This window comes from Phaeobacter sp. JH20_08 (assembly GCF_048056635.1).
GTDB classification, from domain to species: Bacteria; Pseudomonadota; Alphaproteobacteria; order Rhodobacterales; family Rhodobacteraceae; genus Phaeobacter; species Phaeobacter bryozoorum.
Window position 1 is genome coordinate 1 of the sequence record NZ_JAYMVV010000011.1, and the last position, 56,409, is coordinate 56,409.

At 62.5% G+C, this 56,409-nt stretch carries 52 protein-coding genes, 1 tRNA gene and 1 pseudogene (1 of these 54 only partly in view); 20 read left to right on the plus strand and 34 right to left on the minus strand.

The annotated features are described in order from the left end of the window. From VWY75_RS10555 to tnpC, 4 genes and pseudogenes are all read left to right on the plus strand, one after another. Positions 1-1,204: calcium-binding protein (locus tag VWY75_RS10555; RefSeq protein WP_416603384.1), on the plus strand; the 1,204-nt coding region annotated here is incomplete at its 5' end. A 284-nt stretch (positions 1,205-1,488) separates the two neighbouring features. Next, positions 1,489-1,839 (plus strand): IS66-like element accessory protein TnpA, encoded by a 351-nt coding sequence (gene tnpA / locus VWY75_RS10560; RefSeq protein WP_416538884.1) that lies wholly within the window; start codon positions 1,489-1,491, stop codon positions 1,837-1,839. Next, the gene (tnpB, locus tag VWY75_RS10565; protein ID WP_416538885.1) at positions 1,836-2,207 is read left to right on the plus strand and encodes an IS66 family insertion sequence element accessory protein TnpB; all 372 of its coding nucleotides are present in this window, start codon (positions 1,836-1,838) and stop codon (positions 2,205-2,207) included. Before tnpA ends, tnpB begins: the two co-directional genes overlap by 4 nt. Positions 2,208-2,245: 38 nt before the next feature. Next, positions 2,246-3,790: pseudogene (tnpC, locus tag VWY75_RS10570) on the plus strand (IS66 family transposase). A gap of 342 nt (positions 3,791-4,132) precedes the next feature. On the opposite strand, the gene VWY75_RS10575 reads toward tnpC, so the two are convergent. Together VWY75_RS10575 and VWY75_RS10580 are read right to left on the minus strand one after the other, a co-directional pair. After that, the gene (locus tag VWY75_RS10575) at positions 4,133-4,975 is read right to left on the minus strand and encodes an SDR family NAD(P)-dependent oxidoreductase (RefSeq protein WP_102855908.1); all 843 of its coding nucleotides are present in this window, start codon (positions 4,973-4,975) and stop codon (positions 4,133-4,135) included. A gap of 37 nt (positions 4,976-5,012) precedes the next feature. Further along, on the minus strand, positions 5,013-5,825 hold the full coding sequence (locus VWY75_RS10580; RefSeq protein WP_416538886.1) for an SDR family oxidoreductase: 813 nt from the start codon (positions 5,823-5,825) through the stop codon (positions 5,013-5,015). 160 nt (positions 5,826-5,985) lie between these two features. Here VWY75_RS10580 and VWY75_RS10585 point away from each other — a divergent pair, with 160 nt between their 5' ends. After that, complete coding sequence (locus VWY75_RS10585) at positions 5,986-6,876, plus strand: AraC family transcriptional regulator (RefSeq protein WP_102855910.1); 891 nt, start codon at positions 5,986-5,988, stop codon at positions 6,874-6,876. Positions 6,877-7,432: 556 nt separating this feature from the next. Here VWY75_RS10585 and cysE read toward each other — a convergent pair. The 21 genes from cysE to fabF form a co-directional block, all read right to left on the minus strand. Further along, positions 7,433-8,248 (minus strand): serine O-acetyltransferase, encoded by an 816-nt coding sequence (gene cysE / locus VWY75_RS10590; protein ID WP_340545780.1) that lies wholly within the window; start codon positions 8,246-8,248, stop codon positions 7,433-7,435. Positions 8,249-8,547: 299 nt separating this feature from the next. Then, entirely contained in the window at positions 8,548-8,844 is a 297-nt protein-coding gene (locus tag VWY75_RS10595) for a hypothetical protein (RefSeq protein WP_340545781.1), read from the minus strand. Positions 8,845-8,856: 12 nt separating this feature from the next. Continuing rightward, positions 8,857-12,837, minus strand: a complete 3,981-nt coding sequence (locus VWY75_RS10600; RefSeq protein ID WP_416538887.1) for a baseplate multidomain protein megatron — start codon at positions 12,835-12,837, stop codon at positions 8,857-8,859. Next, positions 12,837-13,307, minus strand: a complete 471-nt coding sequence (locus VWY75_RS10605) for an NlpC/P60 family protein (RefSeq protein WP_416538888.1) — start codon at positions 13,305-13,307, stop codon at positions 12,837-12,839. Before VWY75_RS10605 ends, VWY75_RS10600 begins: the two co-directional genes overlap by 1 nt. Beyond that, the gene (locus VWY75_RS10610) at positions 13,304-14,254 is read right to left on the minus strand and encodes a DUF2163 domain-containing protein (protein WP_416538889.1); all 951 of its coding nucleotides are present in this window, start codon (positions 14,252-14,254) and stop codon (positions 13,304-13,306) included. Before VWY75_RS10610 ends, VWY75_RS10605 begins: the two co-directional genes overlap by 4 nt. Continuing rightward, positions 14,254-14,886 (minus strand): TIGR02217 family protein, encoded by a 633-nt coding sequence (locus tag VWY75_RS10615; RefSeq protein ID WP_416538890.1) that lies wholly within the window; start codon positions 14,884-14,886, stop codon positions 14,254-14,256. Before VWY75_RS10615 ends, VWY75_RS10610 begins: the two co-directional genes overlap by 1 nt. Before the next feature lie 15 nt (positions 14,887-14,901). After that, positions 14,902-15,558, minus strand: a complete 657-nt coding sequence (locus tag VWY75_RS10620) for a phage tail tape measure protein (RefSeq protein WP_416538891.1) — start codon at positions 15,556-15,558, stop codon at positions 14,902-14,904. Beyond that, positions 15,551-15,808, minus strand: a complete 258-nt coding sequence (locus tag VWY75_RS10625; protein ID WP_416538892.1) for a rcc01693 family protein — start codon at positions 15,806-15,808, stop codon at positions 15,551-15,553. Before VWY75_RS10625 ends, VWY75_RS10620 begins: the two co-directional genes overlap by 8 nt. Beyond that, positions 15,805-16,197 (minus strand): gene transfer agent family protein, encoded by a 393-nt coding sequence (locus tag VWY75_RS10630; RefSeq protein ID WP_416538893.1) that lies wholly within the window; start codon positions 16,195-16,197, stop codon positions 15,805-15,807. Before VWY75_RS10630 ends, VWY75_RS10625 begins: the two co-directional genes overlap by 4 nt. Before the next feature lie 11 nt (positions 16,198-16,208). Next, entirely contained in the window at positions 16,209-16,622 is a 414-nt protein-coding gene (locus VWY75_RS10635; protein ID WP_061048939.1) for a phage major tail protein, TP901-1 family, read from the minus strand. Positions 16,623-16,730: 108 nt separating this feature from the next. Beyond that, the gene (locus tag VWY75_RS10640; protein ID WP_416538894.1) at positions 16,731-17,138 is read right to left on the minus strand and encodes a DUF3168 domain-containing protein; all 408 of its coding nucleotides are present in this window, start codon (positions 17,136-17,138) and stop codon (positions 16,731-16,733) included. Next, on the minus strand, positions 17,135-17,506 hold the full coding sequence (locus VWY75_RS10645) for a head-tail adaptor protein (protein WP_340545788.1): 372 nt from the start codon (positions 17,504-17,506) through the stop codon (positions 17,135-17,137). The genes VWY75_RS10640 and VWY75_RS10645 overlap by 4 nt, the downstream gene beginning before the upstream one ends. Further along, positions 17,503-18,150, minus strand: coding sequence for a head-tail connector protein (locus tag VWY75_RS10650; protein WP_340545789.1), 648 nt, complete (start codon positions 18,148-18,150; stop codon positions 17,503-17,505). The genes VWY75_RS10645 and VWY75_RS10650 overlap by 4 nt, the downstream gene beginning before the upstream one ends. 181 nt (positions 18,151-18,331) lie before the next feature. Further along, positions 18,332-19,516, minus strand: coding sequence for a phage major capsid protein (locus VWY75_RS10655; protein ID WP_416538895.1), 1,185 nt, complete (start codon positions 19,514-19,516; stop codon positions 18,332-18,334). A 72-nt stretch (positions 19,517-19,588) separates the two neighbouring features. Next, positions 19,589-20,197 carry an HK97 family phage prohead protease gene (locus tag VWY75_RS10660; protein WP_416538896.1) on the minus strand — a complete coding sequence of 203 codons (609 nt, stop codon included), beginning with the start codon at positions 20,195-20,197 and terminating at the stop codon, positions 19,589-19,591. 35 nt (positions 20,198-20,232) lie between these two features. Beyond that, positions 20,233-20,451 (minus strand): GTA head formation protein, RCAP_rcc01685 family, encoded by a 219-nt coding sequence (locus VWY75_RS10665; protein ID WP_014874871.1) that lies wholly within the window; start codon positions 20,449-20,451, stop codon positions 20,233-20,235. Next, positions 20,444-21,637: a phage portal protein gene (locus tag VWY75_RS10670; protein WP_416538897.1), complete on the minus strand. Its 1,194-nt coding sequence runs from the start codon at positions 21,635-21,637 to the stop codon at positions 20,444-20,446. The genes VWY75_RS10665 and VWY75_RS10670 overlap by 8 nt, the downstream gene beginning before the upstream one ends. Positions 21,638-21,831: 194 nt before the next feature. Continuing rightward, entirely contained in the window at positions 21,832-23,124 is a 1,293-nt protein-coding gene (locus tag VWY75_RS10675) for a DNA-packaging protein (RefSeq protein ID WP_416538898.1), read from the minus strand. Then, positions 23,096-23,437 carry a recombinase gene (locus VWY75_RS10680; RefSeq protein WP_340545794.1) on the minus strand — a complete coding sequence of 114 codons (342 nt, stop codon included), beginning with the start codon at positions 23,435-23,437 and terminating at the stop codon, positions 23,096-23,098. Before VWY75_RS10680 ends, VWY75_RS10675 begins: the two co-directional genes overlap by 29 nt. Positions 23,438-23,727: 290 nt before the next feature. Then, complete coding sequence (gene mltG, locus VWY75_RS10685; protein ID WP_340546325.1) at positions 23,728-24,882, minus strand: endolytic transglycosylase MltG; 1,155 nt, start codon at positions 24,880-24,882, stop codon at positions 23,728-23,730. Further along, entirely contained in the window at positions 24,882-26,147 is a 1,266-nt protein-coding gene (fabF, locus tag VWY75_RS10690) for a beta-ketoacyl-ACP synthase II (protein WP_340545795.1), read from the minus strand. The genes mltG and fabF overlap by 1 nt, the downstream gene beginning before the upstream one ends. A 329-nt stretch (positions 26,148-26,476) precedes the next feature. Between fabF and VWY75_RS10695 the strand changes: the two genes are divergently transcribed. Beyond that, the gene (locus tag VWY75_RS10695) at positions 26,477-27,424 is read left to right on the plus strand and encodes a PilZ domain-containing protein (RefSeq protein ID WP_416538899.1); all 948 of its coding nucleotides are present in this window, start codon (positions 26,477-26,479) and stop codon (positions 27,422-27,424) included. A gap of 732 nt (positions 27,425-28,156) precedes the next feature. Here VWY75_RS10695 and VWY75_RS10700 read toward each other — a convergent pair. The 4 genes from VWY75_RS10700 to fabD form a co-directional block, all read right to left on the minus strand. Then, positions 28,157-28,900, minus strand: a complete 744-nt coding sequence (locus tag VWY75_RS10700) for a 1-(5-phosphoribosyl)-5-[(5-phosphoribosylamino)methylideneamino] imidazole-4-carboxamide isomerase (RefSeq protein ID WP_340545797.1) — start codon at positions 28,898-28,900, stop codon at positions 28,157-28,159. Positions 28,901-29,064: 164 nt separating this feature from the next. Then, positions 29,065-29,298 (minus strand): acyl carrier protein, encoded by a 234-nt coding sequence (locus VWY75_RS10705; RefSeq protein WP_005982462.1) that lies wholly within the window; start codon positions 29,296-29,298, stop codon positions 29,065-29,067. 646 nt (positions 29,299-29,944) lie between these two features. Continuing rightward, on the minus strand, positions 29,945-30,682 hold the full coding sequence (gene fabG / locus VWY75_RS10710) for a 3-oxoacyl-ACP reductase FabG (RefSeq protein WP_340545798.1): 738 nt from the start codon (positions 30,680-30,682) through the stop codon (positions 29,945-29,947). An 86-nt stretch (positions 30,683-30,768) separates the two neighbouring features. Beyond that, entirely contained in the window at positions 30,769-31,701 is a 933-nt protein-coding gene (gene fabD, locus VWY75_RS10715; RefSeq protein WP_416538900.1) for an ACP S-malonyltransferase, read from the minus strand. Between the two features lie 186 nt (positions 31,702-31,887). Between fabD and VWY75_RS10720 the strand changes: the two genes are divergently transcribed. Beyond that, positions 31,888-33,195, plus strand: a complete 1,308-nt coding sequence (locus tag VWY75_RS10720; RefSeq protein ID WP_416538901.1) for a cytochrome b/b6 domain-containing protein — start codon at positions 31,888-31,890, stop codon at positions 33,193-33,195. A 122-nt stretch (positions 33,196-33,317) separates the two neighbouring features. Next, positions 33,318-34,607: an MFS transporter gene (locus VWY75_RS10725; protein WP_416538902.1), complete on the plus strand. Its 1,290-nt coding sequence runs from the start codon at positions 33,318-33,320 to the stop codon at positions 34,605-34,607. 124 nt (positions 34,608-34,731) lie between these two features. Here the strand turns inward: VWY75_RS10725 and VWY75_RS10730 are convergent, their stop codons facing one another. Both VWY75_RS10730 and VWY75_RS10735 read right to left on the minus strand, forming a co-directional pair. Continuing rightward, complete coding sequence (locus VWY75_RS10730) at positions 34,732-35,307, minus strand: YceI family protein (RefSeq protein ID WP_416538903.1); 576 nt, start codon at positions 35,305-35,307, stop codon at positions 34,732-34,734. A 204-nt stretch (positions 35,308-35,511) separates the two neighbouring features. Beyond that, a complete protein-coding gene (locus tag VWY75_RS10735) occupies positions 35,512-36,093 on the minus strand; it encodes a hypothetical protein (protein ID WP_416538904.1) in 582 nt (193 codons plus the stop codon). 585 nt (positions 36,094-36,678) lie between these two features. Here VWY75_RS10735 and rpsF point away from each other — a divergent pair. The 7 genes from rpsF (at position 36,679) to VWY75_RS10770 (ending at position 42,934) form a co-directional block, all read left to right on the plus strand. Continuing rightward, on the plus strand, positions 36,679-37,032 hold the full coding sequence (rpsF, locus tag VWY75_RS10740) for a 30S ribosomal protein S6 (protein ID WP_340545804.1): 354 nt from the start codon (positions 36,679-36,681) through the stop codon (positions 37,030-37,032). Between the two features lie 28 nt (positions 37,033-37,060). After that, entirely contained in the window at positions 37,061-37,288 is a 228-nt protein-coding gene (gene rpsR / locus VWY75_RS10745) for a 30S ribosomal protein S18 (RefSeq protein ID WP_005982441.1), read from the plus strand. 12 nt (positions 37,289-37,300) lie between these two features. Next, entirely contained in the window at positions 37,301-37,912 is a 612-nt protein-coding gene (gene rplI, locus VWY75_RS10750) for a 50S ribosomal protein L9 (protein ID WP_340545805.1), read from the plus strand. Positions 37,913-38,181: 269 nt separating this feature from the next. After that, complete coding sequence (locus VWY75_RS10755) at positions 38,182-38,364, plus strand: peptidyl-tRNA hydrolase (RefSeq protein WP_340545806.1); 183 nt, start codon at positions 38,182-38,184, stop codon at positions 38,362-38,364. A gap of 404 nt (positions 38,365-38,768) precedes the next feature. Next, complete coding sequence (locus VWY75_RS10760; protein WP_340545807.1) at positions 38,769-39,239, plus strand: lytic transglycosylase domain-containing protein; 471 nt, start codon at positions 38,769-38,771, stop codon at positions 39,237-39,239. Positions 39,240-39,390: 151 nt separating this feature from the next. Next, entirely contained in the window at positions 39,391-41,349 is a 1,959-nt protein-coding gene (locus VWY75_RS10765) for a bifunctional 2',3'-cyclic-nucleotide 2'-phosphodiesterase/3'-nucleotidase (RefSeq protein WP_416538905.1), read from the plus strand. 298 nt (positions 41,350-41,647) lie between these two features. Then, positions 41,648-42,934, plus strand: a complete 1,287-nt coding sequence (locus VWY75_RS10770) for a calcium-binding protein (RefSeq protein WP_416538906.1) — start codon at positions 41,648-41,650, stop codon at positions 42,932-42,934. A gap of 210 nt (positions 42,935-43,144) precedes the next feature. Here the strand turns inward: VWY75_RS10770 and tig are convergent, their stop codons facing one another. Both tig and VWY75_RS10780 read right to left on the minus strand, forming a co-directional pair. Further along, on the minus strand, positions 43,145-44,476 hold the full coding sequence (gene tig, locus VWY75_RS10775; RefSeq protein ID WP_416534167.1) for a trigger factor: 1,332 nt from the start codon (positions 44,474-44,476) through the stop codon (positions 43,145-43,147). A 242-nt stretch (positions 44,477-44,718) separates the two neighbouring features. Continuing rightward, positions 44,719-45,849 carry a porin gene (locus VWY75_RS10780; protein WP_416538907.1) on the minus strand — a complete coding sequence of 377 codons (1,131 nt, stop codon included), beginning with the start codon at positions 45,847-45,849 and terminating at the stop codon, positions 44,719-44,721. Between the two features lie 373 nt (positions 45,850-46,222). Here VWY75_RS10780 and VWY75_RS10785 point away from each other — a divergent pair, with 373 nt between their 5' ends. Next, positions 46,223-48,427: a methyl-accepting chemotaxis protein gene (locus VWY75_RS10785; RefSeq protein WP_416538908.1), complete on the plus strand. Its 2,205-nt coding sequence runs from the start codon at positions 46,223-46,225 to the stop codon at positions 48,425-48,427. A 414-nt stretch (positions 48,428-48,841) separates the two neighbouring features. Here the strand turns inward: VWY75_RS10785 and VWY75_RS10790 are convergent. Further along, a tRNA-Leu gene (locus tag VWY75_RS10790) sits at positions 48,842-48,926 on the minus strand. 112 nt (positions 48,927-49,038) lie between these two features. Continuing rightward, complete coding sequence (locus VWY75_RS10795; protein ID WP_416538910.1) at positions 49,039-50,739, minus strand: NAD(P)H-hydrate dehydratase; 1,701 nt, start codon at positions 50,737-50,739, stop codon at positions 49,039-49,041. A 195-nt stretch (positions 50,740-50,934) separates the two neighbouring features. Between VWY75_RS10795 and VWY75_RS10800 the strand changes: the two genes are divergently transcribed. The 3 genes from VWY75_RS10800 (at position 50,935) to VWY75_RS10810 (ending at position 54,481) form a co-directional block, all read left to right on the plus strand. Continuing rightward, a complete protein-coding gene (locus VWY75_RS10800; RefSeq protein ID WP_014874894.1) occupies positions 50,935-51,273 on the plus strand; it encodes a P-II family nitrogen regulator in 339 nt (112 codons plus the stop codon). Positions 51,274-51,366: 93 nt separating this feature from the next. Further along, entirely contained in the window at positions 51,367-52,773 is a 1,407-nt protein-coding gene (gene glnA, locus VWY75_RS10805; RefSeq protein WP_340545814.1) for a type I glutamate--ammonia ligase, read from the plus strand. A gap of 706 nt (positions 52,774-53,479) precedes the next feature. Beyond that, positions 53,480-54,481, plus strand: coding sequence for a hypothetical protein (locus VWY75_RS10810; protein WP_416538912.1), 1,002 nt, complete (start codon positions 53,480-53,482; stop codon positions 54,479-54,481). Between the two features lie 13 nt (positions 54,482-54,494). Here VWY75_RS10810 and VWY75_RS10815 read toward each other — a convergent pair whose 3' ends face one another. Continuing rightward, a complete protein-coding gene (locus tag VWY75_RS10815) occupies positions 54,495-55,268 on the minus strand; it encodes a heme-dependent oxidative N-demethylase family protein (protein WP_416538913.1) in 774 nt (257 codons plus the stop codon). Positions 55,269-55,416: 148 nt separating this feature from the next. Here VWY75_RS10815 and dddP point away from each other — a divergent pair, with 148 nt between their 5' ends. Continuing rightward, positions 55,417-56,409, plus strand: partial view of a dimethylsulfonioproprionate lyase DddP gene (gene dddP, locus VWY75_RS10820; protein WP_416538914.1) — the 5' portion only. It continues 360 nt past the right edge of the window; 993 of the gene's 1,353 nt are visible here — the first part of the coding sequence; its start codon is at positions 55,417-55,419; its stop codon lies off the right edge, out of view.

Below are 56,409 nucleotides of genomic sequence, written 5' to 3' on the forward strand. Positions count from 1 at the left end.
CAACATTTTGGGGAAAGATGCCAGTATCACGAACATCGAAGTGATTGATGTGAATGGCAAATCACTGTTCGTAGAAGGTGGTGGATTTTATGACTTCCGGTCGATGACCTTCGTCAATACCACCGGCAACATCCACATCACCGACAGCCTGGGAGCCCATGTGCTTGGCTCAGTTGGGCATAACCTCATTACAGGAAATATCTACGCCCCCGGTGGCAACGATACAATCAGCGGCTGGGGCGGGAATGATACGATTGATGGTTTGCACGGCGATGACCAACTGCACGGAGATGCGGGCAATGACACTGTCATGGGGAGTGCGGGCAACGATACCCTGTTTGGCGGGGCAGACGATGACTCTTTAACCGGCGGCGATGACAACGACGACATGTATGGCGGCACCGGCAATGATACGGTTCGTGGCGATGCTGGAGCGGATGGGGTCCGTGGCGAAGATGGTGATGATCTAATTGATGGCGGAGCTGGAAGAGATACGGTTTTGGGGGGAGCTGGCAATGACACCATCTCTCATAATGCCCAATCCGGAGAAATTCTTCAGGACGTCATGGATGGCGGAGCTGGCATTGATACATTGGTGTTTGACAATGGGTCATGGACCAACAACATTTTGGGGAAAGATGCCAGTATCACGAACATCGAAGTGATTGATGTGAATGGCAAATCACTGTTCGTAGAAGGTGGTGGATTTTATGACTTCCAGTCGATGACCTTCGTCAATACCACCGGCAACATCCACATCACCGACAGCCTGGGAGCCCATGTGCTTGGCTCAGTTGGGCATAACCTCATTACGGGAAATATCTACGCCCCCGGTGGCAACGATACAATCAGCGGCTGGGGCGGGAATGATACGATTGATGGTTTGCACGGCGATGACCAACTGCACGGAGATGCCGGTGACGACCACCTGCATGGTGGCCAAGGGAATGACGCACTTTATGGTGGGGCTGGCGCAGACACTTTTGTCTTCAGTGAAGGCAATGATACAGTTCATGATTTTGGTGACAATACCGACCAAATTGGCTTCGAGGCTCAGTTTGTCGGCATGTCCGTAAATGATGTCCTGTCTTATGGCACTGAGCTAGCGACCTCTGTGTTCTTTGACTTTGGAAACGGAAACACATTGGAAGTGCTTGGTACAAACTCGTTGAGTGCAGTCTCCGACGACATTTTTGTTTTCTAGGAAACATTTTCTAACATGGAGCCCCCGTAGAGCTGGGCTCCATGTTTGCCGCATCTACGTATATGGCTTTAACAGAAAAAATGATTCCGGCGGGTTTCCAGACTAATTCGCTTTTGCCTTCAATTCGAAGTTGCTAGGGGAAAGAGAACTGGTGGTTTGGTGTATACTCACCAAGTGCGGTGCCAGCTATTACTTTGTCACCGTCCGGTCTGCCCGCACTGACGGTGGTCGTTAGTGATGGATAATGTCCATTAGCGAACAAATGGACATTATCGGAGTGGAACATGTCGAAGCGGCGCAGGCGGCGGAATTGGTCTGAAGACGAGAAGCGTATGATATGCGCGCAGACGCGGGTGCCCGGTGTATCGGTTGCCCAAGTTGCGCGGCGCTACGATGTAAATGCCAATCAGGTCTTCAATTGGCTTAAAGAACCGCGATTCGCGGCGGAGGCCGATGAGGAGCAGGACTTACCCCGTTTCCTGCCGGTTGAAGTTCTGGACGCTGAGCCTGCTTCTGCCCCGCCGGATGCCGATGCGCAGATCGAGGTGGAGCTTGCCAACGGCCACCGCCTGAAGGTTCAGGGCGGCTTTGATCCCGATGTGCTCGCCGCATTGATCCGGAAGCTGGCTTCGTGATCCCGGTTCCGGCAAGCACGAAGATCTGGCTGGCCGCCGGTGTCACGGACATGCGTAAAGGGTTCGGCGGGCTGTCGGCTCTGGTCGAGAAGGTGCTGGCCGAAGATCCTTTCTGCGGGCACCTGTTTGTATTCCGGGGCCGACGGGGCGACCTTTTGAAGGTCATCTGGTGGGATGGCCAGGGGGCGTGCCTGTTTTCCAAGCGGCTGGAACGGGGGCGGTTCGTCTGGCCTTCCACGAAAGACGGCAAAATCAGCCTGACACCGGCTCAGTTGTCGATGCTTCTGGAAGGGATTGACTGGCGGTTGCCGCAGAAGACCTGGAAGCCACTGACCGCTGGGAATTATCCCGCAATTGCAGAGCCGTAGGATTCCCATTCCGCCATAGCCGGAGTATATTCCGGCCCATGCTGGATGCGCCCAAAACACTGCCTTCCGATCCCGGTGAACTCCGCGAGACAGCGGAGGGTTTGCTTGATCTGGTGAAGGCGCAGGCGCTGAGGATCGCCAAGCTGGAACACCAGCTTGCGGGGCATAACCGGCACCGGTTCGGCTCAAAATCGGAAAGTCTGGATCAGCTTCAGCTCCATCTGGAGGAAGAAGAAACAGCGGCAGCGCAGGTTGCCGACGAAGACGTTCCTGACGGTGATGCCGAAGGGCAGAAGGCCAAACCCAAGCGCAAGCCGCTGCCGCCCGAACTGCCCCGGATTGATCAGGTTCTGACGCCCGGCGAAGCCTGCAAATGCGGCGGCAAGCTGCGGACCATTGCCGAAGATGTGACGGAAGAGCTGGAATATGTGCCGGGCCGGTTCGTGGTGAACCGGATTGTCCGCCCGCGCACTCTCGGCAGATTTGCCATGCAGCTCGCCTGCCGGGTAATACATGGCCTGCCGGGAATGCGACCGGAGCGTTCAATCAGCACTGCCATCACGCCCGATCGAGCGCGGTCGTCCTGGACCCGGCCTTTTGACCCATGTGCTGGTCGGAAAATATGCGGACCACTGCCCCTTGTACCGCCAATCCCAGATATACGCCCGCGAAGGGATTGATCTGGACCGTTCCACCCTGGCGGATTGGGTTGGCCGGTCAGCGGCGCTGCTGGAACCCTTGGCTGATGCCATCGGCCGTCACGTGCGCGCTGGCCAAGCCATCTTTGCGGATGACACTCCGATCAGGATGCAGGCCAAAGGCAAATGTGCCACGGCCCGCGTATGGACCTATGTCCGTGATGAACACCCTTGGGGCGGAGTTGATCCGCCTGCCGCCTGGTACCGGTTCACATCTAACAAGAAGGGTGACACCCTTCGGCGCATTTGGCCAACTGCAGGGGCTGGATGCACGCGGATGGCTATTCCGGCTTCAATGACCTGTACCGCTCTGGCGTTGTCAGCGAAGTTGCCTGCATGGCTCATATCCGCCGCAAGTTCGTTGACGTGTTCCAATCGCAAGGGCTGGCCGTTGCTGAAGAGGCGATCCGGCGGACAGCGGAACTCTATGCCGTAGAAAAGGACGCCCGCGGATTGCCACCGCAGGATCGTGTCCAGCTGCGCCAGTCCCGGTCAAAGCCGCTGCTCGATAATTTGGAGGCTTGGCTCGCCGCACAGCTGGCCCGCATTCCGGGAAAATCCGAACTGGCCAAGGCCATCCGCTATGCCCTGACGCGGATGGCGAAACTGCGCCCATACCTGGATCATGGCGTTCTGGAAATCGACAACAATTCTGCGGAGCGGGCGATGAAGCCAATTGCCATAGGCCGTAAGAATTACCTTTTTGTCGGCTCCGAAGGCGGCGGGAAAGCTGCTGCCATTGCCTATACTCTGATCGAAACCGCCAAGATAAACGGGGTAGATCCCCAAGCGTGGCTCACCTGGGTTTTGGCACAGATCGCGGATCATAAGATCACACGTCTGAACGAACTCATGCCCTGGCGCTACGCTGCTCTCGCAGCGTAGCAGGCAGCACCAGAGCCACACCAGAGCGCCTTCGCCGGACGGTTACATTACTTTCCACTATAAAGCCGAATGCCAACAAACCGCCCGGCCAGTAGGCAGGGACATCCGATGTAGGTGCAGAACAAATGTCTTATTTGGGCTGGCTACGGTGACCCCATGATAGGCGCCAGGTACGAGATCTACTGCAACTTTGGTGCTGCAACGCCGCAAGTCGGTAGTGAGCCCAAAATACTTGATGCCGCGCTTCGCACGAATGTCCGCTAGGTATTTAGATGAGGAGTAAGCCTTGTTATTTGGACATCAGTTTCACTGGCTCCATTTACGGCCGCTCTTTTGGAGCGGCTATTCCAAGGCCTCGTGCGCGGCAAAGGCATCCGCATAGTCAGGATGCCAGCGTGAGAGCGCCGGGCGGTTGTTGATAATGTCGCCCACGGCCCATTCAACCCGTTTGCGGTCGAGCTCTTCGGACACATCATTGTCCGGGCAGAGAATATAGAAATCCCCGTCCGACATGCGCTTCAGCAGGTAGTCGATTGCCTCTTCGCTCGTCCACGCGGCGGCGGGTTTTTCCGACATGAACTTCTTAATCATACCAGTATAGGTAAATCCCGGCACAAACAGATGGGCGGTGATTTTCGCCTCGGCCTGTCGCAAATCGTGCGCCAGCATTTCTGTCATGACTTTCACGGCGGCTTTGCTGGTATTATAGGCAGGGTTTCCGGGCGGTGTGGTGATCCCCTGTTTTGACCCTGTGTTGATCACCACCGCCGGGCGTGCAGCTTCTATCATGCGTGGCAAGAAAGCATGCACGCCGTTCATGACACCAAAGAGATTGACCTCTAAAAGTTTGCGCCAGTTCTCTGCGTTTTTCCAACTGCCGGTCGGCAGCGCGATACCGGCATTGTTCATCAGGACTGCTACCTCTCCGAGCGCAAAGACCTGATCCGCCAAGGCAGTCATGGCGTCGGTGTCTGTGACATCTGTCGGAACCGCCTGAACGATTGCGGACGCGCCCGCCAGATCGCGCAATTCCGCCTCGGCTCGGTCCAAGGCCTCACCTGCCAGATCTACCAGCACAACCCCCAGACCGTCTTGTACCAGTCGTTGAGCTGCGACTTTGCCGACGCCGCTTGCCGCCCCGGTTACAATGGCCAAGCCGCCTTTTTCGATTGCTTCGCGGTACATGGATCATGCCCTCTTTCTATGAATGATTGGATAGCCTTCAGGGTCCCATCTTTTGCTTGAGACCACCGATGAACGTCTCGTCATCTTGTTGTTTGCGGGCATCGAGCAGCTCTTCAGCATCAGGTCCAGCGCGAAAGCGCAGGCGGCTTCCGGTCTCGTTGGCCGCATCCCAAATGACCTGCGCGACAGTTTCGGGCGCAGAAGGGTTCGCGGCCAGCTTGCCAAACAGGCGCCCCATGGCTTCAGCCATTGGCGCGTAGTCCGGCAGGTTTTCATCCATGGCGAAATCGAAAGAACTGCCCCCAAAGTTGGTTCGTACCATGCCCGGCTGGACAATACGGACCCGAATGCCAAGGGGCTCCAGCTCGTAATGCAGCGACTCCGAAAGTCCCTCAACTGCAAACTTGGTGCCGTGATAAAGCGCGCCAAGTGGAAATGTGATCTGCCCGCCAATGGACGAGATATTGATGATCGTGCCCGACCGGTTTTTACGAAAGTGGGGCAGAACCGCCTTGGTCACTTCCATCAATCCAAGCACGTTGGTGTCAAACTGACGCCGGATGCGATCCATCGAAAAGGCCTCTAACGCACCATAGGCTCCATAGCCCGCATTGTTCAGCAAAACATCAATCTGCCCGAACCGTTCGATGCCTTCGCCTACGGCCGTTGCAATTGAACCCGCATCCGTCACATCCAGTTGGGCCAGATGCACGTTTTCTAGCGCGCCGAGCTCCGGGCTGTCCGTAGGGCTGCGCATCGTGGCGATGACATTCCAACCGTTTGCTTGGAAATGCCGGGCGGTCGCCGCGCCAATTCCCGACGAGGCCCCGGTGATAAGAATGGTTTTCATATCTCGAATCCCTAACTTTCTGTTCATACGATAATCAACAAGGCAGGATTTTTCTTTCAGTATTCTCCAGCTTTCTTGCACAATCCTCGATAAGTCGAAGTTTTGGGTAAGCGTTTGCTTTGTTCCCGTGGTAAAGTAGATCGATCCACAGGAGGCATTCATGGGACCTCAGACGTTATTGGACTATGTTTTGGCGCAGCTTGACCACGCGGGCGTTGCGCAGGGTGTACTAACACATAAGGATGGCGGGACGGTTTTTCTCACCCACCCGGCGACCACCCAACATGACGCAAATGTCTACCGCCCGCTGTTGTGCGCGGTCCTGCAAGGTGCAAAAGAGGTTGGGACCAGCACCAGAACACTCACCGTGCGGGCCGGGCAGTCGCTGATCGTCAGCAACGCGCTGCCCGTTGTTTCAAGGATCACCGAGGCCGCGCCCGATCATCCCTATGTCGCGCTCGTATTCCCCCTTGATCTGGATCTCCTTCGCGCCCTGGCTCCGTCCTTGCCGCAGTCATCCGCCCAACGTGTGTCAGATCCGTTTTCGATTTGTCTCGCACCCACTGGTGACGACATGCAAGACGCCCTGTTGCGATACTTTCGCCAGTGCGAAACCGAAGTGGCGCGACACATGCTGGCGCCGATCACGTCGCGGGAAATCCATGCCCGCCTGCTGATCGGGCAACATGGTGGCACGCTTCAAAAACTGGTGTGGCACGAAAACACGGCCAGCCGGATCTTTGCGGCGACGCACGAAATCCGGTCAGATCTGGGCAAACCCCTTGTCGTCGGAGAGCTTGCCGCTCGTATGGGTATGAGCAGTTCGGCCTTTTTCGAACAGTTCAAAGCAGTCACGGGCAACTCTCCGCTGCAATACCAGAAAGATCTGCGTCTGCTTCATGCCCGTAATGAGCTTCAAACCACCGGCTCAAAGGTCTCCGAGATTGCCTACGGGGTGGGATACGAAAGTTCGGCTCAGTTCTCGAGAGAATATGCCCGCAAATTCGGATGCTCCCCAAGACAGGATCGAGTTTCTGACGCTGCCGAATAAGTCGATAGGGACCAAATTCAAACGTCACAGCCCTGTAGCGAACAAAAGCCTCTCGGCCCGTCCATGTCCGAAAGCAGCCGTTGGCGCATCCGCAGCGAATGCGCACTTCGTCCCGCATTGTGTGAGCTCACCGGTTCCAAAACCTCGCAGCCGCAGCGAACGGCCGGAACGGCGGGCTGCGCCGCAGCAGAAACCCTCGGCCAGTTCCGTCAAACGGCTGACTTTGCAAAAGTCGCGATCTGCGCGTCGCCGCCTCCGGTGCAACCAGCAGCATCCCGTGATGCAGCTCGGCCCTGCCGAGCGTCCGCTTCCGGGAAATTGACCATGAAATTTCGCACCAGCAGCATCTTTGGCGCGGCACCACTTATCTACGACCGCTTCGGGCTGGGACAGCGACTTACCCGACCGGCAACCATTCGCACCACCCACACCCCACCAAAAAAGGGGCCGCCAGCGCTGCCCCCTCACCATCGTCATCTTTCCAAAAATACTCACAAATGCACCGATGGTGGCACGCGCACCGCCCGCCATGCCCAGACCTGTAAAGCGGCGCGGGCTACTGCGGCTTGTCGCCGCCCAGCACCTGGTTCATGCTGACCGACGGCTGGTCGCAGCCGGCCTCACCGACAATCTTGGCCGGCACGCCCGCAACGGTCTTGCAGGGCGGCACCTCGGCCAGCACCACCGATCCTGCCGCGATACGGCTGCAATGGCCCACCTTGATATTGCCCAGCACCTTGGCGCCAGCACCGATCAGCACGCCATTGCCGATCTTCGGGTGCCGATCTTCCTCTTCCTTGCCGGTGCCGCCCAGGGTCACCGAATGCAGCATGGAGACGTTGTCGCCAACCACAGCCGTCTCGCCGATGACGATGGAATGCGCGTGGTCGATCATGATGCCCCGGCCAATTCTGGCCGCCGGATGGATATCAACGCCAAAGATCTCGGAAATCCGCATCTGGAAGAAATAGGACAGATCGTAATCGCCCTGCTGCCACAGCCAATGCGCCACCCGATAGGCCTGAACCGCCTGATACCCCTTGAAATAGAGGATCGGCTGCAACAGCCGGTGGCAGGCGGGATCGCGTTCATAGACCGCCATCAGATCGGCGCGCCCGGCGGCAATCAGATCCGGGTTTTCGTCATAGGCCCGGTCGACGATCTCGCGCAGGATCACCATCGACATCTCATTGGAGCAGAGCTTCGCCGCGATGCGATAGGACAGCGCCTTCTCAAGCGAGGTATGATGCAGGATGCAGGCATGGATCAGCCCGCCCATCAGCGGCTGGCGGCGCACGGCGTCCTGCGCCTCGGTGGTGATCTGATCCCAGACGGGATCAACGGAACTGACGGCCTGGCGCGTCTCAAGCATGGCTCTGCCTCCTGTGTTGCAACCAGAGTACCTCCCCCAGCGCAAAAAGGCCAACCGCAAATCCGTGATGAGAGCCATCGGATCTGCTGATCTTTTGCCCCGGCTGCGCAGTCATACACCGACAGCCCATTGTTTTTATTGGTGATCACCCGCCGCACCAGTTCCCGTGCCCCGATGCACAGGGGCTGTGCAGGCCCGATATTGACAGTGCCACAGGCTGTCAAATGGCCGCCCGGCACAGACGCTGCCAGCGTCGTTGAGGCGCCGCAACAGCCGCATCACAAGGCATCCGGTAGCCGCTAGCCCGGATTATGCCTGATATGACGCGCCAATTCAGCCAGCACCAGCCGGGTACAGGCCAGATAGTCCGGCGCGTCATAAAACGGCTCATCCGCCAGCGGAAATTTCCGCGCCGCAGCACTCAGGGAGCCATCGCCCCAGCGCGGACAGAGCCGCCGGTGGCGGCGCAGATGGCGCACCGCCTGCGCCGCCCCGGCAAAGATCCGCTGGCAGAGCGCGCGCCGCTGCGCCGGGGCCACCGCCAGCAGGGCGCGGGCGGTGCTGGTGATATCACCGGGCAGGATAGGCCGTCGCATCCCCGCCCCGCCTCAGACCAGCCGCAGTGCGGTCACCGCACCAGCCCCGTAGCGGGCCGAGACCTGCGCCACCTCGATGCGATCTCCCGGCACCACCGCATCCGCTGTCTGGGCCGCCAGCGGATAGCTCCAGCCGGGAGCGTCCAGCAATTCTTCGCGCAGGATCTCGCCGCCGCGCAGGATCCGCAGGCGGTAGCGCTCCAGATCCTCGCCGAGCGGGATCTCCGCCAGATCCCAGCGGTCGCCGTCGATGCGGCTGCGGCGGATCCAGTCCAGCCCGACCGCGCCGCTGCCCAACACGCCTTTCTGGCGCAGATGCACCGGCGCATAGGGGCGCAGCCCTTCACCGGCAAAGGCCGCCTCCAGATGCACATAGCTCGGATCATCATAGGGGCGCCGGGCGGTGCCGATACGGTAGTGACGGCTGAGGCCGCGCTGATTGGCAGCCAGTGTGATCTGCTGCAGCGTGCCATCCAGCGCCACCACATAAGAGCCCTTCGGCCAGGCCACCGGCATCCGCGCATCGCTGCCCTGCTGCCCACGCAGCCGGTCGCGCAGCAGATAGCGCCCCGGTGCGATCAGCTCGGCCTCGCCAAATTGCATCAGCTCCCAATTGCCGGGGCTGCCATCGCCGATGGCCACCAGATTGGCGCCATTCAGCACCGCCAGCCGGTCCCGGCTCTGCAATTGGCCAGAGATCATATCAACTTCCAGATCGTCGCCCCGCTCCCAGCGCCCCGGCGCGCCCGCAGGCAGCACCGTATTGGTGATGGCAATGGTTGAAGCCGCGGCCAGCACCTCCTCCAGTGCATAATCCGCATCACTCTGTGCGCCGTATACGGCAACGCTCCCCGGCCAGGGCTGCGCCGTCACTGCCAGATGCGGCGCATGGGGCACCTCATCGCCGCCAATCAGCGGCAGGTCCATGAACAGCGGCAGCACCGGCACCGGTGCCGCAAAGGCGGTGACACCCGGCAATTCCTCCGGCACTGGTGCCGGGTGGTAGTTCTCCGGCTCGATCCGCACCGCCTCGATCAGCTGCGCCGCGCCCTGTTCGACCCGGTCGATCCGGTAACGGGCCTGCGCGCCGCTGCCGACCTCCGCACCCGTCTCTGAGCCTACCTCCGGGCCTGCCTCTGCCCCGGCAAGCGGCAGGCGGATCACATCGCCCGCGCCCAGCGCCATGGCGGAGGGCGGCAGCTCCAGCCGCAGGGTATCGCGGGCCATGCGGGCCTCGCTGAGCCAGCGCTCCACCACCTGCCGCCCCTCGGCGCGGGTCAGCGCCATCGGCAGCTCATTGTCGCTGACCGCATGGGTCGCCTCATCGGGCAGCACCGCCTCCTCGCCGCGCAGATCATGGCGCCCGCCCCATTCGACAAAGCGCAGCCGCATCCGTCCGGCCAGCTCAGCCTCCGGCGCGCGGGTCTGTTCCAGCACCCCGTCCAGCTCCTGCCCCTCAACCAGTTGCGCCAGATCCAGCGCTGCGTCCTGTCGCCCATTGCGCAGGCGGAACCGCAGCAGGCCATCGCGTTCGATGGCATCCACCCCGTGGCGCAGCAACAGCGGTTGCAGCGCGGCGCGGGCCTCACCGACATCGCTGATCGCATAGCCGCGCACCAGCGCAGGCAGGTCACTGACATCAATCGCCGCAACACCCGAGGCGGCACAGATCTCCTCCAGCACCGAGGCCAGCGTGCGCTGCCCCACCCGCCCGTTCAGCCAATGACCACGCAGATAGTTCTCCCCGTCGCTCCAGACCTCCACCGCATTGGGAAACACCGGAAAAGGGCGCGCGTCCCAGGCCCAGACATAGGCGTTCGACATATCCAGCATCGGGCCACCATAGACCTCGGAGACGGGGTTTTTCCCCTCCTCCTGCCAATAGCCCAGCAACGCGCGCAGATAGGCCAGCTGCATCATGTCATCGCGCTGCCCGTTGGAGAATTTCGGCAGTTTGGATTCCGAGCTTTTGGGATCCAGAAACTTGTTCGGCTGGTTGGTGCCCTTGTCGATGGCGGCACAGCCCAGTTCGGTGAACCAGATCGGTTTGCTCTGCGGCTCCCATGCGGTGGGCAGCGCGGCACGTTGCCCGTTGATCCGGTCATGATGCGGTTTGGACCACCAGCTGCGCAGATCCTTGTAGCGCCAGATCCACGGCTCATCATAGGCGCCATCGGTGATCGGGGTGCGGATCTGGGCCGCCTCGGCCTCGGGCGAGTGGTAATACCAGTCATAGCCCTCGCCGCCCTCGATATTGGCGCGCAGATACTCCAGATCATGAATGCCCGGCGCCCCGGCCCGGGCGTCCAGATGATCCTCCCCCTCGCGCCAGTCGGACAGCGGCATGTAATTGTCCATGCCGATGAAATCGATCTGCTCATCCGCCCAGAGCGGATCGAGGTGGAAATAGCGGTTCCCCTCCGGGCTCTGGTAGCCCCAATACTCCGACCAGTCGGCGGCATAGCCGATCTTGGTATCCGGCCCAAGGATCTGGCGCACCTCCTGCGTCAGCGCCCGCAGCTCTGCCACCGCAGGAAAGCCTGCCTCATCGCGGATCTGGGTCAGCCCGCGCATCTCCGAGCTGATGCAGAACGCCTCAACCCCGCCCGCTGCGGCACAAAGCGCGGCATTATGCAGGATAAACCGCCGCAGCCCCCAATCCTCCAACGGGCCGCTATAGGTGACGCTCCCGTCAGCCACGGTGAAATCTGCCGCCGTTGCCGTGCCAAAGAACTGCTGCACCTCAGCCCGCGCCATAGCCGTGCCATCGGGGCTGCCGGGCTGGCCCGGTGCCAGCGACAGGGTGATCCGCCCGCGCCAGGGCAGATGCGCCTGACCCGGCTCACCGCTCCAGGGATCGGGCAGATCATTGCCCGCCATCTGATCCATCAGGATAAACGGATAGAACATCACCCGCTTGCCCTGCGCCTGCATTGCGCGAATGGCCTCGATCACCGAGGCATCGGTGGGGGTGCCGCCGTATATGGGTCTGTCATCCTGCCGCGCGATCAGCTCGGCCTCCGTCCGGGTCAGCCCGGCCACCGACCAGGGCATATTCGCCCCCTCGATATGCTGGCGCTCCACCTTCGGTTTGACGCTACACACGCCACAGCGCAGATCATTGCCAAACCACGACACAATCAGCGAGGCCGCGCCACAGGCGGGCAGCTCCTCGCCAAGGGTCGTCAGCGAGGTGACCAGATCGGTCTCACCCGAGGGGCTGTGCGAATTGGCGGGTTTGGCCTGTCCCGGCCCGTGGTCGTAATGCACCGGCGTGCTGGCCAGCGCGTATTCCCCGGTCCCCGGCATCAGGGCAACCCCCTGCACCAGCTGCGGCAGATCCAGATCATAGGTGCTGGAGGCCGGTTGCTCGGCACGCAGCACCTCGAACGAGAATTGCGGCACCCGGTTGCCAAAGCGGTCCAGCGCCAGGTTCTCCATCACCACATAGGCGGTGCCACGATAGGCGGGCACCTCGCCCGCACCCTCTACCGCCTCGATCACCGGATCGGGCAGCTGGTCCATGGTGCCGCGATAGACGGTCATGTTCAGATCCTTGGGCGCGACCTCTTCGCCATCAGCCCAGACCCGCCCGATAGAGGCCACCTCTCCGGCGCAGACCGCCACCGCCAGCGAGACATCATAGCTGTAGCTGGTGACCTTGGGCTGGCGCCGACCGCCGCCCTTGCCGCCGCCGCCACTGGTGGTGGAGGTCTCGCGGAACTGAGACGCCCAGATCACCTGCCCGCCCACCCGCATCCGGCCATAGACCTGCGCAATCGGCTGGCCATCGCTGGCATGGGTCAGGCGAAAGCGTTCCACCCGGCCGGTCTCCACCGGCTCACTGCCCGCGCCCAGCAGGCGGCTGTCGATGGCGCGTCCGACGGTGGCGCCAAGTGCGCGGCCAATCGCTACCGAGGAGAGACCCGCCACAGCCCCCCCAACCGAGCCGCCAAGGGCCGCCCCCGCCGCAGAAAGAAGAATGGTCGCCATCACGTCACCTCATCAGCATCAACATCAGGAAAGGAAAACCGCGCCACGATCCGCCGTTGCCACGGCTGGCTCAATGCGCTCTCGACCACACCGTGGCCGCAATAGGCATGGATGAACCGCGGCATGGCGCCGGTTTCAGTTTGCAGCGCGATATGTTTGGCCACCGCCCCCCGGCGCATCCGAAACAGGATCACGTCACCGGCGCGCGCCTCCTCCAGCGGTCGGGGGCTGAGATGGCGCAGCGCCGCCTGCCACAACGCCTCCTCGCCCTGCGGTTCGGACCAGTCCATCGTATAACCCGGCACCGCCTCCGGCTCCTGGCCGTAGACCTCACGCCAGACCCCCCGGATCAGGCCGAGACAATCGCAGCCAGCACCGCGCCGGGCGGCCTGATGCACATAGGGCGTGCCCAACCAACCCCGCGCCGCCGCAACCAGCTCGGCGCGCGATATCCCTCTCGCGCCGCTCATCTGCGGCTGCCGCCGGTGTTATTGCCGCTCTGGCGCGGCACGCTCATCACCCAGTCTTCGCCGGGGATATCGGGAAAGCCCTGAAAATTGACGCCATTGTTGAACTTCAGCCGGCAGGTCTTCAGCCGCTTGTCGCAGCCCGCTGCCAGATGCAGCAGATCGCCGGGTCGGATCTGCGCCCGCAGCGGCTCCCAGAGGGTCAGCTGGCGGTGCTCTGCGTTCGGATCCGGCGCGGTGGCCTCCTGTCCCAGCCGCCCGACCTGCTGGCGGTCCTGCTTGATCCAGCCCCACAACCCCTCAGCCGCACCGCTCATCACCGTGAGACGGCCAGAGGTGAACCAGTTCGGCTCAAACCCCGGCAGGGCGGCAAATCCGAAATACTGCCCCTCGCGGATCTCTTCGGCGGCCAGCTCCAGCGTGTAACCCGGCGTGGTCATGTCAAAGCGGCAGGCACCATCGCCCAGAACCGCCGTGCAGGGTTTCTGGTAGATCCGCCCCATCGGCTGGTTGAGAGCCTCCGTCAGGCCGCGCAGCTCCGCCTCAAAGGCACCACCGGCACGGCGGATCTGGCCAAAGCTGCCGCGAAACTGCAACCAGCGCACCGAGACATCGGCCCAGTTCACCAGCCAGCAGCGCACCTCGGCGCCGTCAAAGCGCCCGGCCTCGATCTCGTCTTCGCGGATGGCGGCATCACTCAGCGCACCCAGCGCCTCGGTATTATCGACCGCCAGCCCGGTGGCTTGTTGCAGGCTGCGCGCGGTCAGCCCGGTGCCTGCGCGAAACAGCAGACCGGCCTCGCCCTCGGCAGCACTTTCGAACCGCAGGTCGCGGTCATGATCGGTAAAGCCGAACCGCACGCCATCGCTGCGCGTCACCAGCCAGCAGCGGCACAGCGTGGTCAGACCGCTGGCCACATGGGATTGAAACGCCTCGCTTACCCCAGCCATCAGACCCGCACCTCCACCACTGGGACATTGGGCACGTCGCCCGCCTGAAAGGACGCCACGCTGGCCTGAATGCGATCGGTGTCAAAGCGCACCGGCACATCGAACTCAAACCCCGCCTTCACCGACAGGCCCGCCTCTGGCGGATGCGCCAGCGTGATGGTGCCAAGGGTGCTGTCGAGCGTGTAGTCTACCGTCTCCTGCAAAGCGTCCTGCTCAATCCCGATGCGCACGCTGCCCGCCACCGGTTTCGTTATCGGACGCTGATAGGCAAAGCTGCCGGAACGATAGGTCTTGCTCAGCTGGAACACCTGCTGCACCCCGTCGCCGATACCGATCACCTGATCCCCAAACGCCACCTCCTGCGTGGCGCGGGCGGATTTGTAGTCGGACCAATCCTTCCAGCGGAAACCGTACATCTGGCCCTGCCGCGCCTCGAAAAAGGCAATCAGCGCCTCGATATCCTCAAGCCCCCTGAGGCCCAGCCCCGCATCATAGCGGCGACGCGAATGCGCCCAGGGGGTGTTGCGTTCCTCATGCCCGTTGGCAAGCGTCACCACATCGGTGCGCCGCTCCGGTCCGCCGATTGAGCCGAAGCTCAGCGATGCGGGAAATCTGACCTCGTGAAAATTCATCTGCTGTCCTCCGGCTCAGCGGTTGCGATTGCCACGCGACAGCGCGCGGCTCAGCTGGGCGGCGATCTGGCCCTGACTGCGTTGGAACCCCTGCACATCGGGGGTCTGGATATTCATCACCACCGACGTGGCCCGCCCGCCCTGGCTGCGCACACCAAGCGCGCCATCGGCACCACGGGTCAGCGGCAGGATCGCCTCTGGGCCTGCCTCGCCCATCAGCCCGGTGCCGCCGCGCATGGGAAAGCTCACCGGGCCGCTGACGATCCCCCCCTTGGCAAAGGGCATCACCCGGCCTTGTGAAAACGCCGCCCCATCGGCAAAGGGGAGAATGCCGCTCATCAGCTTGCCCACCCCATCCGACAGCAGCCCGCCAATATGGGAAGTGACCGGTTTCATGGCCGCCGAATAGGTGGTCTGGATCATCGACTGCGCCATGGTATCCAGCGCATCCGAGAGCTTCATGCCGTCAAAGACAACACCGTCAAAGGCGCGGCGCAGCCCCTTCGACATACCGCGTTCCAGGGTCTCGGCATCCTTGCCGGTGGCGGCAAAGACGGCGCGCACCCGGCGCAGTTCGGCATCGAATGAGGCCGCCATGCCCGCCGCATCGCCAAGGCTGTCGCTCAGCGCCTCGCCCTGCTGTTCCAGCTGGTTCAGTCCTGTGTCACTCATCGCTTACGGCTCCTGTTTCTGGGGATTTCGGCGCGGCGGGATCGGGAAATGCGCGCATCAGCTGGTCCAGCCCGGCCCGTCCCAGCGGCGCGACGCCGCTGTCCTGCCCCAGCATCAGCCGCAGCTCCGCCGGGGTGAGGCGCCAGAACTGATCCGGCGTGAGCCGCAGCCCCGCCAGCCCCGCCCGCATCAGCGCCGGCCAGTCAAGGCCGGTGCTCTGTCTGTCTGTGGAGTGCTGCCGGGGCGTCATGGGGCCACCGATCCGGGCAGCTGCGCGCCCGCCTCTCCCGGCAGCGCAAAACTGCGCGCCAGGAGCTGTGCGGCGACCCGTGCGGCCTGCATCGGACCGCCGTCGATATCGGCAACGGCCAGATCCGCCTCGCTGAGCCGGTGGCCGCCGCCCTGCACCCCCGCCGCCAGCAGCGCCAGCACATCCGCCGCCGAGAACCCGCCGCTTTCGAACCGGGTCACCAGATCAATCAGCGATCCCGTCCCAAGCCGCGTTTCCAGCGCCGCCAGCGCCCCGAGGGTGAGCTTTAACGCCAGCACCTCGCCATTTACCGCCAGCAGCACCTCGCCGGCATAGGGATTGGCCGCACAGGCGTTAACTGCCGGGGCTGGCTGTTCCGAGGGGGTCATGGTCACCCCCCTCAGACGGCGGTGAAGACCAGCGCGCCGGCGCTGGCGAGCGCAAGCTCATAGGTGGCCTCGCCATTGTGGCTGCCGGCATATTCCAGGGCGGTGACCTGAAACGGGCCTTCGACGATGCCAAAATCGGGGATAATCACCTGAAACGCGGGGGTCAGCCCCTCAAAGAACAGCTGCCGCGCCCGCTCATCCGTCCCGGCATCGCGAAAGATACCGGAGCCGGAGATATTGGCCGAGCGCACCCCTGCGCCGGACAGCAGCTCGCGCCAGCCGCCCTGACTTTCCAGACTGGTGACATCGACGCTTTCGGCGTTGAAGCTGATGCGCGTGGCGCGCAGCCCCGCGATGGTTTCGAACTGACCGTCGCCGGTCATGTCGATCTTGACCAATAGATCCTTGCCGTTTTGAACACTCATAGCGGTGATCTCCTGTTGCTGAGTGATGGGACGTCGCGCCAATTCAGATCAGCCTTGCCGCGCAACGCTTTGTAATTAATGTTGGATTTTCACCAAACCGACCGGGTGTCAGCTGTCCTCCAGCCGCGCGGTGAAGCGCAGGCGGATCTCGCGGCCGCCGGAGGGTTTGCCGCTGGCGCTGGCGCGGTCGAACCACAGGCCCACCAGTCGCCCGCGCGTCAGGCTGAGCGAGGCGCTGGCGAGGCTGTCGCAGATGCTGGCCGCAATGGCCTTCGCACCGGCAAAGCCCGCAATATCGGTATGGACGGTGATCTCCACCCGGTGGCGCGCGCCGGCACCACTGCGGTCGGAGCGGTCCTGCACCTCCTCGGGGCCAAGGGTCACATAGGTCTGCGGCAGGCTGCCTGCTGGCAGCGCGTCATAGATGGCGCCGCTCAGCGCGGTGGTCAGCGCCGGGTCATTGGTCAGGTGCTGAAACAGCGCCTCCTGCAGCGGCAGGGCCAGGGCATAGGTCATGCGGTGGTCTCCTCGGTGGCAAAACAGGTCAGGTAGCGGCCGTCAGGGTCGCCTTCGGCCACTGCATCAATGCGAAAGATACGGGCACCATCGCGCAGCCGCTGGTCTGGTCGGGGCCGCGCCGGGCTGCCGGTGGGATGGGCGCGCAGGGTGATGCGGTAGCGTTGCAGTGACAGGCTGGTGCCGGAGTGATCGGTGCTGCGGCCACTGAGGGCACGCATCTCGCACCAATGGTGGCCAAGCAGCTGCCATGCCTCAAGAAACCCGCCAGCCCCATCCGAGGTGCGGCGCGGATCCTCCAGCGCCAGACAGCGGTTGAGACGTGGTGTGGAGCGGGCAGCGGGGCGGGATGTGGTGCGGCGGCTCATGCGCCTGCCCCCGGTCCAAAGCTGCGGCCAAACCCGATCCCATGCCCGCCGCCGACGCCCAGGCTCACCCGTAGCGCACGATAGCGTTCGATCAGGCTGGTGACGCCAAAGGGCATACAGCCGCCCTGCAACCTCGTGTCATCGCGAAACTCATAGTAATGCGCCGCCAGCATCAGCACCGCCTGCGCCAGATCGCCGGGCAATGCCGACCAGCTGTTGGCCATGCCCGCCCGCATCAGGATCCGCGCCGCACCACCGCTGGCAATTGTGGGCAGCACCCCGCCAACCGGACGCAGCCGGGGCTGCTGGCTGTCGGGTTCCAGCCGGTAGCGACCGGGTGGCAGCACGGTCTCGACCCCGGCGGCATCGCTCAGCGTGACCGAATGGATCTGCTGCACCGGTGCAAGCGGCAGCGCCTGTAGCTGGGGATCCCGCCAGGCGGCGAGCGTCAGCAGGAAATCCCGCGCCAGAAGCACCCGGCCGGTGCGTGCCTCGATCGCCGCGATGGCAGCGCGCAGGAAGCTGATCAGCACGGCCTCCTGCACCCCCGCCTCGTCAAAGCCGGTGCCCAGACGCAGATGCGCCTTGAACGCCTCTTGCGGCAGAACCGCCTCTGGCACCGGTGTCACTTCATTCAACATCATCTCTTCACTCCAACGGCTGTTCGTTCGGGGGCTGCTCGGGCTGGCTGTTGCCGGATGGGTCGGGGCGGATGCGCGCCGGGCTGCTGCCGCTGGACGGAAGGGGAGCAGCTGGACGACAGCGGCCTGAAGGCGCGCATCCGCAGACGGAACCGGGCTGCCGGGTCCGCCATCGGTCCAAGCGTCAGCTCAGACCGAATTTCAGCAGTTTGATGGCGGCAAAATCGCTGACATCGCCGCCGACACGTTTGGTGGCATAGAACAGCACATGCGGCTTGGCGCTGAAGGGATCGCGCAGCACCCGCAGGTCGGGGCGTTCGGCGATGGTGTAGCCCGCCGCAAAATCGCCAAAGGCCACAGCATAGCCGTTCACACCGGCGTCGGGCATGTCCTCGGCAATGACCACCGGATAGCCCATCAGCCGCGCCGGTTCCGCCGCTGCCAGCCCGTCGGACCACAGGAAGCGGCCATCGGCATCCTTCAGCTTGCGCAGGAGGCCCGCGGTTTTGGAGTTCATCACAAAGCTGGCGTTGGCCCGGTACTGCGCGCCAAGCGCATAGACCAGATCAATGATTGCATCGCCATCACCGATATCGCCCTCCACGCCGGTGGTGACATAGCCAAGATTGCCCCAGCTCCAGCTGTCATTGGCAACCACCGGGTGGTAGAGGATGCCGGTCGGTTTGTCGTTGCCATCGCCATTGATGAAGGAAGCCGCCTCGGCGCGGGAAAACTTGTCGGCGATCCGGCCGGCCAGCCAGCCCTCGATGTCAAAGGCGCTGTCGTCCAGCAGCCGCTGCGAGGCCTTGGGCAAGGCGCTCAGCTCATGCAGCGGGATGGTGATGCGGTCGATCACCGGGGTTGCGGTTTCGGTTACCGCCGCCGTCTCATTCGCCCAGCCGTGACCGACATCGCCATGGTCGATCAGCACATCGTAGGAGGTTGCCTCCACCGTCACCACCGAGGCGACGGCGCGGATCGAGGCGGTGCTGTTCAACACGGATTTGACCGTATCGGAGGTCTGCGGATCCACCAGGTAGCCGCCATCGCCATTGACGGCGGTGGCCATCGCCTTGGCATCAAGATCGAGGCCACGCAGCGCGGCGTCATCGCCGGACCGCAGATAGGCATCAAAGGCTTTCTGATGAGGCGCGCCGCCTGCCTCGGCAGCGGCCAGAGGGGGACGATTGGCAAAGTGGGATTTGCGATCCAGCATGGTCATACGCTCTTCTGTCTGTTTCAGTTTCAGGGCAATGTCGTCTTTGAACCCGTTGAAATCATGCACGAAGTCGGCAACGGCCTGTTTGACCTCCTGCGGGGCCGCATGGGAGTGGGCCGTTGGTTCCGGGTGGGATTGGGGATGGCTCATCTGTCTGTCCTTTTGGGTCGATTGAGGAAGGCAAAAGCGGGGCGCGACCGCAGCGGCGGCCGGGGCCTGCATTCAGCCGAGCGGCGTCAGGCTGGCACCGCTGCGCAGCAGGTCGATCACCTCCTGCCAGATCTGCGGGGTATCGTCCGAGGCGATGGCGCCGCGCTCTGCGGTCTGCGATTTGGCGGCGGCCCCGGCTGGGCTGACGCGGGCTGTGGACAACATCGGGAAGGTCACCAGCGAGACCTCCCAGAGGTCCAGCTCACACAGGGAGCGCCCGCCGCCTTTGCGCGCCGTGGCGCGGCGGGTCCGGTAGCCGATCGACAGCCCATCCAATGCGCCGACAGCGATCAGCGCCGCAGCCTCGGCGCCCTTTTGGGTGCGGGTCAGGATACGGCCCCGGACATGCAGGCCGCGGGCATCCTCGCGGACCTCATCCCAGACGCCGATGGGCTGTGCGGGATCGTGCTGCCACAGCATCTTGACCGCGATCCCGGCCTGCGCCAGACGGTCGAGCGACGCCTGATAGGCCCCCGGCTGCACCATGTCACCGCCAGCGTCGACGCAGCCAAACAGGCTGGCATATCCGCTGATCATGACCATATCGTCGGCCTCGTCGCCAATGGTCAGATCCTCGCCGAAGCGCGCGAACTTATGCTCCAGATGCGCATGAGATGGCATCAGCTTCTCCTTTTATCTCTTTGAATTTCTGGCAATTACTGAACCACAAGAAAGGATTGGAAGGCCTGCGCCAGGATCACGGCGGCAACGCCGTAAACGGTGAGCCAGAGGCGTTTTTCCATCCGCTCCATCATCATCTCCAGCCGGTCGAGACGCCGGTTCATCGCCTCCTGCTGGATCTCGGCGATGCGCTCATGGGCGGTGAGCCGCAGACCCGGTGAGCATTCAAACGGCGGTATCGGGATTTCAGTCATCCGCCATCGCCTCCTCTTGCGGGGGCAGGCCCAGAAGGCTGCGTTTTTCGGCCACGCTGAGGAACTCCGCGGCGGCCACGCGGCGCCACTGCGCCTCGCGTTCGGAGGCCAGCGCAGGCACCTGATCAAGGTCCGGTTTCAGGGTGACCGCAGCCCCCTGATAGCGCGACAGCCAGTCCGACAGCGTCGCGGTGACACGGGTCACAAGCGGCAGCACGGTGAGCCGGTAAAAGGCGCGGTTGGCCTCCTGATAGTTGGCATATGTGGCATCGCCCGGCAGACCCAGCAGCATTGGCGGCACCCCAAGCGCGAGGGCAATATCGCGCGCGGCGGCATCCTTGGTCTGGTGAAATTCCATATCCGATGGCGAGAAGCCCATTGGTTTCCAATCCAACCCGCCTTCCAGCACCATTGGACGGCCGGCGTTGCGCGCGCCCTGAAAATTCATTTCGATTTCTTCACTTAGACGGCGAAACTGATCCTCAGCCATCAGCCCCTGACCATCGCCTCCGGTCCAGACCAAAGCGCCGGAGGGGCGGGCTGCATTGTCCAGAAGCGCCTTGGACCAGCGCGAGGCCGAGGTATGCACATCCACCGCCATGGCTGCGGCCTGCATCGGCGACAAACCGTAGTGATCGTCCTGCGGATGAAAGCTGCGCAGATGGCAGATCGGGGCGCAGGGCATGGTCACATCAAAGCGGTGTTTGCGCCCCGACACGCTGTAGTCATAGGCCACCGGCCAGCCATCGCTGCCGGGCACCACGGTCATGCGGTCAGGGCGCAGCACATGCAGCTCGACCGGCAATACGTCGCGACCATCGGGATCGCAGACCGCCTCAATATAAGCGTTGCCCGACAGCAGCAGGTGGCCGAACAGCGCTTCCAGCAGCTCGGCGCGGCCTTGGGCGGCATTGGGCCGGGCCAGCAGCGTCAGCAGCGGGTGGCTGTCGTAGCGCTGTGCGCCGTCCTGCAACACCAGCGGCAGCGCGGCGGCGGCCTCGGTGATCATCTTGACGGCACGGTAGCCCACGGGATTGCCGACAAAGCCGCTGCGGGTCAGTGAACTGCTGTCGCGCGGGCTCCAGCCGGTGCTGCCAGTGCCACCGTGCCAGGCCACCACACGGGCTGCGGCGCTTGCCTTGGTTTCGACGGGCTGTTGCTTGCGCCGCAGAAGGTCAAAGACCATGGGGCCACTCCTTTGCTTGAAGGGGGCGAACCATGCCCCTGTTTGCTGCGATCCTTTATGACGGCGGGGGTTGAAGAAGATTTGAGCAAGGCGCGCGCAGGGCACGCAACACCTGCGCTAAACCTTTGATACAACTAAAAAACGCCCGCAGGACTGCGGGCGTTTTGCGTCTGATTTGATGGCCGGTGGCCCGCCTATAACATGCGCGCGCGGGGCAGCCTGTGACGGGTCGCCGGGGTCAGGATCAGCTCCTGCACCGCCCAGACCAAGGCATCCAGCCGGTCCGGTGAGCCCTGCCCCAGATAACCACGCGGGGTCATCTGGCAGAGCTGATCCTCCAGCGCGCCAAGCCCCGGCAGGTGGCGCACCCGGCCCTGTTCATAAAGCGCCGCGACCGGTTCGGCCCGTGCCCCCTTGCCCCGGCTGGCGTGCAGCGCGGTAAAGGGCACCAGCGGGTCGATCTGGCGCAGCAGGCTTTCGACCAGGGCACCGCCCTGATTGACCTCCGCCACCACCCGGTCGGCGCTGTAGCGGTCGCGCGCATCAATGGCGGCCTGCGCCCAGGTCAGCGGTCCGACGCCCTGCACCGTGCAATCCGCGAGCACATAGGCGCACCAGTCCTGCGGCGGGCCTGTGAGCGTGGCACCCACCACGAGGATGCCGCAGGCGTCGGAGTGTTTGCCGGCGCTCACCGCCGGGTCCACCGCCACCACCACCCGGTCCAGTGCCGGGGCCTTTGCGATCTGCGCCGCAACCAGCCCGGCATTGGTCCAGAGCGCGCCATCGACATCCTGCAACAGGATGCCGTCCAGCTCTTGTCGGCCTAGCCGTGACCCGGCATAGCGGCTGCGCACCTCGGCTATAAAGGAGGCGGCGAGATTGGCACGGTTGGCCTCGGTCGCGGCATGGGTCTGCACGGTGGAGGGGCTGGCCAGAAGGTCTCGCAGCACGCCGGTATTGCGCGGTGTGGTGGTGACGCAGACGCGCGGATCCTGCCCCAGCCGGAGCGCAAATTGCAGCATGTCCCAGCTGTCCTGCCCGCGTTTCCATTTGGCCAGCTCATCAGCCCAGGCGGCATCGAACTGCGGGCCGCGCAGCGCCTCAGGGTCATGGGCCGAAAACGCCTGGGCGGTGGCGCCATTGGGCCAGATCAGCCGCCGTTCGGTGGCTTTCCACGTCGGGCGGCGGTCGCGGGGAGTGCAGGCGAGGATGCCGCTGTCGCCCTGGACCATGACGTCGCGCACCTGATCGTAGGTTTCCCCGAGGAGGGCGATGCGGCGGGCGCGACCAGCGGACAGCGGTGTTGCCCCTTCGGCCAGCGTACGCACCCATTCGGCGCCGGCGCGGGTCTTGCCTGCCCCGCGTCCGCCGAGGATGACCCAGCTGCGCCAGTCCCCCGCCGGCGGCAGCTGGTGCGGCAGCGCCCAGAGATCAAAGACATAGGGCATCGCACAGAGGTCATGGTCGCTGAGCCGGTCCAGAAACATCTTCTGCGTCGAAACTGGCGCGCAGGCGAGCCAGCCGCTCTTCGATTTCACTGCGGGCGGCGTCGATGTCGAGCCCGGCTGCGGCCTGATGCTGTTCACTTTGTTCGACAAGGGTTTTCTCCACTTTCTGGCTGTCACGGATCAGGCTTTCCAATTTGGCGATACGCGGCGCGCTGCCGGCGTCGTCTGCATCGCAGGCAAGCCGTTCGAGCATCTGCTCGGCCTCCTGCCGGAGCCGTTCGATGGAGTTATGGAGGGAGAAAAGAAGATCGGCGGTCTTTGCCAGCCGATTTTCCGGGGTATAGGTGCTCATGGTTGGGGCCTCATAGTCATGGGACCTCCGTTCGGAAAATCGCAAGGCCGCCCCACAAGCGCGATCCATGATCGGGCGTCCTGCGGGCGGATCTGCCAATTTCCCAGCTGCCTGTGAACCCTGCCACAAACCAGCGCAAAAGTCAAAGTTGGCAACCTGAAGTATCGGACGCAAGCTGCCGGATTTGTTAAGTAAATTTCAGATTAACCTACCATAAGGTTAACGGCACCGCACAAAAAAGAGGACGCCGAAGCGTCCCCTTTCAGATCTGATCCATGATTGGATTGCGCCTAGTTGCTGTTGCCCTGCGCTTCAATCTCGCGCCATTTGGCGACATTGCGATTGTGCTCCTCAAGCGTGACGGCAAAGGCGTGGCCACCGGTGCCATCAGCGACGAAGAACAGGTAGTCGCCCTGATCGGGGTTCACCGCCGCCTCAAGGCTGGCCATGCCGGGGTTGGCGATTGGCGTCGGCGGCAGCCCTTCGATCACATAGGTGTTCCAGGGGGTTGCCCGGCGCAGTTCGCTCTGGCGCAGGCCACGCCCGAGGACACCCTCGCCCCGAGTAACACCATAGATCACCGTCGGGTCCGTTTGCAGCCGCATCCCGCGGTTCAGCCGGTTGGTGAAGACCGAGGCGACCTGCCCACGCTCCTCTGCCACGCCGGTCTCTTTTTCGATGATCGACGCAAGGATCAGCATCTCTTCGGGGCTGGTAACCGCTGCGCGGTCCGAGCGGCCCTCCCAGGCGGCGTTGATGCGCAGCTCCTGGCGCTCCTGCATCTCGGCCAGGATCTCGGCGCGGTCATCACCGGGGGAGACCTCATAGCTGTCGGGTGCCAGCATCCCCTCCGCCGGGCGCGTGCCCGGATCGCCGTCGAGGATATCCATGGCTTTCAGCGATTCGACCACCTGCCAGCTGGTCACGCCTTCGGCCAGCGCGATGCGGTAACGGGTGTCGGCATCGGCTTTCTTCTCTTCGTAGACAGCGGGCACCTCATCGACGCCGGGCACAAATTCCGCACGCTCGACAAAGCGGTTGGTGGCCGGGTCCAGCTCGCGCACCTCGGCCAGCACGCGGGTCACGCCCACGCGGTAGACGATTTCGGTGCCACAGCTGCTGGCGCCGCCGCGGGTGATCTGATCGACGATCTCGGCCATCGAGGCCCCTGCGGGCACCAGATAGCTGCCGGCCTTCAGCGCATCGGTTTTCTCGGCGTAGCGCACACCAACCCGGAACAGCGGGCCGGAGTTGATCGCGCCCTGGCTCTCCAGATCACGGCTGACCCGAGACATCGTGCTGCCGGACGGCACCCGCAGGCAGATCGCGCTGTCCAGCGGACCTTCGGAGGTATATTGCGACTGCCCCCAGAGGATGACGCCGCCCAGAAGGAACAGCATCACCACCAGGACCGTCAGCATGTTTGAGGCGAGGTTGCGCCACATCACTCAGGCTTTCCGAACAGGACCGACGCATTGGTGCCGCCAAAGCCAAAGGAATTGGACAGCGCCACCTTGATCTCGCGCTCGCGTTTCTGGTTCGGGGCCAGATCGACAGCGGTTTCAACGGCCGGGTTGTCCAGGTTGATGGTGGGCGGTGCCACCTGATCGCGGATCGCCAGGATCGAGAAGATCGCCTCAATCGCGCCAGCCGCACCCAGGAGGTGGCCGGTGGCGGATTTGGTCGAGGACATGGTGACCTTACCCGCCGCATCCCCCATCATCCGCTCAACCGCGCCCAGTTCGATGGTATCGGCCATGGTCGAGGTGCCATGGGCGTTGATATAGTCGATGTCCTTCGGCTCAAGCCCCGCATTGGCCAGCGCCGCGCGCATCGAGCGTTCGCCGCCTTCGCCGTCCTCGGAGGGAGCGGTGATGTGGTAGGCATCGCCGGAGAGACCATACCCCAGCACCTCGGCATAGATCTTGGCGCCACGGGCCTTGGCGTGGTCGTAATCTTCCAGCACCACGATGCCGGCGCCCTCACCCATCACGAAACCGTCGCGGTCGGCGTCATAGGGGCGCGAGGCCGCCTTTGGGTCATCGGCGCGTTTGGTGGACAGCGCCTTGCACGCGTTGAAGCCGGCAATGCCGATTTCGCAGATCGCCGCCTCGGCGCCGCCTGCGATCATGACGTCGGCGTCGCCGGATTTGATCAGACGGGCCGCATCGCCGATGGCATGGGCACCGGTCGAACAGGCGGTCACAACAGAGTGGTTCGGCCCCTTGAAGCCAAAACGGATCGAGACCTGACCGGAGATCAGGTTGATCAGCGCGCCGGGGATAAAGAAGGGCGACACCCGGCGGGGGCCTTTTTCCTTGATCATCACCGCGGTGTCGGCGATCGAGCTGAGGCCACCGATGCCGGAGCCGATCATCACGCCGGTGCGCAGGCGGCTCTGCTCGTCCTCGGGTGTCCAGCCGGCGTCACGCACGGCCATATCAGCCGCGGCAATGCCATAGAGGATGAAATCATCAATCTTCTTCTGGTCTTTTTTGACAACCCAATCATCGGGGTTGAAGGTCCCATCGCTGCCGTCGCCACGCGGAACTTCGCAGGCGTAGGTGGTGGCGACACCGCTTTCTACCGCATCAAAATGCGTGATCGGACCCGCCCCGGACTGACCGTCCAGCAACCGCGACCAGGTCTCTTCGACGCCGCTTGCCAGCGGTGTGACCAGGCCCAGTCCGGTAACTACTACTCGACGCATTTCTTGCACTCCTCTGCCTCGGCAATTTGACTCCAAATAGCTTGGATTGGCGCAGAGGTGCAAGAGCCGGTGGTCTCCGGTTGTTTTGCGATAATTTAATGACAGCCTTAGATTGCGGTTAACTTGGATAATGTACCTTTTGGTTGTTCTTTGGTTTCGTAGTCGCGACAGTACCGATATGGCGCGCCTGCGAACCACTATGCGGCGCCCAACAGACGGGGCGCAGGATCCAAGGTCAGCGGCTGTGGGGCAAGATGTGAATGGTGCACATAGAGTTCTTGTTTGGACGCCCTGCGTCACCTGATCCTGATCTACGAAGGGTTCGGCGGATGGCACACCGCCGCCCTTCGCGCATGTGGGGGCTGGGCGTATTTGCGCTGCTGTTGCTGGTCAGCCTGCTGCTTGGCGCTGAACCGCTGGCCGCCCGCGAATGCCGTGTCTTCAACAAACTGATGACGCTGACGCTCGCCGGTGAAGATTTTCTCGACTACCTGCGCACCGGCAGCAATTCGCCCGCCGTGCAGGAAATGGAACGGTTGCTGGCAAAGACATCAAAGACCGAGCTGCATCTCGCGATGCAGAGAGAAAAGATGGACGATCTGCTGAAGGCGACCCATAACCTGATTGCCCAGCACCGCAGCCTGCTGCGGGTCCTGGCGCTGAAGGACCGGCGCCATGCGGAACGGGCCTCTGTCAAACTCTTTGCCAGTGAAACCCTGGCGGCCTATCGCCGGGAGCTGGCGCGTATGCCCTGCTCTCGTGCAGGCAGTAGCGGGCAGGATGGCGGCGGCCTTGGCGCCTTGCCCGCGCTGGGACAGATTTCCAGCACCACCGCGGCGGCCGGTTCACTGGGTCTGGTGGCGCTTGGAGCGCTGTGTTTTGTGCTGTTTGAACGGCGCATGACCACGCTGAGGCGCCGCCGCAAGCGCCATACCTGCAACCTGGACTGCACCCTTGTGCACAACAATGATAACGGGGTTGCGGCGACCCTGCTGGACATCAGTCAGGAGGGGGCGAAGGTCAAATCCGCAGCGCGCCTCGGCGCCGGGGATATCATCGTGCTGGACCTGCCCGGCGATGCGCCGCAGATAAATCTTCACGGTCGGGTGCAATGGTGCAACGCCAACTATTTTGGCCTGCAGTTCAAGGAGCGTCTTTCACGCGATATGGTGAAGGCTCTGGCGGGTTTTCGCAGGGCGCCCAGAAAATCCAAACGGGAGTTCGGGCGCGACGGGACGCCTGCCGAGCTTGAACCACATGGCGCGGTGTCTGGCTGACGGATCGGCATGGCCGGAGCGACACTCTGCGGCGTGGTCCTTCGTCGTGATGATGTCACAAGGGGGTCGGCCTGTCTTGGGCTCGGCTGCTATCACGGGTCCCCGGTCGCGGCGAAACGGCAAAGATCGCGCGGCAAAGATCGCGCGCGCGGGCGGCGGACGGGCGTCTGGCTGGCGCCTGGCGGGCCATGATCGCGGCCATGATCGCGAATATGCAGACAGATCCCACGTGCGATGCCTTGCGGAGCCGACCTCGCGAACCGGTGGCAGCCCTGTGGTAGCGGGATGGTGGCGGTTGGTGCCGGATGGTGGCAGATGCGGACCATTGGGGCAGGACGTGCTTTGCTCCGCAATCAGTCGGCGAAGCAGACAGATCTTCCGCCGGTATAGACCATGCAGGAAGCGCGCGCGCCGGTTTGGTCAATTTCAGGCAGAGACCACAGCTCCGGCCCGCTTATGTCGCGATCAGCGGTGCATCGGCGGCGTCGAGAGGTCGGTTCGACAATTCCGGTCCATTGGCAGCGGTTTCGACCGGATCCTGTATAGACAGCGCCGCACCAGCTCAGCCGCGCCGGTCATGCGCCCTGTGCTGCAAACCCACGCCGGCCTGCCCGCTCCCCAAGGCAGCCAAGACACGCAGGCTGCGCTGAAATAACAGGGCTGCGCAGTCCTGACGACACCGCAGCCCATTGGTTGATGCGGCAGCAGTGCCGCCCGAGACGTGCCGCCGACCTAGCGGAATTCGGCAACTGGCTCACGCGTGGGGCGCGCCGCCTCCAGCGCCTCCGCCACGGTCAGGGTCTTGCGGAACAGTGCCCGCCCGACCAATGCGCCGGAGATCGAACCGATGTATTTCAGCCGCGCCACGTCATCGGCGGTGCGGACCACACCGCTGGCGATCACCGGCGTGCGCGCTTTCTCCGCCAGCCCTGCGATCAGCCCCAGCTGCGCCTCGACATCGGTCATATCGCTTTCGATATCGGTGATGATGATGCCCGCAAAGGGACAATCGGCAAAGGCGTCGATAAAGGCTTCGGGCGTAAACGAGCCGGCCTGACGCCAGCCGTCGGTCATCACCTGCCCCTGCCAGACATCCACCGCCAGCACGATCTGATCGGGGTGAAGACGGGTCAGCGTGCGCACCAGTTCGGGGTCGCGGGCGGCAAGCGTGCCGACCACCACACGGCCGGCGCCCTTGTCGATCCAATGCTCAATATGCTCGCGCGAGCGCATACCGCCGCCCAGCTGAACCGGGATACCGGCGGTGCGGATGATTTCCTCCACCAGCTCGGCATTGCGGTTGTCGCCTTCGATGGCATCAAAATCGGTCAGATGCATCCATTCGGCACCATCGGCAGCAAAGCCGCAGGCGGTGGCAACCGGGTCCACGTGCCAGATCATGGCGGTGTCGAGCCGCCCCTTGTCCAGCGTCACGCAGCGGCCGTCCTTCAGTTCCATCGTGGGGTAGATCATCATCGCAATGCCCTCCTGTCGTCGGCAGTTTCGCCAAGGCTAGCACGGAGACCGATCACCCCTAAGGAGAAAACCCGACCTCGCGGAGGTCGGAAACGTCCAGAAACGAAAAACGGCGCCTTCCTGCCCGGAAAGCGCCGTCTGTGATCGTCACCGATTGGGTGGGATCAGGAAGCTTCGCTGATGAACTTCACCGCATCGCCAAAGGTCTGGATGGTCTCGGCCGCGTCATCGGGGATCTCGATGCCGAACTCTTCTTCGAAGGCCATAACCAGCTCAACGGTGTCCAGGCTGTCTGCGCCCAGATCATCGATGAACGACGCGTTCTCGGTCACTTTGTCTTCTTCAACACCCAGGTGTTCCACAACGATCTTTTTTACGCGGTCTGCGACGTCGCTCATGTCAATTCCTCATCTTTTCAGGCATTCGCCCGGTTGTCAGGCATTCGCCCGGTTCTGCCCTTGCCCGCTCGGGGCGGCGTGGTTGTGCCCGATGCGGGCGGTCGTGTCCCGCATAGCGGAACCGCCCCTGCCGGTCCGGCATGGACCCGCAGATGGCGAATATGCGCCGCCTATAACACAGACCGACGCAGAGGCAAACGGTTTCGCAGCATCACTGCACCCGCCTGCCCGGGGCCTGTCGCCTGAGGCTCAGGCAACAGGGTGAGCATTTGGCCACAGCCGCAGCCACATGCAAGGCTTGTGGTGCATATTTTTACGCAACCCCTCACCGCCGCAGGTCATTTTCCGTTATTTTGCAGCGACTTTCAGCTCGTCATCCATCCTGAGGATGGCCGTATTTCGCCCCGGATAACCGGGCCAGCTGCGGGGCGGGATCGCAAAGCCCCGCGACCAATCTTGTGCGATGCCGCGCTGGCGGCACCGAAAATCCCCCCGGCCTGAGGCATAGAGGCCACATCTGACGCGGCGGCCGGAACGCAAAACCCGCCACCGGAGGACCGGCGGCGGGACCAGGTGACTCGGCGTCACCGCAAAGCTTAACCGGGGTCTCAGCGGCCCCGGTTGCAGCCCGGATCGCGCCCCGGGATCACAGCATGGCCATGCCGCCGTTCACATGCAGGGTGGTGCCGGTGACATAGCCTGCCTCGGCGCTGGCCAGATACAAAACGGCGGAGGCGATTTCCTCCGGGGTGCCCATCCGACCGCTGGGGATCTGGGTCAGGATCGCGTCTTTCTGGGCGTCGTTCAGCTTGTCTGTCATGGCGGTGGCGATAAAGCCGGGAGCCACGGCATTGACCGTAATGCCGCGGTTGGCGACCTCATAGGCCAGCGATTTGGACATGCCGACCATACCGGCCTTGGCGGCGGCGTAATTGCCCTGACCGGGGTTGCCGGTGGCCCCCACGATGGACGAGATATTGATGATCCGGCCCCAGCGCGCCTTCATCATGCCGCGCAGAACACCCCGGCACAGGCGCATGGTCGAGGTAAGGTTCACCTCCAGCACGCTGGCCCATTCCTCATCCTTCATCCGCATGAACAGATTGTCGCGGGTGATGCCGGCGTTGTTGACCAGAATATCCACCGAGCCCATCGCCGCGATCGCCTGTTTCGGCAGCGCCTCGACCGCCTCTGCATCGGAGAGGTTGCAGGGCAGCACATGGGCGCGCTCGCCAAGTTCCGCCGCCAGTTCCTGCAGCGGAGCCTCGCGGGTCCCGGAGAGGCCCACGGTGGCGCCAGCGGCGTGCAGGGCGCGGGCGATATCGCCGCCAATGCCACCAGATGCCCCGGTGATGAGGGCGGTTTTTCCAGTCAGATCAAACATATGATTTCCTTTGTCTCATCCCTGGCCCGCGGTTCGCCGTTTTCTTTGGAAGACAACGGGCCGGAATATTAATGAAATTTCCGCGTTCAGCCCGCGGTGATGGCTGCCACGTCCTCAGCGGTGCCGATCTGACGGCAGGCCAGGTTGCGGTCGATTTTGCGGATCATGCCGGAGAGCGCCTTGCCCGCGCCGATTTCCCAGAATTCGGTCACGCCTTTGGCGGCCATGGTCTGCACGCTTTCGCGCCAGCGCACAGAGCCGGTCACCTGCTCGACCAGAAGCTGGCGGATTTCAGCCGGATCGGTGACCGCATCCGCGCGGACGTTGGCGATCAGCGGAACCGCAGGAGAGGTGATCTCGACCCCGGCCAGCGCCTCGGCCATGACATCGGCGGCAGGCTGCATCAGGGCGCAGTGGAAGGGCGCGCTGACCGGCAGCATCACGGCGCGTTTGGCGCCTTTTTCCTTGGCGATTTCAGCGGCGCGTTCAACGGCGGCCTTGGCGCCGGAGACCACGACCTGAGTGGGGTCGTTGTCATTGGCGGCCTGACAGACCTCGCCTTGTGCGGCGGCTTCTGCAACGGCGCGCACCGCCTCGAGGTCGAGCCCCAGAATGGCGGCCATCGCGCCCTCGCCGACCGGCACGGCGCTTTGCATCGCCTTGCCGCGAATGCGCAGCAGGCGCGCGGTGTCGGCGACGGAAATCGCCCCGGCTGCGGCCAATGCGGAATATTCGCCAAGGCTGTGACCGGCGACAAACGCCGCCTTGTCGATGCTGACACCCTCAGCCTCCAGCGCGCGCATGGCGGCGAGCGAGGTCGCCATCAGCGCCGGCTGGGCGTTCTGCGTGAGGGTCAGGGTTTCGATATCGCCCTCCCAGATCAGCTGGCTCAGCGCCTCTCCCAGTGCGGCATCCACCTCGTCAAAGACCGCTTTGGCCGCCGGATAGGCCTCGGCCAGGGCTTTGCCCATCCCGATGGTCTGCGCGCCCTGCCCTGGAAACACGAATGCAATTGTCATCTGAGACCTCATCTTCTCTGCACATCTGCGTTGCACCGGGTTTAGACGCAGGTGACGCTGCGTACAAGCACAGCCTTCGCGCGGGCGCACCAAGCCTGTGCATCAGGTGACAGAGATGCGTGTTGTGTCAAACTGCTGAAGGGATAGGGTATTCCTGTCGCCCCCTATGAGAAGGTCTCATCGCCCGTGTCCTCCCCTGCCCGCGCCCCCGCGCTTCGCCAGAATACCGCCCGCCACTATGGCAGCGTTGCCAAAGGTTTTCACTGGCTGACAGCCCTATTGATGCTGGCGGTGTTCCCGCTTGGTTATTTTGCCAATGATCTGGCGCACCATATTCAAAGCCCGGAGTTTGACGGCGCACAGGCCACGCTGACCCGCGCGGCGCTGCTGTTTTCACTGCACAAGACCCTGGGGCTGGCGTTGTTTCTGACCGCGCTGCTGCGCATTCTCTGGGCGCTGAGCCAGCCCAAGCCAGTGCCACTGCACCCGGAGCGGCGGGCCGAGACGCTGTTGGCGGAGGTGGTGCACTGGCTGCTTTACGGGGCGCTGGTGGCGGCCCCCCTGACCGGCTGGATCCATCACGCCGCAACCACGGGATTTGCGCCGATCTGGTGGCCCTTTGGTCAGAACCTGCCGTTTGTGGCGAAATCTGAAACCTTGGCGGCGGTGTTTGGCGGGCTGCACTGGCTGTTTGTCTGGACCCTTGCGGTGGCTTTGGGGCTGCATATTGCCGGGGCGCTGAAACATGAGGTGATCGACCGCGACGCCACGCTGCGCCGGATGCTGCCAGGACGCGCGCCGGAGGTGACGGTGCCAGAGCAGACCCCCCATGGGGCGGCGCCGGTGCTGGTGGCGCTGGCGATCTGGGTCCTGGTGCTGGCCGGCGGCGGCGCCTTCGGCCTTTATGCGCCGCACAGCCATGGCGCGCCGGGCGCCACCGCACATGAGGCTGGATCCGAGACCACAGATGGCGGCGATCCTGCCGCAACGATGGCGTCTGACACGGCCGGCAACTGGCGGGTCGAGGATGGCACATTGGCGCTCACCATCGTGCAGATGGGCAGCGAGGTGCGCGGCCAGTTCGACCGCTGGCAGGCAGTGATTGATTTCGAGGACCCTGCCGCCCCCGGCCCCGCCGGCGCGGTCACCGTCACCGTGGCGATCCCCTCGCTGAAGCTCGGATCTGTCACCGATCAGGCGATGGGGCCGGATTACTTTGACAGTTCCACCTATCCCACCGCAGAGTTCCGCGCCGAGATCGAGAAGCTGGCGGAAGGATATATCGCTGAGGGCACCCTGCGGATCCGCGATCAGGAGGTGCCGCTGCGCCTGCCCTTCACGCTGGATCTGAACGGTGACACCGCCACAATGTCCGGCAGTGCCGAAGTGAACCGGCTGGATTTCAACATCGGCCAGGGCGTGCAGGACGAAAGCTCGCTTGCCTATGCGGTGACCATCGCTGTCGACCTGACCGCCAGCCGCGCCGCCCCCTGACGGATGTGGGCACAGATCAGGGGGGATGGCCGCCGCGTGCCCCCCATGGGGACATATAGTCCCGCAGGTTCTGGCCCACTTAAGGTATTGTGCCGCGCGGCAGCACCGGTGATGCTGCGAAGATGGCCACCGAAATCGAGTTCTCTTTTGCGGCACTGAACCCGTCGGCGCGACGGCACATTCGCGTGTTTCAGATACACCAGTTCCTTGACCGTTTTGCGATGGGGCTGACGGTTGCCGTGGTTGCTCTGGCCTTGACCGACCGGGGCATGGACCTGTTGCAGATCTCGTTTCTCTTCGGGATCTACGCGCTCACGACGATGGCGATGGAGCTGCCGTTTGGTGGCATTGCCGACAGCATCGGGCGCAGGCCGGTCTTCTTGACGGCGGTTGTCGCCAGCCTGATCTCGCTCGTGCTTTTTCTCTCTACGAGCGATTTTTATGTTCTGGCGCTGTCGTTTGCATTCATCGGCTTTGGCCGCGCGCTTCGGTCGGGCACGCTGGATGCCTGGTTTGTTGAAACCTTCAAAGCCGCCGCCCCAAATGTCGATGTCCAGCCCGCACTGGCCAAAGCGCAATGGGCCAATGCCGTAGGTTTGGCGATTGGCGCCATTCTGGGAGGTCTTCTGCCCGATCTCTGCGGCGAGGTCGCAAAACGCCTTGGGTTCAGCATCTATGATGTGTCCTACCTTGCGAGCGTCGTCGTGATGTCGGGCGTGTTTGTTTTCACGGTACTGGCCATTGTCGAAACACCGCGCTCGATGAGCGCCACGGCTCTCAAGCACGGCTTTGCGAATGTACCGATGGTGATCGGGGACGCGAGCCGTCTGGCCCTCAGACATCCGGCTCTGTCGATCCTTCTGGCAGCGCTGGCGTTCTTTTTGATGGCGACCAACCCTGTTGAGGTGATCTGGCCGACCCATGCAAAGCCGATGCTGGACGAGCGCTATGCAAACACCGTCATCGGTATCGTCACTGCGAGCTATTTCTTCGCCATCGCTTTCGGCGCGTCCCTGTCCGTGCCCATCAGCCGGATTTTCAAACGGCGGCACGCCATGACGCTGGCGGCAGGTTTTGCCTGTCTGGCAGGGGTTCAGATCGCATTGGCGCTGCAAGGCAGCATCGTCGGCTTTGTGACGGTGTTTGTCCTCTATTCCGTGTTTCTGGGGGTTTGCGAAACCCCGGCCAGCAGCATCCTGCATCGCTGCGTTGGCGACGGTCAACGCTCGACCATGCTGTCTTTGCGGTCGCTGATCCAACAGTTGGGGGCCGCATCGGGCCTGATTCTGGCCGGAGCTGTCGCCGATATCTACTCGACACCGGTCGCCTGGGTCGTCGGTGCGGTGTTTCTGGTGATTGCGATGATGCTGATCTTGGTGTTGGTCAGACGGCTGGCGGCAGCCGCCGAATAGCTGACGGGTGCGCGCCCACTCGTAGAGGGACGAACATACAGGGACAAAAAAACCGCCACCCGGCAAGGGGCGGCGGTTCTGGATCGGTAGGTGGCGGAGGTGATCCCTCCGCCGTGCGGTCTGGTTATTCGGCCTTCATCGCCTCGACCGAGATCTTCACCTCAACCTCGTCGCTGACGAAGGGGGCGAATTTGCCCAGCTCGTAGTCCGAGCGCAGCAGGGTTGTGGTGGCGTCGAAACCGGCCCAGGGCTTGCCCGCCATCGGGTGTTCGCCGACCTGGTTCAGCTTGGCGTCCAGAACCACGGATTTGGTGACGCCGTTCAGGGTCAGGTCGCCGGTGATTTCTGCGGTATTCTCGCCGGTTACCTTGATGCCGGTGGATTTGAAGCTGATCATCTCCGCATCATCGGCGCCAAAGAAATCCTTTGACATGAAATGGTCAAAGCGCGCTTCCCAGCCAGTCAGCATGGATTGCGCGGGCATCGACACCGAGACGCTGGAGGCTTCGGGGTTTTCCTGATCAAAGGCGATTTCACCCTCAAACCCCGAGAACATGCCGTAGGTGGTCGAGAAACCAAGGTGATTGTAGCTGAACACCACCTGGCTGTGGCTCGAATCCAGCTTGTAGGCTTCAGGGGCGGCAAAGGCGGTGGTGGCGGCGGCCCCCATCAGGGCGGCGGCAAAGAGAGTGGTTTTCATAATCTTGGCTCCGTTGGACCGTGTGACTTCGTTTCCCAGTTGAAGACTTTGTCATCAGAAAGGAAAGCCCGCAAAAGCCAACACTATCTGTGTTCAGATGAACAACCCAAGCCGCATTGACGCACAGAGGCCGGTTCTCGCGCAGTTGTGATGTCGGCAGGCGGTGGCGGCGGGCCAAGGCGTTCGGCCAGAGATCTGGAGCGCCTAGCTGAAGATCGGCAGGGCGCCGCTCAGCTGATCGCGCAGCCGCAGGCGGGTTTCGGTGCTGTCGATCGGCAGCTCCATCAGCACTGCGCCGTCGATATCCAGAACCGAGATGGCATGGGCGGAGAGGCGCACGCCGCCAAGGCTGCTGTAGCTGCGCCGCAGGACAATCCGCGGTGCGCCGCGCCGTGTCTTGCGCAGGATCCTCAGCTCGCGCCGGATCGGGTCGAAACAGGCCTCCGGCTGGCTGTCGGGGTGATGCGAGGTCAGCAGGATCAGGCCGACAAACAGAAAGGCCACGGAAATCCCGATCCGGATCAGCGACATCTGCGGATCGAAACCTGCGTCAGGCAGCAGCCAGAGGCCGGTGGCGCCCATCACCATACCGCCCCCAAGAATGCGCAGCAGCAGCGAGCGGACCGGCCAGTTGGCCTGCATCTGAAGGTTCATTGGTGCCGACCGGGCCAGATGGGCCAGCCGTCTGGCGGCAGGAGACTGAGAGGACGCGCGCCGCATGACCTTGCCAAATCGACCCGGCTGCATGGGCTGAAAACCGATCTCGGTTGGTTCGAGGATGCTCATCTCTGGTCCCTTTCACTCTTAACGCGGTCTGTCTGTCCTGCCTTGCCTGTGACGCCTGCTGCGCCTGTTGGTCTGTGACTGGCGGGATGGTTAACATTTGATTAACCAAGATTGACGCCAGCATTGGGGCTGAAATGGGGCGGAGTTGCGGTAAATACGGGCCGTGCTCCGCCGTGATGGGCAGCCCTTTCGTCTACGGGCCTCAACAGGGCATATGCAGATGCAGCCGCCCTGCCCCCGCTTCCGTCTTGACCCCTCCGGGCTAGCGCGCGGGGTCTGATCGGGCCGCTGGCGAAAGAGGTTCGCCCTGTCGGATCCGTGGCCCATTCTCAGCTTTGCATGCTCAGCTTTGCATAATTTTGCTAAAATTTGGTTCACAGGATATGGATCAAACCCCAGCGACCACTGGCAACGTGGGTGCAGAGGGGCACGCGGCGGGAAACGGGCCTTGCCCTTTTGGTCTGAGCCTGTATATGGGGGCTTCCTTCCGCGACATTTTCGATCCGCGCAGACTCTCGTGACAGGGCAGCGGAAGGGACAACCGCCCCGTCTATGAAATGCGCCTAGACAAAAACTGGAGTTCACATGCCACTCTACGAGCATGTCATGATTGCGCGTCAGGACCTGTCCAACTCGCAAGCTGAAGGCCTCATCGAACATTTCGGTGCTGTTCTGTCCGACAACGGCGGTAAGCTGGTCGACAGCGAGTACTGGGGCGTCAAGACGATGGCCTATAAGATCAACAAAAATCGTAAGGGCCACTACTCCTTCCTGAAGACCGATGCTTCGGCAGCGGCGATCCAGGAAATGGAGCGTCTGATGCGCCTGCATGATGACGTGATGCGCGTTCTGACCATCAAGGTTGACGCACATGAAGACGGCCCCTCGGTTCAGATGCAGAAGCGCGATGAGCGCGACACGCGTCGTGAGCGCCGCTGATCAACGCTTGAGAAAAGGACGCTAAACCATGGCAGCCAAACCGTTTTTCCGTCGTCGTAAAGTATGCCCGTTCTCGGGCGACAATGCGCCGAAAATCGACTACAAAGACACCCGTCTTCTGCAGCGCTACATTTCCGAACGTGGTAAGATCGTGCCGTCGCGCATCACCGCCGTTTCGGCAAAGAAGCAGCGTGAACTGGCCCGTGCTATCAAGCGCGCCCGCTTCCTCGCCCTGCTGCCCTACGCCGTGAAGTAAGGAGATAAGCACATGCAAGTTATCCTTCTGGAACGTGTGGCCAAACTGGGCCAAATGGGCGAAGTCGTGGACGTAAAGCCCGGCTATGCTCGCAACTTCCTGCTGCCGCAAGGCAAGGCGCTGACCGCGTCGCAGAACAACATCGCTCGTTTTGAGGAACAGAAAGCGCAGTTCGAAGCGCGCAATCTGGAAACCAAGAAAGAAGCGGAAGCTCTGGCAGAGAAGCTGGACGGTCAGCAGTTCATCGTGATTCGCTCCGCGTCTGACGCTGGCGCCCTCTACGGCTCCGTCACCCCCCGTGACGCCGCAGAAGCCGCCACCGCAGAAGGTTTCTCGGTCGACAAGAAGCAGGTTGCCCTGCTTTCGCCGATCAAGGAACTGGGTCTGCACAGCGTTGTTGTGAAGCTGCACCCTGAAGTCGAAGTTCAGATCAAACTGAACGTTGCGCGTTCGGTCGAAGAAGCTGAGCTGCAAGCCTCGGGCAAATCGATTCAAGAGCTGGCCGCTGAAGAAGAAGCCGCTGCTGAATTCGAAATCTCCGAACTGTTCGACGATATCGGCTCTGCCGCATCCGACGACGACGATGCAGCCCCGGCCGCAGACGACGAAGAGACCAACGCCTGATCGGCATTGGATCTATCCGAGATCGAGAGAGGCCGCCCCGGATCGGGGCGGCCTTTTTCATATCTGCGGCGGCCGCAGCTGGATTGCGCTGCTGACAGATCAAAATCGCCTCAAACTCTCCGCAGAAACTGCGGCGCGGGTAACCTCGTCTTTGCCGGTTTCTGCAAGCCTAGATCCCGCCCTGAGCGATCGCTCCGGGAGCGCGTGTTTGTGCGCACGTGTGGTTGTGACTGTCGTGCCAGGCCTGCGTCTGGCGTCTGGGGGTAAGCATGGAAGAGGATCTGATCCGGGAAGAAACGGCGCTGCGGCGACGCCTGCTGCTGCGGCTCTTGCGCAACTTCAGCTTTGAAAACCCGAAATACAGGGGTGAACCGATCAGCAATCTGGTGCCACCGGAGCTGATCACCGCCGAGCTGACCCGGCACAACCCTGACCGGGTGATCCAACCCTGAACCATGCGGGCGTTGCAGACGGGGCCACGAAGGCTCGGCCCCCGCAGCCCCTTTGCATGGGCGTCCCAATCGGGCCGCAGGCACGGGAGCCGTGTTGGGACAGGGCAAGGCCCGGTTCATGCGCGCGTGGATCATGCGGCAGTCGATCAGCGCCGACAAATTCTTAGCCGTTAAAATTTGATCCATCAGCGCCCGCCCTGGCCGGCGCACCCTGACCGGTCATGCGGATCGCCGCGCCGGGGGTCCAATCCCGGCTGATGGCCCGGGATTGCGGGCGATCATCGGACAGCCTGCCACGGTCGGGGGATATCCGCCGATGGGTTCCCGCGCCATTTGCCCAAGCCGCAGGCGCGCCCTAATCTGCCGCCGATCCGGCGTATTCGGGGTTTAGACAGGCAGTATCCATGATTGATCGCAGAACGGCTCTGGCCATTATTCTCAGCCCGCTGGCCCTTGCCGCCTGTGGCGAGGCACCCGCCGCAACCGAGCGCGCCGCAACGCCGCCGCTCTATCCCAACGAGACGCCGGAGCTTCGCCGCAAGATCAATTTCTGGGCCGACCACTATGAGGTGCCGCGCCCGCTGGTCCATCGCCTTGCCATCCGCGAGAGCACCCATCGGCCCTGGGCGGTCAACCGGCCCTACTACGGGCTGTTGCAGATCCTGCCGGCCACTGCCCGCTCCATGGGGTTTCGCGGCAAGCCGAAGGATCTGCTGGATGCGGATACCAACCTGAAATATGCGGTGAAATATCTGCGCGGGGCCTGGCTCCTCTCCGATGGCAGCTACGATCAGGCGGTAAAACACTATTCGCGCGGCTACTACTATGCCGCAAAACGGCGGGGCATGTTGCGCGAAACCGGGCTGCGCCCCTGATCAGACCGCTTGAAAACCACGATATCACAAAGAGTTATGATATCTTACGCGGCAGCTTGCCACTCGGATTGTTAGCGCAAAACTGTCACGTGACCGAAGGCGTTTTTCTGCTAGCATGGATGTCTGTAATAAAAAGACGTCGGAGTGAAAAATGCCTATTCAACTAGATCGCCGGTCCTTTCTGGCTGGCAGTGCCGGTCTGATCGCGCTGCATCCGTTTTCGGTTCAGGCGGCTTCCAATCAGGTGCATCTGCGCCTGATGGAGACCACCGACCTGCATGTGCATGTGTTTCCCTATGATTATTACGCCGACAAGCCGCGCGACACTGTCGGGCTGGCGCGCACGGCCTCGCTGATCGGCGATATTCGCGCCGAGGCGACCAATTCGCTGCTTCTGGACAATGGCGACTTCCTGCAGGGCAATCCGATGGGCGATTACATCGCCTATGAGCGCGGCATGAAGGAAGGCGACACCCATCCGGTCATCCAGGCGATGAACGCCGTGGGCTTTGACGGCTCGACGCTGGGCAATCATGAGTTCAACTACGGGCTGGATTTCCTGATGAAATCCCTCGCCGGGGCCGAGTTCCCGGTGGTCTGCGCCAATGTCGCCACATCCACCGGTGCCGGCCCGCGTGACGACAAGACCCTGCTGCCGCCCTATGTGATCCTGGAGCGCGAGCTGACCGATGGCGCGGGCAACCGTCATCCGATCAAGATCGGGCTGATTGGCTTTGTGCCGCCGCAGGTGATGAACTGGGACCGTCGCCATCTGGAAGGCAATGTGCAGGCCCGCGACATTCTGCAATCCGCCCGCGCCTATGTGCCGGAGATGAAGGAAAAAGGCGCCGACATCATTATCGCCCTGTCACATTCCGGGATCGGCAGCGCCGATGAGACCGACGGGATGGAGAATGCCTCGGTGCCGCTGGCGGCCGTCGAGGGCATCGACGCCATCATGACCGGCCATTCGCATCTGGTCTTCCCCTCCTCCACCTATGCGGATTTTGCCGGGGTGGATGTCGACAAGGGCACCATCCACGGAACCCCCGCCACAATGGGCGGTTTCTGGGGCAGCCATATGGGTCTGATCGACCTGATGCTGGAGCGGGACGGCAGCGGCTGGCGCGTGGTGGGCCATGCCTCGGAGGCGCGCCCGATTTCGCGGCGCGAAGAGGACCGGTCGATCACCGCCCTGGTCGAAAGTGCCCCTGCGGTGCTGGCAGCTGCGCAGAAAGAACATGATGAGACGCTGCAATATGTCCGCCGCGCGGTCGGCAAGACCGATGCACCGCTGCACAGCTATTTTGCACTGGTCGCCGATGATCCCTCGGTGCAGATCGTGTCGATTGCGCAGACCTGGTATATCGAACAGATGCTGAAGGGCACCGAGCATGAAGGCCTGCCGATCCTGTCAGCTGCGGCCCCGTTCAAGGCCGGCGGCCGCGGTGGTGCGGAGTATTACACCGACGTTCCAAAAGGCGATGTGGCGATCAAGAATGTCGCCGACCTCTACCTCTACCCCAACACCGCCCGTGCGGTGCGGGTGACCGGCGCGCAGGTTAAGGACTGGCTGGAACGCTCTGCCGGCATGTTCAACCAGATTACCCCCGGCGAGGCCGATCAGGTGCTGCTCAATCCCGCCTTCCCGAGCTACAACTTTGACGTGATCGACGGGGTGACCTATCAGATCGACCTGTCGCAGCCCTCGAAGTTCGGACCGAAGGGGGAGCTGGAGCGTCCCGACGCCAACCGCATCGTCAATCTGGAGTTCAACGGCGCGCCAATCGATCCCGCACAGGAGTTCATTATCGCCACCAACAACTATCGTGCTGGCGGTGGCGGTGCCTTCCCCGGCGCGATGGGGGATACCATCGTGTTCGAGGGACCGGACACCAACCGCGATGTGATCGTGCGCTATATCGTCGAGAAGGGCACCATCAGCCCGCGCGCCGATGCCAACTGGCGCTTTGCCCCGCTGGCGGACACCTCGGTGCTGTTCGACACCGGCCCCAAGGCGGCGGCCTATGTGGACAGTGTCGAGAGCATTGCAATTGAACCTGCGGGTGAAGGGCCGGATGGCTTTGCACGCTACAGAATTGCGCTGTGAACAAACTGTTTCCGATTTGTGCAAAATGAAATGATTCTCGCCGCCCGGCCAAACTTGGTCGGGCGGCATATTTAGGCGCACACGCCCCGCTTGCACACAAGTTATTGAGGGGCGCCCTAAAGGTTAATTTTTACAAATTTCGAGCAAATTTGCGCTCTCCTTACTGCTTTTTAGGCATTTGTTTGCCAAATTTCCGCCCCCTTCTTGCGGCAGAGTTTTCCGACATGCGAGGTGTCGATCAGCGCTGCACAACAGCGACCCGCATCAAGACGGTTGATGAGCAAGAGGAGCAGTTCCGATGCCAAACGGCAGTTTCAACGATTTTCGAAATGCGCTTCTGGCGTTTGAATCGGGCTGGGACCGGGACCGCTACAATGCGGGGCAGATCAGCGACGCGCAGCTGACGCAATGGGTCGGCGCGCCGGTCAGCAGCTTCTATCCCGGCCTCAGCAGCTGGGGCCAGCTGAGCGACACCCAATGGCGGGACATGGCCTATCACTCCACCAATTCGCTGGGCTTTGTCGGCTATCAGTTCGGCGAGGCGCTGCTGATTGACCTCGGTTATTATCAGGATGACGTTTACTACCTGGGCGGTGATACCATCAACCGCTGGGATGGCACCTGGACCGGGAAAAATGGCGTCAACAGCCTGGATGATTTCAAATCCCACGCCGCACAGGACACCGCCATCAATGAGGCGTTTGGCTATAACTTCGAGATGCTGAGCTACTATCTCGGTCGGCAGGGGCGCAGCATCAGCGATTTTGTCGGCGAGACCGTGACCTATCGCGATGTCAATGGCGCCATGGTGGATGTTACCCTCTCGCTGACCGGGCTGATGGCTGCGGCGCATCTGCGCGGTGCTTCGGGGCTGGCGACGCTCTTGCTGAGCGATACCGCCTCGACCGATGAATACGGCACCTCGATCCTGAAATACGTGAAAGATTTCGGCGGTTACGACAGCCCCACGGCCGACGCGCTGATTGCCTTCTGGCAGGATCGCAAGGCAGGCGGCACCGCACCGCTGGACATGGGCGAGCCGCAGCCAAGCGAGCCCGTCCTGGTTGGTGAAACCCTGCTGGGCACCGTCAGCCGGGACATTCTGGATGGAACCGATGCAAATGACCTGCTGTCAGGGCGCGGCGGCAACGACCGGCTTGCAGGCCGCGCGGGTGATGATGATCTGCGCGGTGGCGGCGGGCGCGACCGGCTGATTGGCCAGGGCGGCGATGACAAACTCAACGGTTCGCACGGGGCCGACACGATCCGCGCCGGTGCGGGCAATGACACATTGATCGGCGGCAATGGCAACGACCTGCTGTTTGGTCAGGGTGGTAACGACCTGATGATCGGGGGCGATGGGGCCGACACATTTGCCTTCGGCAGCAACCACGGGCGCGCCCGTATCCGCGATTTTGAACTGGGCACGGACAAGATCGACATCCTCAGCGGAGCACAGAGCATCAATCAGATCGATTTTACGACCAGAGGTGATCACGTCGTGATGTCTTTTGACAACGTTGTGGTCACGGTTGAAAATATCACCGTCGAGGAACTGGCCAGTTCCGATAACTTTCTGTTCTGAGCGGGCACCACCGCAAGACCATCGTGTGATCTGACAACCGAGTGATCAGACAACCGCCCTGGAGTTCGCCTCCACGGCGGTTTTCTTATGCCTTAGACCGCTCCTACTCCGCCCCGCGCTCACCGCCAAACAAAAAGGCCGCCCCCTTAGGGGACGGCCTTGCGCGTTGGCACACCTCGGATCCGCGCCTGGCGGGATCCGGGATCTGACTTATTCTTCTTCCAGAGCTTCGACTGCGGCCTGCAGGTCGTCCTTGGACACTTCTTTCTCGCTCACTTTGGCCTGCTCGGCGATGTGATCGATGACCTTGTCTTCGAAGATCGGTGCGCGCAACTGCTGCTGCATCTGAGCGTTCTGCTGGATGAACTCAAAGAACTGGCGTTCCTGGCCCGGGTACTGGCGTGCCTGGCTCATGATGGCCTGGGTCATTTCCGCATCGGTCACTTCGACCTCGGCTTTCTGACCCAGCTCGGCCAGCAACAGGCCCAGACGGACGCGGCGCTCTGCCAGTTTGTTGTGCTCGTCAGTCGGCTCGATTTCACCGTGGTTGTGATCGTGAACCTCGGGGTTTTCCTCGTGCCACAGCTGATGTGCGATCTGCTTGGCTTCGGCTTCGACCAGCGAGGGCGGCAGGTCGAAGGAGACCAGATCGTCCAGCTTGTCCAGAAGGCCACGCTTCATCACCGCGCGGGCCGCACCGGCGTATTCTGCTTCCAGACGCTCGGAGATCTGACCTTTCAGCGCGGCGAGGTCCTCGGCGCCGAATTTCTTCGCCAGCTCGTCGTTGATCTCTGCTGCCTTGGCGGCTTTGACCTCTTTCACGGTGCAGGTGAATACGGCTTCCTTACCGGCCAGATGCTCGGCCTGGTACTGCTCGGGGAAAGTGACGGTGACGTCTTTTTCGTCGCCTGCCTTGGTGCCGACCAGCTGGTCTTCGAAACCGGGGATGAAGGAGTTGGAGCCCAGCACCAGCGGGTAGTCTTCGCCTGCGCCGCCGTCGAAGGCTTCGCCGTCTACCTTGCCGACGAAGTCGATCACAACCTGATCGCCATCTTCAGCGGCAGCACCCTCTTCGCGGGCTTCGAATTCCTTGGCGGTCTCGGCCAGGTTGGCCAGCGCCTCGTCAACTGCGGCGTCGTCTGCTTTGACCACCAGCTTTTCCAGCTCAACGCCGGAGAGATCAACTTCGGGGATTTCAGGCAGTGCCTCATAGGACATCTCGACGTTGACGTCGTCGCCCTCTTTCCAATCTTCGTTGGTCATCTTGACGTCGGGCTGCATCGCCGGACGGTCACCGCTTTCCTCGAAGTGCTTGTTCATCGCACCGTCGATGGTTTCCTGCATGGCTTCGCCGATCAGACGCTGGCCGAACTGCTTCTTCAGCAGCGCCATGGGAACCTTGCCCTTGCGGAAGCCCTTCATCTCGACTTCGGGCTGTGCCTCGACGAGTTTTTCATTGACCTTCGCATCCAGCTCGGCGGCGGTAACGGTGATCGCGTAGCCGCGTTTCAGACCTTCGTTCAGCGTCTCGGTGACCTGCATCATATTCCCCATAGAGATTCGGGGCGCGCGCGCGGGCGCTCCCCCAGACAATTTGTGGCCTTCTATTTGCACAAGCGCGGCGGCGCAAGAGGGATTGCCCCCGCAGCCGCCCGGTCAGCGCCGGTTGCGGCGTTTTTTGGCCCCGAAAACAGAAAACACGCCCCAAAGGACGTGTTTTCCATAATCCGATTGCGCGGATACCGTTCAGGGCGCAGCGGATCGCCCTGCCCTGGCGCTGGCGATCAGAACTTCCAGCGGGCGCCTGCCATGATGGAGGAACTGTCCTGATAGCTGGTCCCAGAGGTGTCCGCGTAGGAATAGTCGCGGTAGGCCACATAGGTTTCCAGGTTCAGACCGTCGAAATTCTGCACCGCTGCAACGCCCCAGGATTCAGCGTTGTCGCCACTGGTGACCATATCCGAGCCGTCATAATAATCGATGGCAAAGGAGGTCGCGCCCACGGCCAGGAAATTCGCGGTATAGCCCAGCTTGGCAAAGGCATAATCGCCGCCGGTGTCGCGATCCCCTGCCGCAACCGCAAGCGAGACTCCGCTTGGTTCGTGCAGCGTGGCAAAGGAGGCCACGATATCGCGGGTTTTGGTGCCCGGCCCGTTTTCGTTCCAGACCGCCCCCAGCGCGCCCTGAATGGCGAAATCACCAAGATCGTCGTTATTGTACCGCAGGGCGATATCATAGGCTTCGCGGTCGGAATTTGAGCGCAGGATCTCTTCGCCGTAAGAGGCCGAGACGGTAAAGCCGCTGAATTCCGGCGTATCATAGCGCACCCGGCCAAGCCGCCCGCCATCGAAGCTGCGGAAGGCCGAGCCGATGTTGACGCCTGACAGCGTACCGGTGGAGGTGCGGAACAGGAAGCCGCCAGCGGAATCCCCGATGGCAGACGTCTGAATGACACTGGTGCCGGAGAAATCGGATTCCGCCAGCCCGTCAGAGGCCATCGAACCCTGACCAAAGGAGAAGGTGCCGTAGCGCGGTGTTGCGTATTGAATATCGACCTTGCGGATCCGGGTACGGTCCCAGCTGATGTTCTGCGGACGGCCGTTCTGGTTCACCCCATCAGAGGAGCGCAGCCCAAGAGCGGTTTCGAAATTGAACCGCAGGGTGTTCTCGCCAAAGGGCTGTTCAAGCCAGAAGCCGATGCGCGAGTTGGAATTGGCGTTGTCCACCAGCGTGCTGAAATCGTCACTGCCATCGTCGAACGACTGGAACGAGGGGTTGAACTGACCATAGTAGCGGAAGCTGCCGCCGGAGCTGTTCTCGTAGGTGGGCCCGGCAAAGGCGGGAACCGCCAGCCCGGCAACAAGACCGGACATCAGGGCTGTCACCCCAAGGTGAGAGGCAATTTTGGTGTTCATGAGGAGATGCTCCAATATTGTTCAGGGCGGCTCCCTCTCCATCCCTGAGAGGCCGACCTGTCACAGGTGCTATCACGCGATTTTCTGGTGCTGCACTCTTGAAATAAGCCGCGCCGGTTCCCTTGCCAGCTGTGGGCGGAATTCTCGCTCGATTGTGATCACCCGCTGCGCGGCATCGCGCCGATCGGTCCGGAATTTCTGCGCCGCCCAGCTGCCTCAGGCTGACCAATCGGGCGGGAACATCGCTCCCCCCAGAAAACGTCGACATTTTGGTGGAATATTCAGTGAAACATGCCGTCAAACGGCGGATTTCCACAGTTTATTAAGGGGCACTCGTTAGCTGTGGCAGATCGACAAAGCAGGTACCCAGACTATGAGATTCAAAACTTCCATCAAGACGGCCATCTTTCTGATCGTCTTTCTGGCCAGCGCGGTCATGTTCGCGCTCATCGCCCTGTCGCGATACACCGATCAGCTGCGCACGGGGATCGAGACTGAAGTGGTCGCCGTGGAGGGGTTTGCAAAGACCCTCGCCGAGGCCAGCAGCGATTTTCAGAACGCCCGCATTGTTGAGATGGGGTTTCGCCTGAAGCCGAGCCAGGAGGTGATCGCCACCCAGGCTGAGACCATGGCGCATCTGCGCAACCGGCTGGAGACTGCAAGGATGCAGATCACCGAGTTGGATAACATGAGTGAGGCTGCACAGACGCTGAGCCTGCTGGCCAGTGAAATCGCCGCCTATGAAGCCGGGTTTGCCGACGTGGTCGCCAGCCAGGAGCGGTTGGGCTTTGACGAGACCGACGGGCTTCAGGGGGCGCTGCGCAGCTCTGTGCGGAGCATCGAAAAGGCATTGGAAGACACCGCAGAGCCCGAGATGAAGGTGAAGATGCTGATGATGCGGCGCCATGAGAAAGATTTCATCATGCGCCACGACACAAAATACATCGACCGGCTGAACGCCCGCGTGGATGAATTCCGTGCGTTCCCCGGCAGCTATTACAAGAACATCTCGCAGCGGGCCCGGATCGGCAGCCTGTTGACCGCCTATCAGAACTCCTTCAACGCCTATGCCGAGGAGACCAAGGTGATCGACGGCCACTATCAGGCCCTGAATGAAATCGAAACCGCTAGCGCGCCGATCCTGGCCAAGATGAACGACCTCACCTCGGCCCGGCTGGACAGGATCCATGCCAGCGCCGCCGAGGCCATCGCCACCGCCAATGCCAATGCTATGAAGGCAGGCTTTGGCGGTCTTGGGGTCTTTGTCGTGGTGGCATTTGCCCTTGCCATCGGGATCTCGCGTCCGCTGTCGCGGGTCAATCTGGTGCTGCAAAAGATCATGGCGGGCGATTTCTCCACTCCGGCGCCGCAGTCGCGCATCAAAGAGGTCTCGACCATTGCCGCCGCCGTGGAGGACCTGCGCGCCGACAATGAGATGAAGGACAAGCTGACCCGCGAAATTGCCGAGGTCATCAGCGCCTGCGCTGCCGGAGATTTTTCCAAACGGTTGCAGATCGGGGACGCCAGCGGCTCCTTTGCGGATCTGGGCCGCGGTGTGAATGCCATCGGCGACGCGGCAGAGGGTGGCCTCGGCGATATCCGGCAGGTGCTCGACACGCTGGCGGCAGGAGACCTCACGCAGCGCATGCCCGACGGCCAGAAGGGGATTTTCAAGGAAATCGCCGATGCGGTCGACAACCTCAGCGACAGCCTCACCAGCATGGTGCGGCAACTGTCGCACAGCAGCGAGGTGCTGAATTCCACCGCCGCAGAAATTGCGGCCGCCGCCGAGGACGCCTCGCGCCGCGGAGAAACCTCCGCCGCCTCCCTGGAAGAAACCGCCGCTGCGCTGCAGACATTGGACGACACCGTGCGCGGCACCGCCGAAGGGTCGGATCAGGCCAAGGATATCGTGCGCGACGCCTTTGCCCAGGCGCGCTCCACCAGCGAACTGGCCAGCCAGACCATCAGCGCCATGCAGCGGATCGAGGATTCGTCTGGCGCGATCGCCAAGATCACCGACCTGATCGAAGATCTTGCCTTTCAGACCAATCTGCTGGCGCTGAACGCCGGGGTCGAGGCCGCCCGCGCGGGAGAAGCAGGCCGCGGCTTTGCCGTCGTCGCCTCCGAGGTGCGCGGCCTCGCACAGCGTTCTGCGGACGCCGTGCAGGAGATCAACGCGCTGATTGAGGTCAGCACCCGCGAGGTTGCCCAGGGCGTGAAACTGGTCGATCAGACCGGCACCGCGCTGGCCTCGATCCAAAGCTCGGTCGAAGCGGTGGTCGGCAAGGTTGAGCAGATCGCCGCCACCACGGTCGAGCAGTCCAATGGTCTGTCAGAGGTCAACACCGCCGTCGTCTCCCTGGACCAGAATGCGCAGAAGAACTCCGCCATGCTGGAGCAGACCGCCGCCGCCGGTCAGATGCTGCGCGAGGAGGCGCAGACATTGGTCCGGGCGATCTCCGGCTTTACCATCAGCCCTTCCGGCACCGGACACCGCGATGCTGAACCCATCGCCGACAGCTGGGAGCAACCGGCCTATGACGATGAGGATATGGCCTACGCCCAATCCGCCTGATCAGACGGTCTGACCGCACTGCCCCAGCTGGCGCTGCGGTCGGACCTGAGGCTGGCCAAGGCGTCAACGACCGGTGTCGCAGTCTGATGAGCCCAGTTCCGCCCCCTGACCTGCTGCCCCCTGACCTGCCCCCTGAAACGCCCGCCAACCCGGGCGTTTCATCATATCCGCCAAAGATATCCTCCAATGGGTCGATCCGCGCCAGTCAGGCAGCGGCGCAGGTGCCGATCAAAGACGGGCCTGAGCTGATCAAGACGACGCAGATCAGCCAGAGCACCACGCATGGCATCCACCGTCCCGCCGATGGCGACATTGTCCTCGGTACAGATGCCGCGAAGGATAAAAGTCAAAGCTGGTGCCAAAGGGGTAGACCGGCCCCAATAGGCCGGGTCATCCCAGGGGATCTGTGGAAAATGGTGCGGGTGGAGGGACTTGAACCCCCACGCCTTGCGGCGCCAGAACCTAAATCTGGTGCGTCTACCAATTTCGCCACACCCGCATCCTGTCGGTGGTCACAGCCACCGTGAAGCGCTCAATAGCAAAGCTTTTTGACGGATGCAAAAGGGAAAGCGCGGTTCGGGCGCAACTTTTTCACCCGCGCCCTGCCCCGGCTATCCGGTTCGCCCCTCAAGCCTGCGCAACACGCAAGGGATCTGCTCGGGCAGATCCTCGGCAATCAGCCCGGGGCCGAATTCCAGCGCGCATTCGACGTGAATATAGGCGGCGGTCTCGGACGCCTGCATCGGGGAAAACCCGCGCGCCAGCAGCCCGGTGATGAAGCCTGCCAGCACATCGCCCGACCCGGCGGTGGCCAGCCAGGGCGCGGACCGCTCGTAATGGGCAGAATTGACCGAGCAGTGCCCGTCCGGCGCGGCGATCACCGTATCGGGCCCCTTGAACAGCACCACGCAGCCCGCGCGTCTGGCCGCCTCACGGGTGGCGTCGACCTTGGAATAGGCGGGACCGGAGGTGGCGGGTGCTGCCAGTTTTTCTGCGATATCCGGGAACAGCCGGGCAAACTCGCCGCCATGGGGCGTGATCACACAGGTGTCGTGCAGGGCCTCAAACAGGACGTCGGGTTTCAGCTCGAACCTTGTGAGCGCATCTGCGTCCAGAACAGTGGCGCGTTTTTCCTTCAGCACCGCCATGACCACCGCCTGGGTGTCGGCCCCGCGCCCCAGTCCGGGGCCAAGGCAGACCGCATTGAACCGCTTGTCCTCCAGAAGCTCGCTGACCCCATGCGCGCCGTCGATCTGCCGCAGCATGATCGCCGTCAGCTGACTGGCATTTTCCATCATTGCCGATCGCGGCGAGCCGACGGTCACCAGCCCTGCCCCGATGCGAAGCGCTCCGCGGGCGGCAAGACGCGCGGCACCGGTCCGGCCATGTCCGCCGGAGAGGATGAGGGCGTGGCCGTGGGTGTATTTGTGATGACCGCTTCGCTTCGACATTATCTGTGGCGCAACCGAGGTCACGACGCCGCCAGTTGCGGCACCTTGCCCTGTTTTCAGGCCGATGCTTTTGACCACGACCCTGCCTGACTGCTCGGGTCCATCTGCCAGGACATGCGCCAACTTCCGGCTGTGAAAGGTTACCGTGAGATCAGCGCGGATTGCCTCAAATTCCCGTGCCGGTTCCTTACTAAGCAGCAGTTTGCCCGAGTCCGTGCACGCCCCGCTGGGTAGGTCAATTGAGACCACGCGGGGCGCCGGGAAAGCCCCCGTTCTGGAGCTTTCTGACAGACGCCACTCGGTTATCTCGGTTAGCCGGCCAAACGAATTGAACGTCGCGACCGGCCGCGTAAGTCCAGTTCCAAACAGCGCATCAACAAGAAGAGTGTTTTCCCGGTGCTTTGCAGGATCCAGTGCAAATGCGCCACTCCCAGTGTCGACATATGGAACGACTGCTCCCAGCTCCCGCCACCGCTCATAATTCACCTTCGCATCCGTCGGCAGCTTGTCCGGGTCTCCATAAAGGAACACCTCCACCTCCCAGCCTCGCTGCTTCAACAGTCGCGCCACAACAAAACCGTCGCCGCCATTGTTGCCCGGCCCGCAGAGTACCACGGCACGGTAGGGTCCTTCGGCACCGTTCTTCTGGCCAGAAATATCCCGGGGGGAGGCCGCAGGCCGGGGGGCAGCGCCCCCCATTTGGCTAGCCGCAGGCCCCGCCAGCTCCGGCCATTCCTCGAAAATGGCCTCGACCACGCCCCGCCCTGCCCGCTCCATCAGCTCCAGACCGGTGACCTCGCCAGAGCCGATGGCGGCCTGTTCAATGGCGCGCATCTGGGCAGCGGTCAGCAATTCGCTCATTCCTTTGACCTTTCGATTGGGGCAGCAAACGGCGACGCGGATTCAGAACTGCGCATAAAACGGGCGCACTGCCTAATTTTTAGGCACATCCGATGAAATCCTGCGCAGTTTCGCCGCAGCGCTTGCAGCTCTTGTTGTCGCGGCTCAGTAGAAGTGATCTGACCTCTCTCGACAAGGTTGCGAGGAGTCACCCCGATGAAAAAGATCGAAGCCATCATCAAGCCGTTCAAACTCGACGAGGTGAAAGAAGCCTTGCAGGACGTGGGCGTACAGGGTCTTTCGGTGATCGAGGTCAAGGGGTTTGGCCGTCAGAAAGGTCATACCGAGCTCTACCGTGGCGCCGAATATGTCGTCGATTTCCTGCCGAAGGTGAAAATCGAGGTGGTTCTGGACGATGATCAGGTTGATGCCGCCATCGAGGCGATTGTGGCAGCAGCCAAGACCGACAAGATCGGCGACGGCAAAATCTTTGTCTCGCCCGTTGAGCAGGCAATCCGCATCCGCACCGGGGAAACCGGTTCGGACGCGCTCTGAGCCTGACCACATAATACTCGGCTGTCCCTGTCGCCGCGCGGCAGGCCAGCCCGGACACTCTCAAGACAAAAAAGATCAGAAGGACCATTGGAAATGAGCGCAGACGCAGTTCTGAAGATGATCAAAGACGAAGATGCCGCCTATGTCGACATCCGTTTCACCGATGTGCGGGGCAAGCTCCAGCACGTGACCGTGGACGTCGACCTGGTGGATGAAGATTTCCTCGAAGAGGGCTTCATGTTCGATGGCTCCTCCATCGCCGGCTGGAAGTCGATCGAAAACTCCGACATGAAACTGATCCTCGACACCAGCTCGGCCTATGTCGATCCGTTCTATGCCGAAAAGACCATCTGCATCCATTGTTCCGTGGTTGAGCCCGATACCGGCGAAGCCTACCCCCGCGATCCGCGCGGCACCGCGCAGAAGGCAGAGGCCTATCTGAAATCCTCCGGCATCGGCGATGTGGCCTATATGGGCCCCGAGGCAGAATTCTTCCTGTTTGATGATGTGCGCTTCTCCAACACCATCAACAAAGTCTCCTTCGAGGTCGACGCCACCGACGCCTCCTGGAACACCGATACCGAATATGAAATGGGCAACATGGGCCACCGTCCGGGTCTGAAGGGCGGCTATTTCCCGGTGAACCCGATCGACGAAGCCCAGGACCTGCGCTCCGAAATGCTCTCGACCATGAAGCGTCTGGGCATGAAGGTGGACAAGCACCATCACGAGGTGGCCTCGTGCCAGCACGAGCTGGGCCTGATCTTTGACAGCCTGACCAAACAGGCCGACGAGCTGCAGAAATACAAATATGTGATCCACAACGTGGCACATGCCTACGGCAAATCCGCAACCTTCATGCCGAAGCCGATCTATGGCGACAACGGCACCGGCATGCATGTGAACATGTCGATCTGGAAGGACGGCAAGCCGCTGTTCGCGGGCGACAAATATGCCGATCTCAGCCAGGAAGCGCTGTATTTCATTGGTGGCATCCTGAAGCACGCCAAGACCCTGAACGCCTTCACCAACCCCTCGACCAACTCCTACAAGCGCCTGATCCCCGGCTTTGAGGCCCCGGTTCTGCGTGCCTATTCCGCCCGCAACCGCTCCGGCTGCGTGCGGATCCCATGGACCGAGAGCCCGAAGGCCAAGCGCGTCGAAGCCCGTTTCCCAGATCCGGCCGCAAACCCCTACCTGGCCTTCTCCGCCCTGCTGATGGCCGGCCTTGACGGGATCAAGAACAAGATTGATCCGGGCGAAGCCATGGACAAGAACCTCTACGACCTGCCCGCAGAAGAGCTGGCCGGCATCCCCACCGTCTGCGGCAGCCTGCGCGAAGCGCTGGAATCGCTGGCGGCCGACCATGACTTCCTGTTGCAGGGCGACGTGTTCACCAAGGACCAGATCGAAGGCTATATCGCCCTCAAGATGGAAGAGGTGGAAACCTACGAACACACCCCGCATCCGGTGGAATACGGCATGTACTACAGCTGCTGATCCCCGATCACGCAGGCTGACTGGGCGCTCCCTTCGGGGGGCGCCTTTTTCATATGCGCCGCAGCAGCTCAGCTCGCCGTCGTCCTCGTCAGATGTGGGTGGCTGCGACATATGATCATGGCGCTCCGCTGACGCGATATTGCGTGCAGGCCCAACGGGGCGACTTTTGATTTGACATCCCCCCGCCGCTCGGTCTCCATCGCCGCATGATCCTTGCTGTTCTACTGCCCATCGCCATGCCGATCGTGGCGCTCATCTGCCTTTTTGCGGCCTACCGGCCAAATCGCATCTCACGCGCGCTGCTGGCGGCGACGGGCTGGGCTTTGCTCGCGCTGACCGGGTGGTATGTTGCCCGTTTCATACTTGGCCTTGCCTAGCGGCGGCCCGCGTCATGCCGGATCCCGGCCCCCCTGCCGCTGACACGCTCCCCTTACGTCAACTGATCGGAAACACTGCAAGTGATTGGCGGCGATTGGCAATCGCTGCGGCATCAATGTGACCATTCCCCGCCCATGTTTCGCCCCATTCGTCGCGTGACAGCAGGTCGAATGGCAAGAAATATCAACATTTTCAGAATGATAGCTAGAGTCACCGACGCATTCAAATAACCTAAGGATTATTTTACCAATCGCCTGTCGCCGCCTCACTTTCCACCATTTCAAATTTTAACTTAATTGTTGAAACATCTGAGCGGAGGATCCCGACGGTGACACAGTCAGTTCAGTACAAAGGCAAGCTCGGCTTTGAGGCCCGACACCCGGAGGCCTTGTCCAGTAGCTCGGCCTCGGTGGTCGATACGCTAGAGGAATATGGTCACGCCGTGCGGCAGTTCCGATCCCGCAGCCCCAATCTGATCCTGCTTGAGTGCGATCATTATCGCATTGAACTGCGCTATCTGCGCCATCCGATCAAGCCGACGCGGGCCAACAGCGCCGATGCGGACTGCACCGAGACGCGGCTGCGCAGCGCGCTGAATGTGACGCTTATCCCGAACCATCCTGACCATTGCGACGCCGAGCTGAGCGAGCTGCTGCTGGCGGTGGTCCTGCGCCGCCTGACAGAAGAGCTTGAGGTGGCGACGGTGGATTGGCTGGACACCCCCGTCACGCTGACCCGGGCGGCCTTTCTTGGTGCGTTTTCGGACGCTGCAGAGGTCGAAACACCCTCCGAGGCGGCTATGCCCACCCCGCTAGACGGGTCAGCAGACGGGACTGCAACCGTACCGCCGGAGGTGTTGCTGACCGTATCACCAGTGACCGCGCCGACAGACGCTGCGGCTGACACCTCCGCCGTTATTGCGCCGCAGATCGCTGCGCCGGACGCGTCGCAATCCGCAGCCGATCCCAAACAACGATCCCAGGGACGGCTACGCGGCCGGGCCTGTTTCGAGCCGGTCGATGTCACCGCTGCCCAGCTTGCCGAACATTGCGCGGCCATGCTCGACTCCTCGGAACTCCGCGCCACCGGTCGCCACGCCATCGAGGCGCGTAACAGGGCGCGGGCACGCACCAAGGCCATCCTGCAACATCCGCGGGCTGCCCACTACGACATGGCCCGGATCGGTGGTCTGCTGGCGGCTGTGCCGCCGCGTATGCTCTCGGCGGTGGCCCATATTCTGCACAGCCCGCAGCTGCGCGGCCATCTGCATATCATCTGTGGCGCAACTGCGCTGCTGGCCCTGCAAAGCTCGGCTGCCATCGCCTTCTAGAGCCGCACCCGCTCTAGGCCGATGCAGCCGGTGCCCCCCATTGGGCCAAGACATCCGCACGGGCCAGCACGCTCGTGTGGATGCTGAAAACAACCGCGCGACTGCGCGGCAGCCGCAGAATCGCCTGCCGTTCGCTGCGCAGATACCCGGCGTCATCCGCCGCCGGCCGTGGACGATCTCCGCTGACCCGGCGCGGCTGATGCAATGTGGGATCGGCGTACCACAGCGCATTGAACCGCCACATCGGGCGGCCCTGCTGGACCCCGTCAAACAGCCGCTGCACCCGCGCCGCAATGCCCGCATCATAGCTGTCGACAGGCGCATGGATGGCGATCAGCGGACGCAGGTATTTCTCCGCCAGGGTCCAGTTCGCCGGGAAGCACAGCACCGCCCCGGTCAGCACATGCTCATCCGCCCCCTGCGGTTTTTCCAGAATGCAGAAATCCTGCTGCGCGATCCGCCCCAGCGTGCCGAGGGGATCCTCCCAGTCCAGCTGCACCTGCACCCCGTCAGGCCGGAGCACATGGCCTGGCCGAGACGGCGCAGCCTCCGGGTAGAGCTGCGCCAGAACCGCCTCCAGCAACTCGCAGGCAGCGGGCATCGCCCCCGGCCCGCATTGCAGAACCTCCGCCCGCTGAGTTGTCAGCAGCCGCTCACGCTCCGTCATCTGCGCGGCGAAGGCGGCATCGAAATAGAGCCAGTCTTCTGGCGCCAGCGGCTGGATGCCGGGCAGCTTGCGCTCTTCCAGGGGATTATACGGCAGGCGGGTTTGCAGAATCTCATTCATGCCACCTTGTAGCAAGCAAAGCCTGCCATTTCATCCGCCAGCTTGCGCATCAGCCTGAAAACGACCGTCCGAACGGTCGTATTTGGCAGCGACACCGGCGCAAGCCCCGCGCCACTTTGGACAGACCTGTCCAGAGATGGAGCCGGAGATGAACGAGCACTACCGCGACACCCGCAAGATTGATCCCACGCGCGGCGCCACCCTTGGCGACAATACGCCCAACGATCAGGACCGGGTCGAGATCGGCCCCACCCAACTGGCCTATCGCGAATGGGCCGCCGCAGGGTTGCAGCTGCCTGACCTTCAGGCGATGCGCCGCTACCGCTGGGAGCGGCTGACCCGGTTCATCAACGATCGCGACTACGGCGGCCTCCTGGTGTTTGACCCGATGAACATCCGCTACGCCACCGACTCCACCAATATGCAGCTGTGGAACACCCATAACCCGTTTCGCGCACTCTTGATCTGCGCTGACGGCTACATGGTGATGTGGGACTACAAACAGGCGCCTTTCCTCAGCGGATTCAACCCGCTGGTGCGCGAACAGCGCGCCGGGGCGGATCTGTTCTACTTTGATCGCGGCGACAAGGTGGATGTGGCGGCGGATGTCTTTGCCAATGAGGTGCGTGAGCTGTTGCGCGCCCACAGCGGCGGCAACAGGCGGATCGCGGTGGACAAGATCATGCTGCACGGGTTGCGCGCGCTCGAAGCACAGGGGCTGGAGGTCTTCCCCGGCGAGGAGCTGACAGAGAAATGCCGCGCAGTGAAAGGCCCCGATGAGATCCGCGCCATGCGCTGCGCCAATCACGCCTGTGAAACAGCTGTCGCCGCGATGGAGCGCTATGCCCGCAGCGCCATCCCCGGCGGTCAGATCAGCGAAGATGACGTCTGGGCAGTGCTGCACGCCGAAAACATCCGCCGGGGTGGCGAATGGATCGAAACCCGGCTGCTGACCTCTGGCCCGCGCACCAACCCGTGGTTTCAGGAATGCGGCGGACGCATCATCCAGAACAACGAAATCATCAGCTTTGACACCGATCTGGTCGGTTCGTACGGGATCTGTATCGACATCTCGCGCAGCTGGTGGATCGGCGACCGCGCGCCGCCTGCCGATATGATCTATGCGATGCAGCACGGGGTT

Excerpts from the sequence above, each read along its gene's own strand:
- tnpA (WP_416538884.1), top strand. The coding sequence starts at position 1,489 with ATGTCGAAGCGGCGCAGGCGGCGGAATTGGTCTGAAGACGAGAAGCGT.
- VWY75_RS10575 (WP_102855908.1), bottom strand. The coding sequence starts at position 4,975 with ATGTACCGCGAAGCAATCGAAAAAGGCGGCTTGGCCATTGTAACCGGG.
- VWY75_RS10580 (WP_416538886.1), bottom strand. The coding sequence starts at position 5,825 with ATGAAAACCATTCTTATCACCGGGGCCTCGTCGGGAATTGGCGCGGCG.
- VWY75_RS10585 (WP_102855910.1), top strand. The coding sequence starts at position 5,986 with ATGGGACCTCAGACGTTATTGGACTATGTTTTGGCGCAGCTTGACCAC.
- cysE (WP_340545780.1), bottom strand. The coding sequence starts at position 8,248 with ATGCTTGAGACGCGCCAGGCCGTCAGTTCCGTTGATCCCGTCTGGGAT.
- VWY75_RS10595 (WP_340545781.1), bottom strand. The coding sequence starts at position 8,844 with ATGCGACGGCCTATCCTGCCCGGTGATATCACCAGCACCGCCCGCGCC.
- VWY75_RS10600 (WP_416538887.1), bottom strand. The coding sequence starts at position 12,837 with ATGGCGACCATTCTTCTTTCTGCGGCGGGGGCGGCCCTTGGCGGCTCG.
- VWY75_RS10605 (WP_416538888.1), bottom strand. The coding sequence starts at position 13,307 with ATGAGCGGCGCGAGAGGGATATCGCGCGCCGAGCTGGTTGCGGCGGCG.
- VWY75_RS10610 (WP_416538889.1), bottom strand. The coding sequence starts at position 14,254 with ATGGCTGGGGTAAGCGAGGCGTTTCAATCCCATGTGGCCAGCGGTCTG.
- VWY75_RS10615 (WP_416538890.1), bottom strand. The coding sequence starts at position 14,886 with ATGAATTTTCACGAGGTCAGATTTCCCGCATCGCTGAGCTTCGGCTCA.
- VWY75_RS10620 (WP_416538891.1), bottom strand. The coding sequence starts at position 15,558 with ATGAGTGACACAGGACTGAACCAGCTGGAACAGCAGGGCGAGGCGCTG.
- VWY75_RS10625 (WP_416538892.1), bottom strand. The coding sequence starts at position 15,808 with ATGACGCCCCGGCAGCACTCCACAGACAGACAGAGCACCGGCCTTGAC.
- VWY75_RS10630 (WP_416538893.1), bottom strand. The coding sequence starts at position 16,197 with ATGACCCCCTCGGAACAGCCAGCCCCGGCAGTTAACGCCTGTGCGGCC.
- VWY75_RS10635 (WP_061048939.1), bottom strand. The coding sequence starts at position 16,622 with ATGAGTGTTCAAAACGGCAAGGATCTATTGGTCAAGATCGACATGACC.
- VWY75_RS10640 (WP_416538894.1), bottom strand. The coding sequence starts at position 17,138 with ATGACCTATGCCCTGGCCCTGCCGCTGCAGGAGGCGCTGTTTCAGCAC.
- VWY75_RS10645 (WP_340545788.1), bottom strand. The coding sequence starts at position 17,506 with ATGAGCCGCCGCACCACATCCCGCCCCGCTGCCCGCTCCACACCACGT.
- VWY75_RS10650 (WP_340545789.1), bottom strand. The coding sequence starts at position 18,150 with ATGATGTTGAATGAAGTGACACCGGTGCCAGAGGCGGTTCTGCCGCAA.
- VWY75_RS10655 (WP_416538895.1), bottom strand. The coding sequence starts at position 19,516 with ATGAGCCATCCCCAATCCCACCCGGAACCAACGGCCCACTCCCATGCG.
- VWY75_RS10660 (WP_416538896.1), bottom strand. The coding sequence starts at position 20,197 with ATGCCATCTCATGCGCATCTGGAGCATAAGTTCGCGCGCTTCGGCGAG.
- VWY75_RS10665 (WP_014874871.1), bottom strand. The coding sequence starts at position 20,451 with ATGACTGAAATCCCGATACCGCCGTTTGAATGCTCACCGGGTCTGCGG.
- VWY75_RS10670 (WP_416538897.1), bottom strand. The coding sequence starts at position 21,637 with ATGGTCTTTGACCTTCTGCGGCGCAAGCAACAGCCCGTCGAAACCAAG.
- VWY75_RS10675 (WP_416538898.1), bottom strand. The coding sequence starts at position 23,124 with ATGTTTCTGGACCGGCTCAGCGACCATGACCTCTGTGCGATGCCCTAT.
- VWY75_RS10680 (WP_340545794.1), bottom strand. The coding sequence starts at position 23,437 with ATGAGCACCTATACCCCGGAAAATCGGCTGGCAAAGACCGCCGATCTT.
- mltG (WP_340546325.1), bottom strand. The coding sequence starts at position 24,882 with ATGTGGCGCAACCTCGCCTCAAACATGCTGACGGTCCTGGTGGTGATG.
- fabF (WP_340545795.1), bottom strand. The coding sequence starts at position 26,147 with ATGCGTCGAGTAGTAGTTACCGGACTGGGCCTGGTCACACCGCTGGCA.
- VWY75_RS10695 (WP_416538899.1), top strand. The coding sequence starts at position 26,477 with ATGGCACACCGCCGCCCTTCGCGCATGTGGGGGCTGGGCGTATTTGCG.
- VWY75_RS10700 (WP_340545797.1), bottom strand. The coding sequence starts at position 28,900 with ATGATGATCTACCCCACGATGGAACTGAAGGACGGCCGCTGCGTGACG.
- VWY75_RS10705 (WP_005982462.1), bottom strand. The coding sequence starts at position 29,298 with ATGAGCGACGTCGCAGACCGCGTAAAAAAGATCGTTGTGGAACACCTG.
- fabG (WP_340545798.1), bottom strand. The coding sequence starts at position 30,682 with ATGTTTGATCTGACTGGAAAAACCGCCCTCATCACCGGGGCATCTGGT.
- fabD (WP_416538900.1), bottom strand. The coding sequence starts at position 31,701 with ATGACAATTGCATTCGTGTTTCCAGGGCAGGGCGCGCAGACCATCGGG.
- VWY75_RS10725 (WP_416538902.1), top strand. The coding sequence starts at position 33,318 with ATGGCCACCGAAATCGAGTTCTCTTTTGCGGCACTGAACCCGTCGGCG.
- VWY75_RS10730 (WP_416538903.1), bottom strand. The coding sequence starts at position 35,307 with ATGAAAACCACTCTCTTTGCCGCCGCCCTGATGGGGGCCGCCGCCACC.
- VWY75_RS10735 (WP_416538904.1), bottom strand. The coding sequence starts at position 36,093 with ATGAGCATCCTCGAACCAACCGAGATCGGTTTTCAGCCCATGCAGCCG.
- rpsF (WP_340545804.1), top strand. The coding sequence starts at position 36,679 with ATGCCACTCTACGAGCATGTCATGATTGCGCGTCAGGACCTGTCCAAC.
- rpsR (WP_005982441.1), top strand. The coding sequence starts at position 37,061 with ATGGCAGCCAAACCGTTTTTCCGTCGTCGTAAAGTATGCCCGTTCTCG.
- rplI (WP_340545805.1), top strand. The coding sequence starts at position 37,301 with ATGCAAGTTATCCTTCTGGAACGTGTGGCCAAACTGGGCCAAATGGGC.
- VWY75_RS10755 (WP_340545806.1), top strand. The coding sequence starts at position 38,182 with ATGGAAGAGGATCTGATCCGGGAAGAAACGGCGCTGCGGCGACGCCTG.
- VWY75_RS10760 (WP_340545807.1), top strand. The coding sequence starts at position 38,769 with ATGATTGATCGCAGAACGGCTCTGGCCATTATTCTCAGCCCGCTGGCC.
- VWY75_RS10765 (WP_416538905.1), top strand. The coding sequence starts at position 39,391 with ATGCCTATTCAACTAGATCGCCGGTCCTTTCTGGCTGGCAGTGCCGGT.
- VWY75_RS10770 (WP_416538906.1), top strand. The coding sequence starts at position 41,648 with ATGCCAAACGGCAGTTTCAACGATTTTCGAAATGCGCTTCTGGCGTTT.
- tig (WP_416534167.1), bottom strand. The coding sequence starts at position 44,476 with ATGCAGGTCACCGAGACGCTGAACGAAGGTCTGAAACGCGGCTACGCG.
- VWY75_RS10780 (WP_416538907.1), bottom strand. The coding sequence starts at position 45,849 with ATGAACACCAAAATTGCCTCTCACCTTGGGGTGACAGCCCTGATGTCC.
- VWY75_RS10785 (WP_416538908.1), top strand. The coding sequence starts at position 46,223 with ATGAGATTCAAAACTTCCATCAAGACGGCCATCTTTCTGATCGTCTTT.
- VWY75_RS10795 (WP_416538910.1), bottom strand. The coding sequence starts at position 50,739 with ATGAGCGAATTGCTGACCGCTGCCCAGATGCGCGCCATTGAACAGGCC.
- VWY75_RS10800 (WP_014874894.1), top strand. The coding sequence starts at position 50,935 with ATGAAAAAGATCGAAGCCATCATCAAGCCGTTCAAACTCGACGAGGTG.
- glnA (WP_340545814.1), top strand. The coding sequence starts at position 51,367 with ATGAGCGCAGACGCAGTTCTGAAGATGATCAAAGACGAAGATGCCGCC.
- VWY75_RS10815 (WP_416538913.1), bottom strand. The coding sequence starts at position 55,268 with ATGAATGAGATTCTGCAAACCCGCCTGCCGTATAATCCCCTGGAAGAG.